Source organism: Calidithermus chliarophilus DSM 9957 (assembly GCF_000430045.1).
Classification (GTDB): domain Bacteria; phylum Deinococcota; class Deinococci; order Deinococcales; family Thermaceae; genus Calidithermus; species Calidithermus chliarophilus.
Genome location: NZ_KE387029.1, coordinates 32,047 through 83,151 on the forward strand (window position 1 = coordinate 32,047; position 51,105 = coordinate 83,151).

Consider the following 51,105-nt stretch of genomic DNA (forward strand, 5'->3'; position numbering starts at 1 on the left):
GGCCCCCACCCCGGCCCCCGGCCCGACCCCCGCACCGGCCCCCGCGCCCACCTTCGCCACCCCCCTCGAGGCCGCCCACTACCACTTCCAGGGCGGCGACCTCGACGCGGCGACCAAGGCGCTGATGCAGGCCCACGGGCAGGGCTTTTTGAGCAGCGACCGGCTCAACGAGTGGATGAGCCAAATCCTCAAGGCGCGCCGGGGCGAGTCGTTCAGCATCCCGGGGATCGAGGTCTACGGCCCGCCCGCCCCCGACCTGGCCGACCCCGCCACCCTCGGCATCGACCCCTCCGACCGCGAGCAGATGAAGTGGTACGCCCGCTTCCGCCGCCACAGCTCCGAGGCCGAGGCCGCCCGCAGCGCGGGGCGCGAGCAGAAGGCCCAGCGCCACGAGCGCGACGCCGACGCCGCGGTGGAACAGCTCGGCAAGCTGGGCGCCAGCGTGGACCTGCTGCGCGAGGTGCTCGAGCGCCAGCGCGAGGAGGCCAAGCGCGGCCAGGGGGGAGGGGGAGGGGGCGGCGACGGGCCCGCCAGCCCCCAGCCCAAGCCGCCCGAGGACAAGCCCTCCGACGAGGCCCCCAAGTGGCTCAGGGAGCTGACGGACTACTTCGGCGGGCGCGGCCTGGGCGGGCTGGGGGAGCTCGGCAACCTGTTGGGGCGTTTCGGGAAGTACCTGGGCCCCGGGGTGCTGGGCGCCGCCGCGGGCGCGGGCCTGGTGAGCTGGATGGCGACCCGCGCCGACGCCAACGCCGACGGCGCGCGCAACGAGGCCCTGGCCTTCCGCGACCTCTCCCGCGCCACGGGCAACGAGCGGGGCACCTGGCAAGCCTTCCTGGGGGGCGCCGACGACGACCCCGCCACCAACGCCCTGCAAACCCGCTCCGAGATCACCGCTTTAGGGCTCACCGCGCCCCAGGCCGGGCTCTTCGCCGCGCGCTACGGCATCCCCCAGGACGCGACCGGCCTGGCCGCGGACGCCATCGCGGGGCTGCGGCTGGCGAAGTACCTGGGCGCCGACGAGGGCCAAATCGCCAACCTGCTCTCCGGCGGGGTGCGCGCGGGGGCGGGCCAGGCCGGGCAGATCGAGGCCCTGAGCCGGGTGATCTTCGCCGCGGTGCGCGAGGGCACCAAGGAGGGGGTGGCCTCGAGCGAGACCTTCAGCGTCATGCAGCGCTTCTTCGAGGGCAGCGCCAGCCAGGGCGTGACCACCGGGCTGCAATCCACCGCGCTGCTGGCGGCCTACCTCGAGAACCTCAACCAGTCCGGCAGCCGCGCGCTCAAGGGCCAGGCCGGGGCCGCCGCGCTGCAAAACATCGCCCAGGGCCTGGCCGCCCCCGGCAGCGAGGGCCTGGACATCGTGGTGCTGCAAAGCCTGATGGGCGACGGCGGCCTGACCCCCGAGGCGCTGGGGCTGTCGGGGGAGGAGGCCAAGACCTTCGCCCAGCTCTCCCCCCTCATGCGCGCCCGCGTCGCCCAGGAGAAGATCAAGGCCCTCAACCCCGCGGTGATGCGCCGGGTGGGGGCGGGGATCGAGGCCATGCGGCTGCCCCCCGACCTCCAGCTCATGCTGGGCGAGCAGTTCCTGGGGCTCTCGCGCCAGCAGTCCCTCGAGATCACCGCCCAGTTCGGCGGGATCGGGGAGTTCTTGCAGTCGGCCACCCCCCAGCAGCTCCAGAAGTTCATGCAGGCCCGGCCCCAGGACACCAAGCCCCTGGGCCCGGAGGGGGACTTTGCCGACGACCTGCTGCGCAAGCAGGTGCTCGAGGAGGAGCGCCGCCGCCTCACCGCCATCCGCGACGCCAACAGCCAGCTCGTGGGCCTGACCGAGGAGTTCCGCAAGCTGCGGCTCGAGATCGACAAGCTGCTCTCCAGCGGCTCCCTGGGCTACTTCTCCGGCTTCGGGCCGGGCGGCAGCGCCTACCGGCCCCCGCTCTTCCAGCCCCAACTGCCCCAGCCGGGCGCGACCGGCGCGCCGGGCATCCGGGTCAACCCCGGCCTACCCCTGCCCGCCCCGGACCCGGAGCACGCCTTGGTCAGCCGGGTGCCGGTGGTGGGGGGCCTGGGCGCCCAGCTCGGGGGCACCTACATCACCGCCCGCCCCGGCGAGCCCTACGCCGACCCCGCGCTGGCGGCCCGCTACGACCGGGACGGCGACGGCCACGAGGGGCTGGACTACCGCATCGGCAGGCAGGGCGACTCGAGCGAGGTGTACAACTACTTCGGCGCCCGGCTCACCGTCAAGGACATCCGGGCGTACAGCGACGCCCAGGGCAAGCACAACGTGGACCTTCTGCTGCGCGCCCCCAACGGGGCCACCTTCTGGCTGCGCCACCTGCGCGCCGACCCCAACCAGTACCGCCTGAACCAGCAGGTCGAGGCCGGGGCCTACATGGGCCGGGAGGGGTTCGTGGGCTCGGGCTTCCACATCCACGTCGAGCCCGTCGCCCTGCCGGGCGGGGGGCGGGTGGACCCGGCCAAGGAGGATCAGGTGCAGCGGTGGGTGCAGGAGCTGGGCTTCAAGGGCTTCAACGCCGGGGGCTTCACCGGCGAGGGCCACCCGCTGGACCCCGCGGGGATCGTGCATAAGGGGGAGTTCGTGGTCAACGAGGCCGTCACCCGCCGCCACCGGCCCCTGCTCGAGGCCCTCAACTCGGGCGCCGACCCCTCCCTGGGCTCGGGCGGGGGCTCGGGCAGGCTCGAGGTGGTCTTCACCGGGCAGGGCCGGGTGGAGGTCGGCGGCGGCCACCCCGCCGCGCCGCGGCTGGAGGAGCTGCTGAGCGGGGCCCTGCGCCAGTTCGCCACCGAGATCGTCAACCCCTACAACGAGGGCAACCGCCGCAAGTGACCGCCCCGCGACCCCCGGCTAGGCCGGGGGGTAGTAGCCCACGCAGACCCAGGGCATGTACAGCCCCATCGCCACCCCCGCCAACCCCTTGGCGGGGTCGTTCTTGGGCCCCACGAACAGCCGCAGGCTGTAGGCGGTGGCGAGGCCGCTGTCGAGGTAGAGCTCCAGCCGCTGGCCCTGGAGGTAGTAGGGGGTGTAGCCGCTGTCGGCCAGCGCCGTCACCAGCCGCTCCTCAATCTCGAGCGAGCGATTGCCGTCGAAGTATTGGGGGTTGAGCACCCCGTAGGTCACGCAGCGCATGTTCCGGGGGCCCTTGAAGCCCAGGGGCACCCCCGCGCGGGTGTGCGCCTCGTTGATTTCGGCCTGGCCCTTCATGAAGAAGGGCCACTCCTTGAAGTCGTAGCCCTCGGGCAGCGGCGCCACCGGCAGCGCCTCGTCGCGGCAGGCCGGGAGTGCGAGCGTCAGGCCGAGGAATAGGAGCGGTAGCAGGTAGCGCATGGCCCCACCTTAGCAGATGGGGAGGGGCCGGGGCGTCTGACCCCCCCGGCCCGCCACACTGAGGCCCGTGAGCCGCGCCGTCATGTCCTTGCTCAGCCTGAAGGTCCACCGGGCGGACAACACGACCCTCGACCTCTCCGACCGCGTGATCCAGTACACCCAGCGCGAGTCGCTCGAGGGCTTCCCCAGCTTCTCCCTCGCCCTGCCCCTGGCCCTCGACGGCGCCCCGGTGATCGAGACCTTCCGCATCGGAGACCTGCTCGAGGCGGGCTTCACCCACACCCAGGACGGCCTGAGCTACGCCTACCGCACCACGATGGTCGGGGTGATCCAGAAGATCGGCCAGCAGCAGGCCCTCACCGAGCGCGGCCTGACCCGCGTCGCCAGCGTCAGCGGGGTGGGGCTGGCCGGGTTCTTGGCCGCCGACAGCGTGAACTACTGGGTGGCGACCAACCTGGCGAGGGTCTTCAAGACCGCGGGCGAGGCCCGGCTCGAGTCCCTCGCCATGAAGCGCCTCGACCAGGCCCTGGCCGCGTTCATGGAGCAGGTGGCCTTCGACGTGCTCAAAATCCGCCGCCCCCAGGGGGACGTGCGCCGCCTGCTGGCCTACTGCTTCAGGAGCCTGGAGGGGGTGGGGCAATACTACCTGCGCTGGGCCAACTTCGAGGGGGCCCTGTGGGGCTTCCTCGACGCCTACGCCGAGAAGCCCCTGCACGAGCTGTACAGCCTCACCCTGCCGCTGGCGGAGTTCGAGCGGCTGGAGGGGGTCAAGCCCGACCCCGCCCGGCTCGCCGCCTTCGGGCCGGACCGGGCGGTGGCCGCGGTGATCCACCGCCCCGCCCCCTTCCCCTACGCCACCCCCGACGGCAAGCCCACCCTGGGCGAGTGGCCGCGGCTGCCCCTGCACGACCTCACCCCCGAGCACCTCGAGGCGGGCACCGACCACAGCGCCGACTGGGACGTAGCCAGCGTGCGCAACGCCTTCTTCCTCACCCCCGCCACCTTCGCCCTCGACACCACGCTGCAAAAGGCGTACATCCCCGTGGTGGTCAACGTCCCCAAGTGGGAGCGCTACGGCTACCGGCCCCTCTCCTGGCAGACCGGGCTGTGGGGCCAGGACGCGCGGGGGGAGGGGATCACCGAGTTCTTCCGGGCGCTCAACTGGCGCGTAGCCGCGCAGCACAACCGCCTGGAGGAATACTCGGGCGCCACCCTCGAGCTGCGCCTGGCCCCGTGGCTGCAACCGGGGCACCGCGCGAAGTACCGCCACTACGTGGGGGACGACACCGCGATCTTCCAGGGCTACATCACCTCCGTCACCCACACCTGGAGCCCCGGACCCCAGGGCAAGCGCAGCACCACCGTCCAGCTCGACCGCTGCACGGGGGAGGCCATCTACACCAGGGACATCGGCTTTTTCACCTTCGGGCTCAGCGAGTACAACCCCCTGGGCGACAAGGACTTGCCCGAGGCCCAGGTGCGCGCGCGCGACGGCGGGCCCGCCAAGCGCCCCACGGGGGCGGGAGAGCAGCCATGAAAGGACTCCGCGGCATCCACCTGGCCCAGGTCATCAGCGTCCACCCCAGCGCCCCGGCCACCACCCGGCCCGACTCGCCCCCGCCCTACGCGGGCACCCTCAGCGTGAAGCTGGGGGACTACTCCACCCAGGGCGGCACCGACGAGGCGCCCATGTTCCGGGTGCGGGTGCTGCGCGAGCGGGCCCAGCCCGCCGCCGGGGTCTACCGGCTGCCCCAGGAGGGCGACTGGGGCCTGGTGGCCTTCTTCGCCAACGACGGGGCCAGCGGGGTGTGGCTGGGCAGCCTCGACTCCATCACCCGCAACCTGATCCCCGAGGAGCTGTGGGCCCTCGACGAGGCCGCCGAGCTGCACCACTTCCCCTCCGACCGCTACGCCATCTACCACGGCGACGGGATGGAGGAGCACGCCTGGCCCGACGGCACGCTGCTCAAGATCACCCCCCGCAAGGACGGGCAGCCGAGCAACCCCACCTACCGCGCGCGCCGCTCGGCCCGCAAGGCCCGGCGCAAGAGCGGGGAGGGCTGGGCCACCGAGCGCCAGCCCTACTCCCCCCACCCCCAGCCCCCGGTGGACGTCGTGCTGAGCCACGCCTCGGGCGCCGAGGTGCGGCTGTCAGCCGACGGCTCGCTGTTCCTCTCCACCCCCGCGGGCCACTCCCTACGGCTGTTCGACGACACCGAGCAGGGCCGCGACCCCGCGACCGGCCAGGTCACGACCCCCCACGACCCCGCCCGCGCCCGGAGCGCCCTGGTCCTCGAGGCCGCCGGGGGCGCCTCCATCCGGCTGGAGGAGAACCCCGCCCCCCGCGTGGTCATCGACCCCGGCCCCGGCACCGTGCAAATCGCCGGGGGGCCGATGGGGGCGGCCCGGGTGGGCGACCGGGTGAGCGTGACCATCCCCGCGGGCGCGGTGCTGGTGAACACCCCCGCAGGCCCCGGCACCAACCCCGCGCCCATCGTGGCCGAGGGGGTGATCGTGGAGGGCAGCGCCAAGGTGACGGTGGGCTGACCCCTGGCCGGGCTCAGGCTGGGGGCATGAGCCGCATCTACCTGCAACTGCTCGAGCCCTCCGGGGGCAGGCTGCACAGCCCCAACCGCGCCCAGGTGGTCAGCCGCGTCGGGGCCGACGGGCGGTGGGCCTTCCCCATCGGCGCGCAGAGCTACGTGGAGGAGCGGGGCGCGCGGGTGCAGCTGCTGGAGGTGGCGGACGGGGTGATCCCCGACACGATGGGCCTGTCCAGCCCCCGATTCCGGCTGGAGGTCACCTTCGGCAACCGCCCCAAGAACGTCGGGGGCCAGACGGTGAGCGCGATGGAGCTCGCCAACGACCTCAAGCGCTTCGTGGGCTACTACTTCAAGCGCCGCCTCGAGCAGGCCAAGGCCCGCCAGCCCCTCATCGAGATGTCCTTCCACGACACCTACCACAACCGGCACTGGATCGTGGTGCCCGCCGAAGAGCCCACCCTACGCTCGACCGCCAACGAGCCCACCCGCTCCCGGCTGAGCTTCAGCCTCATCGCCGTGCGCCCCTTCGACCGGCCCCAGCTCGCCCCCGACCGGGTGAGGGCCGCCCTCGAGCCCGCCAGCCAGACCGAGATCGGGCAGGCCGTCGTGCGCTACTGCCCGGTCGAAGGAGCCCGCGCATGAGCGCCAGCGCCTACCAGGACGTACACGCCTTCCACGCCCGCGCCGAGGAGGGCCGCGGCAGCACGGCGCAGGCCCGCGGCGCCCTGCGCCGGGTGGAGGAGGAGGAGGGGCTGCGGGTGCTGGCGGGCGCCGAGGTGCGCGCCGCCGACGCCGCGGGCCAGCTCAACGTGGTGGGCGGGGCGGCGGGCCCGGCGGCCCAGGCCGCCCTGGGCGCCACCGCCAACCTGCTCACCCGCTTCGCCGCCGCCCTCAGCGTGCAGCTCGAGATCGGGCCGGACGGCAAGCCCACCCTCTCCCACCGGCTCGACTACATGGCCGCGCTCGAGGTGGCCCTCTCGCTCACCGGCTCGGTCAACCTGCCCCTGGGCGACATCGCGGGCGGCTTGCAGGCCGCGGTGAGCGTGGCGATGAGCAACGGGCAGCTCTCCCTGTCGGCCTCCCTCAGCGCGATGCTCGAGCACACCCTGGCCCTGGCCGCCTCCAACCCCGGCGACCCCGCGGTGCGCTGGATGCGGGAGGTGGCCGCCTCCTTCGCGCTGGGCGTGGTGCTGGAGGCGGGGCCGGGGGGCAAGCTGGAGCTGCGCAACTACTCCCGCGCGCGCCTGTCGCTGGCGTGGGCCGCGGAAGCGATGGCGAGGTTGGCATGAACTACGCGAGCTTGGAGGTACAGCAGGGCGACAGCATCCACCGCCTGGCCCAGGCCCTTCTGGGCGACTTCCGCCGCTGGCGGGAGCTGGCCGAGCTCAACGGGCTCGACCACCCCTACGTCGTGGACGACCCCGCCCCCTGGCGGGCCGAGGGCAGGCGGGTGCTGGGGCCGGGGGACACCCTCTACTACCCTTCCGACGCCCTGCCCAGCCCCCGCCGCCGGGTCGGGGCCGACCTCGAGGCCCAGACCTACGGCACCGACCTGGCGATGCAGGGGGGCCATCTGGTGTGGATCGGCGGCAGCCTGAGCATGGTCTCGGGCCTGGACAACCTCAAGCAGGCCCTCACCCACCGGCTCAACACCCCCCAGGGCAACCTGCCCGCCCACCCCGGCTACGGCCACGCCCTCAAGCAGTACCTGGGCCGGGTGGGCGGGGGCGATGAGGCCGCGCTGGTCCGCCTCGAGGCCCAGCGGGTGCTCAACCAGGACCGCCGGATAGCCGCCAGCTCCGCGGCGGTGGAGTTTGCCGACTCGGCCGCGCACATCCGCGCCGAGGTCATCCCTCTGACCCCTGGCAACCGCGACACTGAGTAGCATGAGCGCACCGTATACCTTCAAGACCCTCGACGAGGCCACCTGGGAGATGCTGGCCCTGTTCTGGGGTCTGTCGGGCATCCAGCCCGACTCCGAGCCCGGTAGCGTGTTGCGAACGCTGTTCGAGGCGGTGGGCTTCGAGGTGGAGGACTTGACATGGAGGTTCGACCAAGCCGCGCGCGCGGCCATCCCCCAGGCGGTGTTCGAGGCGTTCGGCTTCGAGCCCGAGGGCGCCCGCAGCGCCCAGGCCCAGGTGACCTTCTACCGCGCCGCGCCCCTGCCCACGCCCCTGGTGATCCCCCAGGGCTTCCGGGTGGCCCGGGTGGACGGCACCGAGTACGCCACCACCGCCGAGGCCCAGATCGGCGCGGGGTTTGCCGAGGCCACGGTGCCGGTAGCCGCGGTGATCCCCGGCGAGGCGGGCAACTGCCCCGCGGGGGCCATCGTGGTGCCCCGCGGGGCGCTGCCGGGCTTGCAGCGGATCACCAACCTGCTGCCCGCCACCGGCGGGCGCGACCAGGAGAGCCTGGAGGACCAGAAGGCCCGCTTCGCCCGCTACATCGCCCTCATCCACCGCGCCACCCCCGCCGCGCTCGAGGCCGCCGCCCTCGCCGCCGCCGGGCCCAACGGCGAGCGGGCCAAGGAGGTGCTGGTGCTCGACGCGCTCAAGGTGCCCACCATGCTCCCCGGCGACGTGGAGGTGTTCGTGGACGACGGCACCGGCAACGCCCCCGAGTCGCTGGTGCAGGCGGTACGCCTCGCCATCGCTGAGGTGCGGGCCGCGGGCACGCGGGTCACGGTGAGCCGGGTGGGGGCCAAGGCGGTGGACGTGAGCGGCGCCGTCACCGCGCCCCCCGAGGCCCTCGAGCCCGCCCGCGAAGCGGTGCGCGCCTACTTCCGCGGCCTGCGGGTGGGCCAGAAGTTCGACAAGGACGCCCTGCTGGTGGCGATCAAGACCGCCCACCCGCTGGTGGACAACGTGAGCGTCACCCAGCCCGTGGACGACGTGCTGGCCGGGCCCACCCAGCGCATCGTGCTGGGGACGCTAGACCTGAGCCGGGTGTGAGGTAGCCATGCCGCAAGCCTCCAAGTACATCTCCGCCCCCTGGAAGGCCCACCCCACCGACGCCTACGGCGACCCCGCCGAGGTGTTCACCGCCCGGCTGCGCGAGCTGCTGGCGGTGGTGGGGGCCAAGCTGGGCACCCCCGGCGACCCCTCCGACAAGGGCTTTTTCCCCGCCGCGGCCGACCTCGACAACGGCAGCCCCAACCTGCTGGACTGGGGCGACCACAGCCTGTGGCTGGCGACGGACGCCACCGGGGGCGGGGCCACCCGCGACTACACCGGCAGCTTCGTCTACACCGAAGGGCACGAGAACAACTGGAAGCCCGCCTACTTCTACCGGGGCAACCTCGTCTTCCGCAACGTCGGGGCGACGGCGGACCTGCCCGCGGTGAGCCAGCCCGCCGGGTATCGATGCGGCAGCATCGACCTCACGCCCAACAGCGCCGACGGGCGCTACAAGGCGCAGTTCCGCCTGAAGCCCAACACCACCTACACCTTCTCCTTCTACGTGAAGAAGCTGGCCTCCGGCGCCTTCCGCTTCCGCGTCGGGACCGGGACCGACGCCGGGTTTGGCGACGGCACCTGGGGCACCGAGGCCCAGGCGTCCAACCGCGCCAACCTCCTGGTGGACGACACTTTAGCCCCTCCGAACGCCTGGACCCGAATCAGCGCCACCTTCACCACCGGCGCCAACGGATACGTCTGGGTGATGTGGGGCGGCTGGACTAGCTGGCCCAGCAGCCTGCCCCTGCGCCTGGCCTACCCCCAGCTCGAGGAGGGCCCCGCGGCCACCCCCTGGTCCCCCCCGCGCTACTGGACCTACCACCCCCTCCCCGCGCCCCAGGCCATCGACCACACCCTCGACTTCGCCCAGGACGACCAGGCGATGCTGGCCGTGACCTACCCCGGCTCGGCGGCGGTGCTGCGGGTGGACGTGTGCCCCGACTGGGCGCTCAGCGGGGGCACCCTCCCCCGCAGCCAGTGGTTCTACGGGGCCGACCCCACCACCGCCGAGGCCGCCACGCGGCGCAACAGCCGGGGCGACAACTGGAACCAGTACACCCCGATGTGGGAGTGGAGCCACCTCCAGCGCAACCCCCCGCTGGGGGTGCTCCAGTACGGCATCTTCCGCTACGGCACCAGCGGCACGTACCGCCTGGCGGGGGAGCTGCGCGGGGTGTGGCTGCGCCACAAGCCGCAGGGCGGGATGGTCTGGGCCGACTCGAGCGCCCTCAGCGGGCCCGGCCACGAGAAGTTCCTGGCCTTCCGCATGACCGACCTGGGCGGCAACCAGTTCCGCCTCAAGTTCGCCAGCGTGATGGCGGGGCCCGGCTTCCAGCCCTCCCGGACCGCCGAGGCCCGCTACCTGGGCAATCTGCGCGGGCTGCTCTACAACGGGGGCGACGCCACCTCGAATTGGGTCACGGCCAACGCGCCCCACGTGATGGGGCTGCACAGCGTCACGCTCGACAAGAGCCAAGACCTGTTCATCGACGCGGTGGGCAACGAGCAGGGCTTCTGCCTCAACTTCTACCAGGGCGCGAGCTACCAGACCGCGCTGGTGGTGGGCGACTTCGTGGACAGCCCCCACCCCGCCGACGACGGCAGCGTGTACCCCCGCTGGGGGCTGATCCTCCCCAACAGCCGGGTGGGCCTCGTCGTGGCGGGCTTCGGCCCGGTCTTCCAGGACTACTGGGCGGCCTACGGCCCGGGCTTCGGCGCGGCCTCGAACTGGGGCGCGGGCCAGGGCGAGGGGCAGGGCCCGGTGGGCTACAACGAGCTGGTGCTGTTGACGCGGGGCTTCACCCGCGACTACCCGGTGCCCCTGTGGGTGGCGCGGGCCGACGAGAGCGCGGTGTCCAACCGCGGGCGCGTCCCCAACCTCTACGTGGGGCTCGAGGGCGTGACCAGCGGGCAGGTGGGCGACAGCCCGCTGGCCCAGGACGGCACCCGCTACTACTACGCCCTGCGCAGCGCCCACTACAACAACAGCGCCTACAACTGCCACCTGTTGATCCGCCCCTAGCCGGGCCTGGGAGAGGAGAGGAGACGAGACATGGCCGAGTATTCCGCAGCGCTCAACCCGACCTTCACCCTCGAGCAGGTCGCAGACCTGTACAAGACCGCCTTCGACGCGCGGGGCTGGGGCACCGGGCTGGTGTCCATCCAGGGCGGCTACCGCTTCACCGCCCAGATGGAGGCCGACACCGCCGCCAACCCCGTGCGCCTCACCCCCGACGGGGCGATCCGCGCCCCCAACTCGATCAGCGCCTTCAAGGGGTCCAACTGGGCCGACAACGGCGACGGCACCTTCACCGCCCAGGGCATGGTGGAGTGGGTGGATAACTTCCACGGCAAGAACCTCTGCCACCCCCTCCTCGACCACAACCGCCGCTGGCGGCTTTTGTTCTGGGTGCCCGGCCTCAAGCGCTTCCGGCTCAGGTTCACCGTGGTCAAGCGGCCGGACAACGGCGCGTCCGGCCCCTTCTCCGACCTCAAGCTCGACGTGCGCGAGGCGGTGTACACGGGCAACACCGCCAACGTGTCGAACAACAACCGCAGCGCCAGCCTGAAGGACGCGGGCTGGGGGGCCAACTACGCCGTGGGCCAGCAGTACACCACGCTGTGGAGCCACGGGGCGGGCGGGGCCATCGCGGGGGTGGCCGAGGCGTGGACCTACTGCTCCATCGGGGCGGTCAACGCCCACGTGCGCATCGACGCCATCGAGTACGAGGTCACGCCCAACCGCTTCGGGGTGCAGTCTCCTAGTCAGGACTCCGGGCTGTGCGAGTTCGCCTTCGCCCAGGCGTCGGGCGCGGCCCACGGGGCGATGTTCCCCCTGCCCGTCAAAAACCCCTACAAGCCGCGGGTGCTGCTGTGCCCCCCGGAGGTCCACGACGACGCCAACGCCGCCAGCGACGCCGGGTCCACCCAGGCCCGCCGCCACTTCTACGCCCTGTGGAACGCCTTCCGCGACGAACAGCTCTCCGCCGCCAGCGCCAACGCCGGGGTGCTGGCCCTGGCCGCCGTGTGCGCGGTGGTGAAGAACTACTCCTTCGGCTCCACCCTCAACGTCTACCTGGCCTCCAACTCCGACTTCAAGGGCTTCTTCCTGCGCTCGAGCCAGAGCGGGCGCAGCGACTACCAGATCGTCACCAGCCAGGCCGAGCGCACGAGCTACCTGCCCGCCAGCGCCGTCACCGTGCCCGAGAGCGTGGTCCGCTTCAGCCGCGTGGTCCAGGACGCGCTCTACGACAACTCGGGGGCCCACGCCGTGCCCCGGACGGGCTACCTCTTCCAGGTGCGGGGCAGCGCCCCCCGGACCCTCGACCGGGTGCGCTTCGGGGAGCTGTGGTTCCCCAGCGGGACGTACGTCGCCAAGCTCTACGCGGTGGCCGTACAGGACAGCGCCAGCGGCAAGAAGCTCACCTACCAGTCCACCGTGGCGGCCATCAGCCTGACCACCGCGAGCGGCGTGGCGGAGGCGGGGGGCCTCAACCTCGCCCTGGCCCCGGGCTACTACCTGCTCACCCTGCCCCCCAACCTGCCCACCCGGGCGGCCCGCGGCCCCCACAGCTACCTGACCCCGGGGCGGGAGGTGCGCCACCTGGGGCAGGTCGTCTGCCGCGACCCGGCCACCGACGGCACCTGGACGCCGGGGGCCACCCAGCTCAACGTCACCGCCGACGACCTCACCCCCTGGGGCGGCAACCTGCTCTGCCAGGACAACGCCGCGCTCTCGCTGGACTTCCTGGGCTGCGACACCCCCTCCCAGGCCGCGGGCGCGTACGCCGAGGGCTTCGCCCTGCTCACCGGGAGCGCCCTCGACGGCGGCTACCGGGCGGAGGACTTCGAGCCGCTGCCCACGGCCCCGGCGGGCAACGACTACACCGGCCGGGTGGGGCTGGGGGTGGTGTTCCCCTTCGGCCTCGAGCTGACCGTCAACCAGCTCGAGACCCCCTACACCCGCTGGCAGCTCAGCCCGCTGCCGGGCTATTTCGGCTCCTTCCGAAGGTACTGGGGCGACGCCTGGCCCCAGCCCGGGGCGCTGGAGTTCGAGTTCGGCCCCGGCTCCGGCCCCGCCCCCCAGACCTTCGACGCCTACGCCGACCGCCCCTACCGCCAGAGCAGCCCCCGGCTCCTCAACATCCGCCTGAGGACGGGCACCGCGCTGGCGGCGGGCCAGAAGTACGCCAACGGCGACGGCAGCTTCGACGCGGTGGTCGCGACCCACAACTACGGCAACCACCGCTCGACCGCCTTCCACAGCCGCTAGGAGGGGTGAAGCCGTGCCCTACCGCAGCCCCCTGCCCACCTCGAGCGAGCGCGACGCCCTGCGCCAGTGCTCGCTGCACGCCGCCGCCCGCGCCACGGTGCGGGGCCGCCACTGGCGCTCGAGCGCGACCCCCGGCGCGCTGCGCGACGACTTCGGTGCCGACTACTCCCTGGCCTTCAAGCACGTGGCCTACCCCGCGGGCGCGGTGCCGGGCCTGGCCGCCCACCGCGCCGCGGTGCTCTCCGACCTCGCCGCCCGCGCCGCCACCCCCGGCTACCTGGCCTCCAAGAAGGTCGCCAAGACCATCTCCGTCCGGGCCGCGCTGACGCAGAGCCTCGAGCCCGCGGTCCTGGCCTTCTCGGTGGCCCCCCTCGACCCCGACACCTCCCGCGCCAGCCTCAGCCTGGACAAGCCCGCCTCGCCCACCCTCATCGTCAAGCGGCTCAACAACGGGGTGGAGGGGGCGCTCCTCACCGCCGCCGACGACGAGGACGGCGGGGGCAAGGAGCGCACCCTCGACTTCCCCCGCCAGAGCGGAACCTACCGGGTGATCGTGCGGGTCGGGTCGCAGAAGTACTACCGCGACTACGACGGGGATGTCCCCGTCTCGGCCCTCGCCGCCTACGCCGCCAGCGCCGAGGCCACCCTAGCGGGCACCTACGACCAGGGGGTGAGCGACGGCAGGCGGGCCTTCGCCCAGGCCATCTACCCCCTGGGCGACCCCGACGGCTTCGACAGCGAGGGGGTGCTGGCCGGGCCGGACTGGGACACCCCCGCCACCCGCCAATCCTTCCGGGACACCATCGCCAAGAAGAACTCCATCGACGCCTCGAAGGTCTTCCTGAACCAGCTCGTGGCGGCAGGGGCCCCCGCCTACAACGGCTCGAGCCAAGACCCCGCCTACTACACGGGGCTGGCCGCGCCCTACGTGACCGCCGTGAAGCAACTGGGGGGCGTGAGCGCCTACCACAGCGTGTACGCGGCCTACCCCGCCTTCGCCTACGACACGTCCAGCCAGGACGGGGCCTACCTCGACGGGCTCAAGGCCGCCTTCGTGGGGCAAATCCAGTCCGACGCCAGCGCCTCGGGCTACAACACCGCCTACGCCGAGGTCTGGACCGCGGCCAACGCCGAGCTCCCGGCGCTGGGCATCCCCGAGGGCTACGCCAACTGGCCCCTCGCCACGCCCAAGAACGCGGGCCAGGCCGCCAACCTCATCCGCTTCGCCTACTCCAGCGGCTACATCCGCTCGGCGCAGCTCGTCTACGACGAGGGGCTGGCCGCGGGCTTCGACTTCCGCAGCCGCACCACCACCCTCGACCCCCTGACCTCCGGGGCCTCGCGGCAGCAGTACGCCGACCTGCGGGACGACTTCCGGGCCGAGCTCCAGGCGGGCGGGCAGGCGGAGGGGCTGAAGCACTTCCTGGAGAAGTTCCGCCTCCAGTACGGCTACGCCTACGACCACGCCAACAGCGCCGGGCGGGGCGACCTCGAGTACGTGGCCTACCTCCAGGCCCAGCGCGACCCCGCGGTGAGCCTGGCGGTGGAGGAGGAGAAGCGGGCGGCCTACCTGGACGTTTACGACGCGGCCCGCACCCTCTTCAAGTTCACCGCCTCCACCGCGGGGCTGACCTCGAGCCAGCTCGCCGCCCTCAAGGACGCCATGTTCACCGCCGTGTACTCCTACGGCATCGTGGCCGAGCTCCAGAAGCTCTACGACCTGTCGGCGGGATCGACCTTCTTCCACTCCCTCACCAACTACCCCGCCGTGCGCGACGCCAGCTACACCCCCCGCGACGCCTACCGCGACGCCAAGGCGCTGGCCCTGGCCGCGCTGGAGGGCGACTACTACAGCCGCGTCTACGAGGGCGGGGTGATCTACGTCTACCGCGACCGGATGTACCCCCTGGCCGTGGAGTACGGCTTCACCTTCGACGCCGCCCAGCAGCAGGCCAGCTACTACGCGGCCAAGGAGCCGGAGTTCATCGAGGCGCTGCGCCAGGGGTACGCGGGCTCGAGCCCCGTGGCTTACGTGGACTCCTACGACCCCATCAAGCAGGAGTACACCGTGCAGGTCACGCTGTCCAAGCCCGCCAAGGTCTACGGCTGGCTCAGCCAGAGCGAGCTGCCCGTGACCTACGTGGTGGCCTCGCTCGTCCCCTCGGCCAGCCATACCCTGAGGTTCAAGGCCCCGCGGGGCCTGGGCGTGGTGCAGGCCCACATCGAGGTGTCCAATGGCTGACCATCTGGTGATCACCGCCTACATCCCCGCCGCCAGCCCCCTCGACGGGGGCGGGGGGGCGGGGAGCGAAGCCTTCAAGCTCCCCGGCTGGTTCGCCCGCGACGGGGCCAACGCCCCGCTGCTGCAAACCCTGTGGGCCGCGCTGCAAAACACCCGCCCGGAGCACGCCCTCGCCATGACCTACCTCTCGCGCGCCACCGGGCAGTGGCTCGACCTGCACGCCAGCCTCTACGGGCTGCACCGGGAGTTTGGCGAGGGCGACGCCGCGCTGCGCAGCCGCATCCTGGCCGAGGTGCAGAACCCGCGCTCGACCCCCCAGGCCCTCGAGAACGCCCTGCTCCAGGGCTACGGGCTCGAGGCCAACGTCTGGGACTTGTCCGCCCCGGCCCCCTACGAGGAGTCCATCCGCTACTACGACGGCAGCCTCCTCTACGACGGCAGCGAGACCTATGGCTCGGGCACCGTGTTCGGCCCCTTCCCTAACCCCTTCGGGGTCTTCGTGGTGGACGTGACGGGCGACGCCGCCGACGCGCAGCGGGCGCGGGAGGTGGTGCTGCGCCTGCGGGCGGCGGGGATGGTGCCGGTGGTTCGCTACTCCCCCACCGGCGCGCCCCCCTACACCCAGCTCCCCTAGCCCTTAGCCCGCCCCCGTCTGACCCCTGGGGGGCGCGACCCTCGGGCTATGGCGACGATCCTCGAAGGCAACCCCGGCGTGGGGTACAAAAACAGCGTGCGCGGGATCGAGACCACCGATCCCGTCCACCCGGTGGTCAACAACCCGGTCTTCCAAGACCTGCTCAACAACGACGCCAACCTCAACCAGCGGGTGGGGGTGGTCGAGGGGCAGAACCTCGACCAGCGCCTGCGCAACCTGGAGGCCGTCAACCCCGCCGCCCAGCTCGCCGCGCTGGACAACCGCCTGGACGTGCTCGAGGGGCACAACCTCGACCCCCGGCTCGACGCCCTGGAGGCTTTGGACATCGCCAGCCGCCTGCAAGCGCTGGAGGACAGCTCGCAGGTCTACTCCTACGGCCCCGCCGAGACGCCCCCCGCCGACGCCCCGCTGGGGGCGGTGTGGGTGCGCGGCCGCGGGCTGACCCTGCGCAAGATCGGCTTCGACGGGGGCGCCAACCGCAGCGTGTGGGTCACCATGCAGCCCACCACCCTCAAGGTGGTCTGTGACGCGGTGGGCAACGAGTACCGCAAGTCCTCCCGGCTGGACTTCCCCAACACCGTGGACGGCCTGCCGGTGGTCCGCGGCTGGCCGCTGAGCGCGCAGGGCTGGGCCTACCACCTGGGCTTCGGCTTCCCCCGGATGTCGGCGTGGTACAACCTCAGTTCGGCCACCTCCCTCATCGACCCCGACGGCACCACCCCCGCCGACACCTCGGGCTCGGTGGCGCTGCTGGACTCCACCGAGGCCCGCGCCAGCGTCGCCTACGCCAACGCCGACCCCCTGACCCTGCCCGCCATGACCCCCGGGCGCTGCCTCTTCGCCCGGGCCACCCTGGACTTCACCGACGGCGACGGGCCCGGCCAGCGCTACCCCTCCATGACCCACGTCGAGCTGGCCGTCAGCTTCGCCCTCGAGCTCGCCCTCCAGCACTAGCCCACCGGCCCGGGCGCCGGGGCGCCAGGGCTCTGACCCCTGGCGCCCCCCACCCTGGGGGCATGAACCGCGAGGCCCCCCACAGCCCGCTCGAGGCGTTCGCGCAGCGCGCCCTCGAGCTGTTGATCGCCTGGTGGCCCGCGAAGGCGGTGGGGGGGCTGCTCCTCACCCTCTTCGGGCCCTGGAACGAACAGTACACCACCCTGCTGGCCCTCAACGCCCTCGACTTCGCGCTGGGCGTGGCGGTGGGGGTCAAGACCGGGCGGCTGCGCTCGTACGCCGCCAGCCACGGCCTGTTCTACAAGACCTTGCAGTGGGTGGCGGTGCTGGTGGCCTACCGCATCGACAAGGGGCTGGGGGTGAGCCTAGTCCACACCCTGATGGTCGGCGGCCTGATCGTGGCCGAGGCCATCAGCGTGCTGGAGAACCTGCAAATCCTCTCGGGCAACCGCATCCCCGTGCTGGGGAGAATCCTGGGCGACCTCAAGGACAAGCAGAACAAGTACCTCAAGGGGGGCGATAAGCAGTGAGCGTGCAGCTCGTCTTCGCCTACCCCATCCGCCCCTGGAAGGACGTGAAGCTCGACGCCGCGTTCCTCGACCCCGCCTACCGCGCGCGCTTCGGCGCCCACCACCCCGGCGTGGACTGGAACCTGCGCAGCGGGGGCGACAGCGACCTGGGCAAGCCCGTCTACAGCCTCTTCCCCGGCACCGTGGTCGGGGTGGGCTGGTACAGGGTGTGGGGCAACAACGTGCTGGTGAGGGCGGAGGACTGGGTGCGCGACCTGGTGGCCGCGCGGATGAGGCGCAGCATCAAGAGCCTCGAGCTGCTCTACGCCCACCTGCACCACGTGGACGTGGAGCAGGGCCAGACCGTGCAGGCGGGGGAGTGCCTGGGCAGCATCGGCAAGGGCGACCCCGCCGCGGGGATGGCCGCCCACCTGCACTTCGAGGCCCGCACCCTGAGCCTGCCCATCAACGACTGGCCCGGCGGCAGCCCCGCCGCCGAGCGGCGCATCCGGGACACCCGGCTCAACCCCCACGAGCTCATCACCTGCCTGACCTACGGCGACCGGCCCAACCTCCAGCCCTCCGGCCAGGTCGTCGCCCCCGCGGGGCTGTTCACCTTCGAGGGGGCGGTGATGGACAACCGCGCGGGACTGGTGCTCAACCGCGCGGGCACCAAGCTCTGGCTGCGCTGCGAGAAGGACGAGCCGAGGGGCAACTAGAGGGGCGAGGGGCGGGCTCTGACCCCTGCCCGCGGCGACACTCGGGGCTGGAGGTGCGTGATGAAAGCGGTGATCGATACGGTACAGAAGATTTTGGCGGTGGTGGTCGCGGCGGTGAACGTGGTCGAGCTCGTCAGCGAGGCCACCGGCGAGAAGGGGGCGCAGAAGAAGGCCGAGGCCAAACGGATCATCAAGGAGCTGCTGCCCGCCGAGGCCCTGCCCCTGCTGATGCGGCCCTTCTACGACCCCATCCTCGACTTCCTGATCGACGCGGTGGTGAGCTACTGCAACGCCAAGGGCATCTTCGCCAAGGGCGAGGGGGCGGGTGCGGCCAAGGCCGAGCTGCCCGACCTCAAGAGCCTGAGCGTGCAGGACGTCCTCGAGGCCCGCCGCAAGTGAACCAAGGCCCCCGCGGGGGCCTTTCCCCTACCCCCACCCCCTGCCCATGCTGCAACGCCCGAAGTGGCTAACCAACGCGCTCCTCGAGCGCATCCGCGACCTGCGCGCGCAGGGCCTGGGCCGCCCCAGCATCGCCCGAGCCCTCGGCCTCACCGCCTACCGCGCCGAGACCGCGCTCAGCTACCTCAAGCACCTGGAGCAGGCCGCGCCCGCGCCCGCCGACCCGGACCCCGCCGAGGCCGCGCCCGCCCCCGTGCCCCTGCCCCTACCCCCGAAGCCCGCGCTGAGCGTCACCCAGGAGGGCCAGACCGCCACCGTGAGCAGCGGCAAGGGCCCCCGCGTCCGCACCCTCGAGGAGCTGCTGGCGGGGGCCCAGGTGGACCGCAGCCTGTGGGAGGTCGAGCGCTACAAGGTCAACGCCTACGAGGTGGCGACCAAGGTGCGCCGCGCCCGCGCCGACCTCTTGGGCGAGCTGCGCCGGGCCGTCGAGGAGGCGCTGGCGGGCGGGCACGAGGACGTGGCGGAGCACCTGGCGAGGGTGCTGCTGTCGGGCTTCCTGGAGGAGCAGGTGCAGGTACACCCCCTCTACCAGACCTCGGCTGTCCTCCGGCCCCTGAGCCAGGGGGCCGAGCTGAAGGCGCTCAAGGAGGAGGTGCTCGAGGCCATGCGCGCCCACGCCCCCCGCGGCTACGCCCCCCTGTCGCGCCGGGGCGGGGGCGGGCACGTGCTGGTGCTCTCCCTGCCCGACGCCCACCTCGCCAAGCTGGTGGACCCCGCCGAGACCGGCGAGACCTGGAGCCCCGAGGAGGCGCGGCGGGTCTTCCTGGAGAGCTGGCGGGGGCTGCTGGAGCTCGCCAGCCACCGGGCCGACCTCGAGCGCATCCTCATCCCCCTGGGCAACGACTTCCTGCACACCGACTCCCCGGCCAACGCCACCAGCGCGGGCACCCCCCAGGACGCCAGCCTGCGCTACCGCCAGGCCAAGCGGCTGGGCCGGGAGCTGCTGGTCGAGGCGCTGGACATGGCCCGCGCCTACGCCCCCCTCGACGTGTTCGGGGTGCCCGGCAACCACGCCCGCGAGGCCGAGCTCGACCTCGTGGAGCTGCTGGCCGCCTGGTATCGTCACGACCCCGAGGTGAGCGTGGACGACGCCCCCACCACCCGCAAGTACCGGCGCTACGGGGTCAACCTCTTCGGCTTCACCCACGGCGACCAGGAGAACCCCGCCGACCTGCCGCAGCTCATGGCGCTGGAGGCCGAGGCGCTGTGGGCGGGGGCCAGGGTGCGGGAGTGGTTCACCGGTCACTTCCACCGCAAGGGCGAGCGCTCCTTCCTGCCTCTGCGCGAGCGGGGCGGGGTGCTGGTGCGGGTGCTGCCTGCCCTCACCGCCGCCGACGCCTACCACGCGCGCAAGGGCTACGTGGGCAACGTCCGGCGCGCCGAGGCGTACCTCTACCACCTCTCCCGGGGCTACGCCGGGCACGTGGCCTACGACCCCTTCTGAGCCGGGCGAGAAAACCCGTCCAGGGTGGGCTTTTGCGTTTCAAGCTTCCGTGTCCTATACTCGGGACACAGGAGGGACCATGTTCGCACTCGACCTAGACGGGACCGTCTCCGACACCCTCGGCAGCCTGGGGGCCTACCTCAGCCGCGCGCTGGGGGTCGCGGTGGGCCTCGACCGCGCCACCAACTACCACGCCCTCGAGGAGGCCCTGCCCCCCGAACTGCGGGAGCGGGGCCGCGCCCTGATCGAGCGGGCCTTCAGGGACAACGCGGGCAACGTGTACGGCCAGGCGGAGGCGGTCCCCGGCGCCCTCGAGGGCGCGCGGCTGCTCGAGGCGCGCGGCAAGCTGGCGGGCTACATCACCCGCCGCCCCGCCATCCACGGCGCGATCACCCTCGGCTGGCTGGGCGTTCACGGCTTCCCGGACGCGCCCCTGCTGCACGCCCGGCCCCGCATCTCCAAGGCGGTGTACATGCGGCAGCTCGGCGCGCGGGTGCTGGTCGAGGACAGCGCCCACGAGCTCGAGGCCGTGCTCACCGAGGGCCTGGGCGGGGTGCTGCTCGAGCGCCCCTACAACCGCGGCTACGCCCACGAGCGGCTGGTGCGGCTGGGGGGCTGGGCCGCCCTCGCCGGGCTGCTGGAGGCGGCGTGAGGGGCCCCGAGCACCCCATCGAGCGGGCCGGGCTGATCCTCTCGGGGGCCATCGAGGTCTACGGCGGCAGCCCCCAGCCCGCGCTGCTGTTGTACCCGGGCGAGGTGTGGCCGGGGGAGCGGGCCCTGCCGCCCTACCTCGCCGCGCTGCCCCAGGCCGGGCTGGACGTGCGCCCCCTGCCCCTGGACCCCGACAGCCTCGAGCGCATCGCGCGGGGCCTGGCGCGCCGGGCCGCGGGCGCGCGCCCGCTCCGGGAGCGCGTCCTGCTCAGCCTGCACCTCGACGGCGACGCCGAGGGCCAGGGGGTCTTGGCCGCGCGGCTGGGCGCCGCCCGGGAGAGCGTCACCAAGGAGGTCGGCATCCTGGCCGCCAAAGGCTGGGTGGAGAAGGGCTACCGCAGGGTAGCCCTTACCGAGCGGGGCAGGGCCCAGGCCCTGCGGCTGCTCGAGGAGGGAGACAGATGAACCCGTACCGCAGCAAGCTCGTCCCCAAGGCCGTCTTCGCCGCCGCCCTCGCCCGGCTCCTCGGCCTGCGCGAGGCCCTGGGCCCTGCCCCCGCGAAGCCCTGGCGGGGCTGCGGGGAGGCCCACCGCAGGAGGCGCAAGCTCGAGCGCCAGCGCAGGCGGCTGGGCCGCTACCACGCCCGGAGGCGCCGGTGAGCCGGGACGCCGCCATCATCGGCATCACCGGCAAGGCCGGGCACGGCAAGGACACGCTGTACAAGCTGCTCCTGGCCGCCCACGGCTACGAGCGCATCGCCCTGGCCGATCCCGTCAAGGGCGTGACCCTGGCGCTGGAGTACGCCCGTCTGGTGGGCAGCGCCCCCGCCCGCGCGACCGTCGTCGCCAGCGCCTACTACTGGTGGTTCGGGCGCAAGAAGCACCCCGAGGTGCGGGCCCGCCTGCAAGAGGTGGGGACCGAGATCGTGCGCGACGGGGTGGACCCCAATTTCTGGGTGTGGATGGCCCTGAAAGAAATCAAGGCCATCGTCGAGGACGGGGGGCGCGCCGCCGTGACCGACGTGCGGTTCCCCAACGAGGCCGCCGCGCTGCGGGGGGACAAGGGCTGGATGGCGGGCTACTACGCGCACCTCGAGGCCAGCCAGCGGCCCTTCCTCGAGCCCCTGCGCCACGACCTCACCCGCACCTGGGAGGAGGGCGGGGTGCTGCCCCCGGCGGGCGCCGCCCTGATCGTGAAGGTGGTGCGCGAGGGCGCCCCCGACCCCGGCGAGGCCGGGCGGCACGCCAGCGAAGTGGGGGTGGACACCATCACCCCTGACGTGCTGGTGAAGGCTGCCAGCGCGCACGAGCTGGTCCACGCCGCCTACCGTGCGCTGCGCCCGCGTCTGCCGGTCATGCCCTGGGCCTTCGTGTGGTTTGACGACCCCAAGACCCTCTACCCCGCCCCCGCCCTATGAGCTGGCCCGAAGCCCTCTACCACACCGCCTTCCTGCTGGCGATGGTCTGCATCGCGCTGGGCCGCTGGCCCTGGCAAAGGAAGTGAGCATATGAGCATGGACGAAGCCAAGCCCCACACCCCCGCCGACGCCGAGGCGCACGCCCGCAGGGAGGCGGAGGAGCACAGCCCCACCGTCAAGCGGCTCAAGGCCCAAATCCTGAACCTGGAGGCCGATTACGAGGAGCTGCGCAGGCTGTACGAGCGCAGCGTCCTCGAGCGGGTCGAGTTGCAGGCGGCGCTCAAGGCGGAGCGCGAGCGGGCGGAGGAGCTGGAGCGCCTGCTGAACCTGATGGACGGCCCGGCCTCGCCCCCGGAGGGATGAGCGTGGAGCCCGTCAGGCCGACCCCCGAGGAGGCCGCCGCCCGACGCGCGCCCGGTGGCCGGTCCCTGGCGACCGGGGCGGGGACGCTGGCCGAGGAGCTGGTGCTCGAGCGGCTGGGCGTGACCGCGGTGGAGGCGTGGGACTGGATCCCCGAGTGCAGCGCGCGGCAGGTGCAGTGGCGCAGGCCGCGCAGCAAGAAAAAGCGCATCCGCAAGAAGTGGGCCAAGAACCCGCTCAACTGGAGGACCGAGCGCCGACGCCTGGTCTACCTGCACGGCAACACCGCCTACATGCACCCCAACACCCTCGAGGCCCTGCTGCACGAGGCCGAGGCCGAGCGGCGCCGGGTGCTGCGCGCGGTGAAGTGGGCGTGGGCGGCGGGCAAGGTCGCCCGGCTGCTGGGGGTGGGCGCGTGACCCCCCGACGCCGCAAGGAGGCAACATGCCCGACCACGAAGAAATCCGGAGTTTTTCGACGAGATGTTCGAACTAGGCCACAGGCTCATCATGGAGTCCGTTCGCGACATATGGGAGGGGGCACGTTCGAAAGCATCGAGAAAATGATGGCCCGCCAAGCAGGGTACACGCTGGACCCCTCCGACCCCCGGCTCGAGCTGGCCCTCGAGCTCCTCGAGCACCGCTGACCCCCGCCCCCGACACCCCGCCCGCCCCGTGAGCCCCCTTCCAGGGGGCTTACGCTGTTTGGCGGCCTTTGTCCCATCCTGGATGGGGTTTTCTGGGTATGCGCGGTATAAGGCTCCTTATCCCTTGATTTTTCGGGGCCCGCCTATGTAAGATGAGTTGTCCTCTCCAAAGGACAAGAGTTGCTACAGGAAAGGAGCAGCCACATGACCGAAGTCCTCCGTAAGCTCCAGACCCAGGCCGCGCAAGAGGCCGAGGCCCTGGCCCGCCGCAGGCAGCACGAGCAGCAAAAGGCCGTCGAGCAAGCCCTTGCCGAGCACGGCAAGGCCGTCGAGTACCTGACCGGCCTCTTCGGGTGCGCCGTCAGCGACCTCCAGCCCACGCCGAACCTCCGGGGCGAGCTGTGGCTGCGCCTGCCCGTCGAGGTGGGCCCCCTCCGGGGCGTGTCGGTGAAGCTCGGGCCCACGACCTGGGGGAGCTACACGGTGCGGTGGGACATCGGGCACTTCAGCGCCCACCAGAGCATCCGCGAGGACGCCCCGGCCACCGGCTGGAAGGCTTTCCTCGCGCAGGTCACCAGCCCCGAGGCGGTCCAGGCCGCCGCCGCGTGGGTGGCCGAGCAGATGTTCCGGGAGTGGAAGGAGGCCCACAGCGCCGAGCTCGAGGCCCTGACCGACGAGGGGGAGGTGGACGCCTGGCTCGAGGGCCAGGAGGTCCACGCGCTCATCCAGGAGCGCGTGGCCCAGGCCGTCGAAGCCCGCAAGGAGGCCATCCGCAAGGCCCGCGAGCAGGAGCGCCGCCACCGGCGGGCCGAGGAGCTGGCCGCTAAGGTCGAAGCCCTCCAGGGCCGCCTGGCCCAAAGCCAGGGGCCGGAGGAGTGGCGGGCCATCCTGGAGGAGGCCCAAGCCCTGCGGGAGGGCTACAGGGAGGCCATGTACCTGGATAGCTGGCGCTCCCTGACTTCGGTGCTCGAGGCGGTAGAGGACCAGCTCGAGCGCCACGAGCAGCGCCTGGCCCGGCAGCGCCTCGAGGCCGAGGCTGACGCCCTTTTCCACCCCTTCCGGGTCTACCGGCTCGACCACGCGGTGCCCGCCGACCGCGGCGACGAGGACGGCGAGGTCTGGCACACCGGGACCGAGATTGCCCTCGACGACACCCCCGACGAGCGGGGCTACTACCGGGTGCTCGAGAGCGGCCGGGTGCGCCGGGTCAAGCTCCCCCGCGTCTACCGCGTCGAGGTCATCGACGTGCTCACCCGCCATCAGGCCACCTCGCGCGACATCATCCGAATGGCCTGCAAGTACGAGTACGCCGACGGGGTGTACCTCATCCACCCCCCCGAAGGGGCGGAGCGCCTTTGAGTCCCCGACCCCCGGCCCCGTGGGCCGGGGGTTATCAGGAGGTAACGCCATGAAGATGAGGCTCTTCATTGCCGACGTGACCGACATCATTGCCGACGTGACCGACATCGAACAGGCCCCGAAGAGGGAGGGGACCGAGTGACGCCCCCGCCCCGGCACATCCTCACCCTGGTCCCCCCGGTGGGGACCAGGGTGCGCCTGGCGCGGCTGCCCGCGCCCCTGGACCCCAAGTACGCCGCCCTGCGCGACCGCGAGGGCGCCACCGGCACCGTGCGCCTGGCGAGCGACCTGGCGCGCCAGGTGTGGGTGGAGCTCGACGCCCCGCAGTCCCCCGGCGAGGGCTACTGGATCGACGTGGGGGCGCTCGAGGTGCTGCCGTGAGCCGCGGCGGATACCGCCCCCAAGCCTACCCCTGGGGCCAGGTGCTCCCCGAGCGGCGGGCCGAGCGGGTGCGGGCCTTCCTGGAGGCCGACGACCGCGCCGCGCTGTGGGCGCTGCTCAGGCACCACCTCACCACCTGGGGGCGCGCGGGCGAGCGCACCAGCCGGGCCACGCTCAAGACCTACCGCTCGGGCCTCGAGGCGTTCTTCGGCTTCCTGCTGGCCCAGGGGCTGACCGACCCCGCCCGCCGCGCCCAGGCCGTGCTCGAGCCCCCCGAGGACTTCGGGGCCCAGTTCGTGCGCTGGCTCGAGCGCCGCCACCGCCCGGCCACCGTCAACGCCCGCCGGGCCGCGGTGCGGGCCTTCTACCGCGCGCTGCGCTGGGCCAGGGCGACCCAGGCCGACCCGCTGGCCGACGTGCCCAGCGTGCGCGACCCCATCCCCCCCGAGGCCAAGCGCCACCCCTACACCCCCGCCGAGGTCGAGCGGCTGCTCGAGCGGGCCACCCCCCACGAGCGGGCGATGGTGCTGCTGGGCGCCCACGGCGGGCTGCGCGCCAGCGAGATCATGGGGCTGGAGTGGGCGGCGGTGGACCTCGAGGGCGAGGCCCTGCGGGTGCGGGGCAAGGGCTCCAAGGTGCGCCTGGTGCCCCTGTCCGACGCGCTGAGGGGGGCGCTGGAGGCCCTGCCGCGCGGGGAGGGCCGGGTGCTGCCCTGGCGCCAGACCGACAGCCTGCGCCGCCGCCTGCGCCGGTTGTGCGAGCGCGCCGGGGTGGAGTACAAGGGCGCCCACAGCCTGCGCCACCACGCCGGGACCAGGGTCTACCGCGCGACCCGCGACCTCAGGCTGGCCCAGGAGTTCCTGGGCCACTCGGCCATCGCCACCACCGCCATCTACGCCAAGATGGACCGCGAACACCTCACCAACGCGGTGAAAGAGGCTTTCCGATGACTCAGACCGACTTCCAGACCGGACAAAAGGTGATCCTCGAGTGGCACGAGGGGCGGGTCTACCGCTGGGCCCTGGCCCAGGTGCAGCTCGTCACCCCCAACGGCAACCTCCGCCTCGAGCCCCCCCATGACCGGGCGGTCTTCGACCGCTTCGGGCGGGGCACCGGCCCCTACGCCCACCACAACCTGCGCCCCTGGAGCGCCGAGCTGGAGGCCCGCCTGCTCGAGGCCGACCGCCTGGCAGCCCTCGAGCGGGAGCGGGCCGAGAGGGAGCGGGTCGAGCGGCTGGAGGCCCGCCGCCGCGAGGTGCTGGGGGCCAACGCGGGCCTGGCGTGGCAGCGCCAGGAGATGCCCGACGGCAGCGCGGTCTACACCTCCCTGGTCAAGCTTCAGCGCGGGGGGCACGCTTTCGCGGTGGTCCACGTCCGGCCCGACCCGGTGATAGCGGGCGGCCTGCTGGCCTCCCACACGCTGCTGGGCGCCGCTGGCAGGCTCCTGAACGGGAGCGACGTGGAGACCCGGAGCGTGGAGGAGGCGCTCGAGGACGCCATCGAGAGCGCCTACCACAGCCTCACGGCGGGCATGACGCCCCGGAAGGAGTGAGTATGCCGGGCAAAACCGCGATCGAATGGACCGACCGCACGTGGAACCCCGTCGTGGGCTGTACCAAGGTCAGCCAGGGGTGCAAGTTCTGTTACGCCAAGACCCTCCACGACATGCGCCACCGGGCGAAGCTCGCGGGCAAGCCTTTGCCCGAGCAGTACGCCCTGCCCTTCGAGCGCGTGCAGCTCAAGCCCGAGCGCCTCGAGCTGCCCCTGCGCTGGAAGAGACCGGCCCGAATCTTCGTCAACAGCGTCTCCGACCTCTTCCACGAGGACGTGCCGTTCACCTACGTCGCCGCGGTGTTCGGGGTGATGGCCGCCACGCCCCGCCACACCTATCAGGTGCTCACCAAACGGCCCCAGCGGATGCTCGAGTTCTTCCGCTGGGTGCGCAAGGCAGTGCCGGGGGTATACCCCACCAGCCTGGCAATGGGGCTGGCCGAGCCCTACACCAACGGGCGGACCGGGCCGAGGTACGTCAGCAGTGCGGTGCCCTGGCCCCTGCCCAACGTCTGGCTGGGGGTGACGGTCGAGGACCAGCGGGCCGCCGACGAGCGCGTCCCGCTGCTGCTCGCCGCCCCCGCCGCCGTGCGCTTCCTCTCCTGCGAGCCGCTGTTGGGCCCGCTGGACATCGCCAAGTACCTGCCCGACCGCCCGGAGGGCGACCGCGACCGCCTGGTGAGCTGGGTGATCGTGGGCGGCGAAACCGGCACGGCCAGCCAGCCCGTGCGCCCGATGCACCCGGACTGGGCGCGGTCCCTGCGCGAGCAGTGCAGGGAGGCAGGCGTGCCCTTCTTTTTCAAGCAGTGGGGCGACCACATCACCGACGGCCTCGGGAACCCGGTACGGGTCGGGGCCAAGCGCGCGGGTCGCCAGCTCGACGGCCGGGAGTGGGGTGAGTTCCCCCTCGAGGCGGTTTCCAATGATTGAAAGAATGAACGTCCCTACTGCCAGACAGAGCCGCCTCGCCCCCGCCCTCCCCTGGCTGGGCCGCAACCTCAGCCTGGGGCTCGACCCCAAGTACCGCTTCGCCGCCCCAGGGTGGGTGTACGCCAAGGACGGCGACCCGATCCTCGGCGTGCTCTACCGCTCCCACTACAGCGGGCAGGGCCGCCTGCCGCGCGTCTCCCTGTGCGTGGGGCCTGGGGAAAAGCTGGTGCTGCTGCACTACACGGGCCACGCCGCCTTCGTGTGGCGTAAGTTCAAAGACCGCAGCGGGCAGCAAGGCGTCAACAACGCGCTGTTCGTCAACCACCGCGCGGGGCTGGCCTCCGAGCTGATCCTCCAGGCCGAGCAAATCGCCTGGAGGCACTGGCCGGGCCAGCGGCTGTACACCTACGTGGACCCGCGGCGGGTGCGCTCGAGCAACCCCGGCTACTGCTACCTCCGGGCGGGGTGGCGCAGGTGCGGCACCACCAAGGGCGGGCTGATCGTGCTCGAGAAGCACCCCCCACGGCAGGGATAACGCCCATGATCGGAGGGCCGAATGCGACTGGTGGAGCTTGAAATGGCCGTCGCCCCCGACGCCCAAGAAGCGCTCAGGGGCAAAAAGGGGGATGACTTGCTGCGGGCCTGGCTAGAGCTGCCCGTCGGCGCCAGGCCCGAGCTGGTTTGGCGCCTTCAACACCCGCGCCAGCTCATCGACATCATGCGCGGCTTCTACTACGGCCTGTACGCGCGGAATGTCGGACCCATGCGGCAGTTGCAGGACGCGAACATCTGCGAGGATTGGCCGGGGGCGGTGGGCGCTTTGGACGACCTCGAGCGCCACCTCGAGCAGTGGCTGGACTGCATCCGGCAGGCGAAAGCCTCGCTGCGCAAGGATTTGCGGGTGGCGGGGGGTTCGACGGGGAAGGGGGCGGGGGGCTGATGCCTCGAGTGCGAGCCTTCGCGGTGGTTGACCGCCCCCTGAAGCTGATCGGGGACTCGTGGGACGACGTGGTAGGCGCTCTGGTGTTCGCCCGCGACGAGCGCGAGGCCCGCAAGCTGGCCCTCGAGAAAGACTTCGCGGGCTTGCGCCTCCTGGACCATGACCGCTCGGCTTACACCTCCATCGCCGCCCTGCGGGCCCCCGAGTACGACCCGTATGCCGGGGACGTGCCCAGGGCGGCCACGCCCGAGGAGATGGCGGCCTGGGGGTTCTGGGGAGAGGAGGGGCAGGGGGGTTATGGGGATTTATGACCTTCCCGACGAGCTGAAGGAGCAGGTGGTCGGCCTGCTCGAGGGCACCTACGGCGACGAAGGGGCCGTGGCCGAGCGCTTCGGCCTCAGCCTCGAGCAGGCCGAGGACATCATGCTCGAGGCCAACTACGAGCGCTGCCCCGAGTGCGGGCACTGGGTCGAGTGCTGGGAGCTGGTGGACGAAGACCTCGAGGAGGTGCCCTGCCTGAGCTGCCGCGAGTGAGCGCCCGGACCCACGCGCCCAAGGCCCCGCCCCGTGCGGGGCCTAATCCTGGCCGGGGTGTTGCAAACTACTATTATGTTTGCTAGGCTATGGGCAGCGGGGGACTACCAGAATCCCAGCCCCCGCGCGAGGAGCAGACGATGCAAGCATCTGGGGTAACCCGAGGCGAAGTCTCAACCCGGCTCATAGGCCGCGCCTTCCAGGTCAAGAGCTGGGACATGGCTTTCCACTTCAGAGGGGACGGTATCCAACAGCAGCGCTTCTGGGCGCAGTGGGACTACCGCGCCCTGGAACGGGTCGAGCCCGACCCCGCCCTGCACCCCGAGGCGTACCGCCGGGGGGACCGCTGGACGATCGTGCGGGCCAAGAGCATGGATGTGGTGCTGGAGCTCTCGAGCGGCGAGCGCTGGGTGCTCAGCGAACGGGCCAGCGGCGGCCAGGCGGTCTACGACCTGACGCCCTTCGAGGCGTGGGAGGCGGCCCGGCGAATCGGGCTTGGGTGGAGCGGGGACTGGAGGGGCTGACCCAACGGCGAGCGCCCCCGCCTACCAGAGCGGGGGCCTCTCTACCCCTACGGGGGGCATCAGGGAGCAGACCGATGCGCAAAAATGATAGCACCGACAAAGAGGCTTCCCTCCAGGGCAGGCGCGACCTGCCCTGGCACGACCGGGACTGGCTCACGCGGGAGCTCGTGCGGCTGGGCACCGTGGCCGCAGTCTGCCGGGCCCACGGGATCAAGCCCTCGACCCTCTACGGGTACATGAGCCGCCACAAGCTGAGGGCCCCCCACCGGCCCTCCGAGTTCGGCAGGCCGCTCAAAGACCCCCAGCGCCCCAGCCGCACCACGCTGTGGCGCCGGAGGCGCCAGGGCGGGAGGGGTCATGGCTGAGCTGAAGCTCGAGTGGTATCACTGCGCCTGGCTCGAGGGCCCCGAGCCCGAGCGCCTGTGGGGGTGGTACGTCAACCTGGCCTGGTATCTGGCGCGCGGCGAGCCCGCCCAGCCCTTCCCGGTGGCCGAGCTGCTGGAGGCCAGGGGGCCGCAGCACGCGCTCGAGGCCGCCAAGCTGACCCGCGCCGACCCCGACCGCCCGGTGCTGCTGGCCCCCCTGCCCCTGGAGTACACCGCGCCCTACTCCCCCGCCGAGGTGCTGTTCATGATCGACGGCCACCACACCCTGACCCGCGCGGCCCAGCTCGGGCGGCGGACGGTGCGGGGGGTGGTGCTCAGCCAGGAGCAGTCCAAGGCCGCGATGCTGACGCGGGAGGAGCTGGAGGCCCTGATCGGCGGGGCCGAGCCCTGGAGCGTGCTCAAGCGCTTCCACGTGGAGGGGGGATACCCGCTGGTCCAGCTCCGGCACCACCACGGGCGCTAGCCGTGATCGTGATCGTGATCGTGATCGTGATCGGGGTGTAATGCCCCTTACACCCGCACCCCGCCCGATGCCCGCCCCCGCCTGGGGGCGGGCGTCACGTGGGCAGCTCGCCCGCGCCCGGCAGCTCGGCCTGGGCGCTCCAGGAGTCGATGCGGCCCTCCCCCGAGTCCCCGTCGCGCGCCACAAAGCCCGCCGTGTCCAACACCGCCGGGCCGAAGCCCTGGGCGCTGCGGCTGCCGCAGAGGACGGGCTCGCCGTCGATCCACACCGTGAAGCGGTCGCCGTCGCTCAGCAGGCCCAGGGCGTAGCTCTGGCCCGCCTTGATCCGGTCCCGCAGGTTCTGGCGGTAGCGGATCGGCCCCGAGTCGCCAAAGGTCACCTCGACCTCGGTGCTCTCGGGGCCCTGGCCCGCGTCGGGGTTGCCCCCCTGCTCGGTGCCCTGGGCGAAGAGGAAGGCGGTGACGGCGTTCGCCAGGTCGAGGCCCTGGAAGAAGGAGTTATCGGGGTCGAAGGTGGAGGGTCCGGGGGTGAAGTGGCCCTCGAGCAGCGCCCGGCGGGTGAAGGCGGGCAGCGGCTGGGCGTAGCGCAGGCTCACCAGGCCGTTGACGGGGCCGGAGGGCTGGCCCTCGCCCCCCGATTGCACGTACTCCACCCCCACCGGCCCGCTCACCCGCTGCCAGGGCGCCCCCAGCGGCCCGCTGCCCTCGAAGCCCTCGTACAGGCTCGAGGACGTGGACAGCCCCTGGAAGGGCTCCGCCGGGTCGATCCCCGCCCGCTGCACCATCGGGCCGCACCAGGCGGCGAAGTCGCGCACGTAGGAGTACGAGCCGGTGGGCCCGGCCATGTACAGGGTCAGGCCGGGGGTGTTGAAGGCGGGGTGGAGCTGGGGGAGGACGTGGCGCAGGATGCGCTCGCCGTCGCGGTAGAGCTCGAGGCCGTAGGCCGTGACCACCGCCTCGAAGGTGTTGGCGCCCCCCTGCTGGGGCGCGTAGGGGCCCGCGGTCACGAAGTCGGTCTGCTGGCCGTTCTCGTAGAGCGCCAGGTAGATGCGCGGCCACTCGGGGTCGAGCTCCAGCACCGCCATGTTGCCGCCGAAGCGGTCCCCGATGAGCCACTGCACCGCGCGCCCCGGCGTCCCGTTTTCCTGGGTGAAGCGCAGCAGGCGCACCGGGTCGGGGGTGGCGAAGTCCATCCGGGCCCAGCCCTGGCCCGGCGCGGCCACCCGCAGGCCCAGCGGGTCGCGCACCCAGGGCTCGGACAGCGACCCCGGCACCTCCTCCCCCTGCCCGGTGAAGGGGTCGTGGAGCTGGGCGAAGGGGGCGGCCAGCCACCCCGCCTGCTGCGCCTCGACCGCCGACACCGCGGCCCGCCAGACCTGCCCGGCGCCCCGCCCCCCCGAGCGCACCACCAGGTAGCCCCCGCCCTGGCTCTGGGGGTCGTAGGCGATGGGCTGGAGGCGGGGCAGGGGCTCGAGGTACTTCGCCCCCTGCAAGCCCCCGGCCAGGATCAGGTGGCCGCCGCCGGGCAGCAGCACGAACATGAAGCCCACCTCGAGCTGGTTGTGCTCGAACTCCATCCCCACCAGCGCGCCCCCGCGCGTGACCCGCCAGGTGTGGGCGGGGCCGGAGGGGGTCAGCTCGACGCTGGCGATGCCTGGGTCGTCGGGCGCGGGGTCGGGAGTGGCGAAGAAGCCCAGCTTGACCGGGTTGCCCTGGGGGTCGGGCGCGGTGAGCTGGAGGTAGCCCACCAGCAGCTTGTCGGCGGGCCGGGCGAAGGGCGAGCCGTCGGGCAGGGCCCAGGCCACCGACTGGTGGCCCGTGACCTCCTCGGGCAGGGGGCGCAGGATCAGGCTCGAGTGCGCGACCTCGGTCGAGGGCAGCGGCTCGGAGACCAGCCGCAGGGCCAAGGGGGCGCTCAGCCCGTCCCCGGCGACGCTGCCGCCGACCCCGCCCAGGGGCACGCCCTGGCCGAAGGCGTCGAAGGCCAGCAGGGGGCCTTGGTAGGGGCCCGAGCCCCCGCCGGTCCCCCTCGAGCGCCCCAGCCCGTCCAGCGTGCGCAGGTCGGGCAGCTCGCGCATCAGCGCCCCCAGTAGGAGAGGTAGACCGGGCCTTCGGAGTAGACGGCGACGTGGGTGGTGCCGGGGCGCAGGGCGATCATCAGGCTCTGGCCCGCCCCCACCCGGCGCGGGGCGCTGCCGTCGGTCACGTTATATCCGGGCTCGACGGCCTCGACGGTGCGGTCGCCCAGGGCCACCACCGCGGGGCTGTCGGTGGTGGTCACCTCGATGAAGCGGGTGTGGGGGGGCAGCTCGAGGGGGCCGCCGTCGGGGGAGACGTAGAAGTTGGTGCCGCTGGGCGGGAAGGCTACGGGCACGGGGATGCCGTTGGCGTTGGTAGGGAGCAGGCTCATAGCCCCAGTGTGGGCGCGGCCAGGGGTCAGGGGTCAGGGCCCCAAACCCCAAACCCCCGCCGGGGGGCGGGGGCGGGCCGAGGGCGTCGGAGGGGTTGCGGGCGGCTGTCTGCCGCCAAGGACCATATTACATGAAATCAAGCGAAATCAAGCCTCGAGGCCCGGCCCGCCCTCGCCCAGCTCCTCCCTCAGCTCGGCGTTCTCGGCCTGCTCCTCGGCCAGCTCCCGCCGCACCGTCCGCAGCCGCTCGAGCACGCCGCCCAGGGCGCTGATGAGGGCCTGGGCCGGGGTGGAGCCCACGCCCAGGACGGTGAGGGAGTGGTCCCCGTAGCCCTCGTCGCGGTCGATGGCGCAGCGCAGGGAGCCGCTCGAGCCCAGCGGCTCGAACGCCACCGTGAAGCCGCGGCTGCCCAGCTCCTGAATGACGGCCTCGAGCGTGAGCATCAGCGGTCCCCCGGCGGGGCCGAACGCCGCTCGAGCCGCTCGCAGAAGGCCCACAGCCGCCCGGCGATCAGCGCCAGCAGCACGGCGGGATAGAGGAAGGGGGTCACGCCTCGCCCCCCTCGCCGCGCTCAGGGGCATCGAACATCCCCCCCAGCCGCCGCCGCTCCTGCTCGGGCAGCTCGGCGGCGCGCAGGGCCGCCAGGTGCTCCTCGAGGGTTCCGATGAGCTGCTCGAGGCCCTTGACGTTGACGACGGCGCGGCACTCCTGCTGGTTGCGCAGCCCGCGGGTGAGGGGGTCGTAGCCCTCGAAGGTGTGCAGGATCAGCTCGAGCAGCGGCGCGCCGTCCTTGTCGCGCAGGTAGTTGGCCGAGAGTCCCTGTAGGCTTCGCACGGCCACCCCCTAGAAGCGCTTGCCGCCGTGACGCCAGCCGCGGGCGCGGTTGGCCTCGAGCTTCGCCATCAGCGCCCCGGCCACGTCGTAGCCGAAGGTCTGAGCCATGTCCAGGATGCGGATGACGGCATCGGCCAGCTCGACCTCGACCGCGCGGAAGTTGGGGCACTTGCCGTCGGGGGCGTCGGGGTCGGTGCGCAGCGCCTCGAGCGCCTCCGACAGCTCGGAGTGGATCAGGGCGATGAGGGTTCCCGGCTCGCGGTTGCCGGTCCAGCCCCGGTTCACCGCCCCGATCACGTCTTGCAGCCGGTTGAAGGCCGCGGTGATGTCGAGCTGTTCGCCCGCGGTGAGCAGGGGAAGGGGGGCAGGGGCGGGGTTGGCGTTGGCCTGGGGGTCTTGGGTCGGGGGCATGGTCGCTTCTCCTTTTCCTTTGTTGGCGGTGCGCGCCGCGGGCTTATGCCGGGCGGTAGAGGTAGACCGTGCGGGTGTCCTCCCGCACGTAGTAGGCCCAGCCGTTCTCCACCGGGATCAGCTCGGTCTCGAATACGCCCGGCTCCACCGGGCGGGAGTCCCAGGGGGCCACCCCGCGCAGGTCGGGCGCGAAGCGCAGCAGCAGGCGGGGCTCGGGGAGCTCGTGCACCGCGTAGCCCTTCGCCCGCAGCTCGGCCAGGAAGGTGGCGAAGGTGGCGGTGTCCACGGCGGCGGGGGCCGGGCTCACGGGATGACCGACCCCCTCCCCCATGCGGCCTTGCGCCAGGCGTTTAGCGCGGCCTCGGCCTCGGCCTGTCCCTGGCGGCTGAGCAGGTAGCGGCTGCGGGGCCAGCGCCCCTGGCGCATCAGCCCGTCGGAGCGGGCCAGCCCCGCCAGCACCAGCCACGCCAGCACCCGGCTGACCCCGGCGTGGCGGGCGACCTGGGCGAGGGTGGCCCACGCCCGGCGGGCGCGCAGCTCGAGCAAAGCCTCGAGCACCGCGTACAGGGGCGAGCGGGGCAGCGCGGCGCCCCGCCCAGGCGCCCGCGGGCGCGCGGCCTGGGGCCGGGCCGGGGCCGGGGCAGGGGCCGGGCAGGGTACGTAGGTGTAGACCACCGTGCCGTCGTGCTCGATCAGCGCGGTGCGGTGGTAAGTGAGCTCGGGGCCGAAGGCCGTGACGATGGTCTCGGGCGCGCCCCCTACGTAGCCGCTCGCCCCGTCGTAGAGCCCGCCCGAAAGGCGGTACTTGGTCATTTTCGGGTCCATCGGGTTCATTCCCCTCCTCCTTCCGCGGGACACCCCGTCGAACCGCACGTACCGTTTCACGGGGCCACCTCCCACAGCGCCACCATCAAAGCCCGCACATCCCATAGCACTCGTCGGCCATCCCGTCGAACAGCGGCTCCATGTCATCGGTCGGCAACTCGAGTCGGGCTTCTCGCAGGGGGATGGCCTGCCGGTACACATACACCTCGTCATTGATCCGGGCCATCCGCCGGATGGCCTCGTCGAACTCGACCGCTTCGGCCCACTCCTCCCGCCCCCTAACGCCGCGCGTAGGCCCGCGCGATCAGGGCCAGCAGCAGGGCCACGGCGTAAGCCAGGAAGAACTCGAGGCTCAGCACGTTCACGCCGCGACCCCGAAGCGCAGGTAGTAGACCCCGCCCCAGGCCAGGGCCGCGATCAGGGCCAGGCCCACGAAGACGATGGCGAAGGCCAGCCAGTCGAACTTGGGTTCGGATGTGTCTCGCATATGGGACAGGATATATTGAAATACATCGTGGCGCAAATCGGGACGGGAGGCGGGGAACGCCCTTCCTGTCCCACGCTTCGGATGTGTTTGCTTGAAATAACGCTCAGGGACGGGCCTTCCAGCGCGCGCAGTTGGTGGTGGCGGGGGCGGTGCGCACGGGGGGGTGGGCGCCCAGGGACAGGGCCACCGCCGCATTCTCGCACCAGCCCAGGGCCTCGCCCTCGCCGGGGGGCTTGAAGTAGGCACAGCCCCGGCACTGGCGGCGGGGGCGGGCCTCGGCCAGGGCGCTGGGCCGGATGACCTCGGGCAGTTGGTCCTGGTAGCCGCTGTAGGGGCGCTCGGGCTGGGGCTTGGCGTAGGCGAGCTGGGTCGAGCCCCGGACCCGCATCAGCCCGGCCACCGCGTAGCCGAAGGCGTGGACAAAGTGGGGGTCGAGGCCCAGGTGCCGGAAGGTGTACTGGTACTCGCCCTCGTCCACCACCTCGCCGCTGCCCTGGATGCGCCGGGTCTTGGGGATTTGGGTGCGGGCGACGTGCTTGAAGTGCTCGCGCATCTCCTCGAGCAGGGCCACCGGCTTGAGCCGCCCGCCCCGGCGCAGCTCGCGCACCAGGGTGTAGCCGTCCTTGGGCAGCAGCACCCGGCGGTTGGTGAACAGGGTCATGGCCTGGAGCAGGTGGCGGTAGCGGTGCAGGTCCACCAGAAACTCCCACTTGGCCTCGCCGCTGGAGCGCTCGAGGCTCTTCTTCTCCCGCTGGTCGGCCCACTCGATGGGCTGATCCTGGGTGAGGTTGTAGTCGGCCAGCCAGACCATGCCGCGGGGCATCTCGCTGGCGACGGCCTTGGCGTAGTCGTAGGCGGGCTCGGCGTCGCAGACGACGACGTTGACCGCCCAGCGCCGCAGCAAATCCGTGGTGCGGGCGACGGCCTCGAGCCCGCTGGCCTCGAGCACCTCCAGCCGCACCAGCCGCACCAGGCCCCCCGGCGCCCACTCCAGGATCACCACGTGCTTCTCCACCCCGCGCTGGTCGATGCCCGCCGCGCGCCAGGGGGAGTCGGGGGAGGGGCCCTCGGGGGGCCAGGCCCAGCCGTGCATCGCGCCCAGCTCGAGCGCGGCCTGCCACACGGTGTCGCCCACCAGGATGGCGTCGGGGTCGGCGTGGGGCAGGCCGAGGTAGGAGTTGTAGAACTCGCTGGGGTTCTTGCCCTCGACCACCATGCGCTGGTAGGCGCCCCAGAGGTTGGGCAGGTCGCCCGCGCCCTTGAGCACCTGGGAGAAGCTGTAGCCCAGCCACTCGGCGTCCTCGGGGCCCACGGCGTGAAAGAAGCCGTCCTGCACGTCGTGGATCAGGTGGCCGCAGCGGGGGCAGACGTACTCCATGCGCGCGGCGTCCACGCAGGAGAGCCAGGTCTCGAGGCTGTCGTACATGACGAACCCGGCGCGGTTGGGGCAGAGGGGGTTGGGGCAGCGGGTGTGCCACCAGTGCTGGGTCGAGCGCTGGAAGTAGTAATCCACGTCGGCGTTCGGCATCCCGGCGGTGGAGCCCATCATGTGCATCCCGCGCTCCCCGCGGGGGCCGACGAAGGCGCTCTCGGAGGTGCGCAGGAAGGTGCGCTCGATGGTCGCCACGTCCATCAGGCGCACCTCGTCGAACTGGAGGGCGTCGGTGGGGAAGGAGTCCACGCTCACCCCGCTGCGCATCCCGCGGAAGCGCATGTTGGAGACGCCGAAGCGCACCGCCTCCATGCTGTCCACCCCGCCCGTGCCCACGAGCTCGAGCATCCGGGGGCTGGAGTGCATCATGGGGCGGAAGCGGGTCTTGTGCAGCTCGTACACCGCGTCCTGGGTGGGGAACATCAGCGCCACGTTGATCTGCTGGCGGGTGTCGGCGGTGAGCCAGGCCGCGCGGTAGATGAAGTGCAGGGTGAGGCCGAGCTGGGCGGCCTTGCGCACCACCAGGCGGTGGTAGAAGCGCCCGCGCTCCTCGCCGTAGAGGGGATCGAGGTAGCGACGGCGCTCGAGGCTGAACTCCCGCGAGCCCTCGGGCCGGATGCCCGAGGCCAGGGCGAAGCGGCGCAGGGTGGACAGCTCCTCGGGGCTGAACACCGGGGGCGGCAGCCGCAGGGAGTCGAGGAAGGCTTTTTCAAACATTATGCGCCCTCTCTGGAGCCATTCGGACGAAACCCCCGAGATTGGGGCGCCCGGTCTGAGGGTTTATGCAAGGTGTCGGTATGCTTATGCGGATCATGGTGTAAGCAGTCTTACACCCCGCCCCGCCGGGCTAGCCGACCCGGCTGGGCGAGACCTTGGGGAGCACGCGGGCCTCGAGCGCGGCGTGGACGCGCTCGTACTGCTCGAGGCTCAGCACCTCGAGCATGACCTCCTTGAGGGTTTCGGTGAGCGCCAAGAACGCCTCGAGCGCCTTGGCCTCGGCGTTCTTGGCGCGGGTCTCGGCGCGGGTCTTGATGGCGGCTACCACCCGGTAGGCGTGGTCGGAGACCTCGCGGGTGTACCCGCTGACGAAGGCGTGCGAGCGGTTGAGCTCGCCCAGGGTGCGCCCGATCTTCTCCAGCAGGTAGGGGTCGGGGGCGTCCTTGAGCATTTCGGCGTACTCCTGCACCCGCTTGTGGGCGGCCTCGAGGCTCTCCAGGGCCCCCTGGAACTGCTCCTCCTTCTCCAGCAGCGCCCACACCACGGCCTTGAGGGTCGCCAGCTCCTCGTCGGAGTCGTCGAGGGCGCGCCCGCTGGCGTGCACGAGCTCACGCAGCTCCTGGATTTTGCTCTTGCCGCTCCTGGAGTACAGCCCGTGGGTCAGGCGGGCGGTGGTGGGGTCGGCCCTCGAGCCCTCCTTGACCCGCTTGGCGCTGCCGGGCCCGTGCTTCCAGCACTTGTCGAAGCCCTTGCGGGCGGGCTGGGAGCACTGCTTGCCGCCCCGGACCGCCTGGCAGCGGGGCATCCGCTTGCCCATGCGGCTGAGGAAGGGCTCGAGGGGCGGGTCACGGTCTTTGGACATGGGCATCTCCGAACGGCGCGGGCACACGGGGATGCCCGCCCCCCTTAGAGGCTGCCACGCTCCAAGGGTCAGGGCCTCGAGTCCCCCCTTGGAGGGGCTTGGAGGGGCTTGGAGCAGCAAGGGCCCCCTGGAAGCTCCAAGGGGCTCTAAGGGGACGGGCGGGGCTAGGGGGCGCCCTGGGCGGCCAGCTCCCCGGCCAGCTCCACCGAGGCGTTGACGCAACGCCAAGAGCCCTCCGGGGGTGCCGGAGGGCTCCTCGTGTCGGGGCGCGGCTACCCCTCGGGCCAGACCCGCACCTCCAGGGTGCCGTCGCCCCTGGCGGTGACCTCCACGCCGCACCCCCGGCCCTGCGAGCCCAGCAGGCGGTCCAACTCCGCCCGAGCGGAGTCGCGCACCTGGGTGAGGACGTCCGGGGTGGCGAGTCGGCCTCCGTAGCGGCGCAGCAGGAAGCCCTCGAGGTGGGCCGCGAGGGCCTCGAGGGTTGGGCGGGATTCGCTCTGTGACATGCTCTACCTCCGTGACCGGGGCGGCCGGTTGAGGACCACCCCGGACACCGCCTGCGACTCGGCGGCAGAGAAGGCAGGGGCGATGGCGGTGCGGGTGATCCTGTGGACCGGGGGGGTGGGGGTGGGGGCGGGGATGGGGTTGGTAGCGCCGTCAACTTCCATACGGACCTCCTTAGGGCTCCCCCTGGTCGTAGCCGGGGGGTATCTCGCCCTTGAGATAGGCTTCGGTGAGCTCCTTGGCCTTCTGCCAGTCGTCGAGGACCACCGCCAGGTTGCCGTGCTCCCGCAGGAGCCGGATTTTGCGCGCCTGCTCGGGGCTGGGCTTACCGCCCGGGCGCTTGAACTCGATGTAGAGGCTGGCGTAGCCCCCCCGGGGCACCGGCAAATGCGTGTCGGGGATGCCCTCACGCAGCCCGTCCAGAACGGCGTTCCGCGCGCGTATCATCCGGCGGCGGGCGGTGGGGGAGTAGGCGCGGCCCGTGGCGGCCCTGGACTCGGCCAGCTCCCGGCGTTCCTGCTGCCAGTCGCCCATGTAGGCGCCGTTGGGGATGGCGTGGAAGAGCTCGAGCTCGGGGTAGCGGGCGGTCGCCAGCGCGACCCACTGGAAGAAGGTGCGCTGGATGTCGCGCTCGCTGGGGGCGGGAGGCTTCACGGGCGGCCTCCGGCGTCGGGGCCGGGCCGGGCGTCGGAGGCCAGCTCGGGGGGCACGTAGCCCATCACCCTCCCCCCCCGGCGCACCAGGGCCAGGCGGCCCGCGCGGTGGGCGCGGCGGCGCACGCGCTCCTGGTCGCGCTCGGTGGGCAGGGACTTGAGGGGTATCCAGCCCGCGGGGGGGCGGGGGGCGAAGCGGCGGGCGTGCCAGTCGGCCACCCGCCGGGCGGCCTCGGGCTCGAAGAGCAGGCGGCCCAGGCGCCCCTGAAGGCGGGGGACAGCCTGCACGCGGGCGGCCAGGGAGCCGGGGGCGGGGTCTTGCTGGCGCACCAGATCGTTGAGGCTGCGGCGGTTGCGCAGGCCCAGCAGCGCGGCGAACCGGGCGCTGTCGAGCCAGTGGGCGTGGGCGCGCTCGGCCTCGAGGCGCTGCTGGCTGCGGGCGATGTAGGCCGCGGCCCAGGCTTTGGGCACCACCGCCACGCCGGGGCGGGGGCGGGAGATCACCCCCGCGTCCTTGGCGGCCTCCCACACCGCGCGCTTGCTCAGGCCCGACTCGAGCACCACCTCCTCCAGGCGCACGGTGTTGCGCGAGCGCGAGGGGAGGTGGGCGCCGAGCTTGTAGGCGCGGGCGCGCACGCCGCTGAGGGTGCGCCCGGGCAGGCGCTCGAGGCAGTAGCGCGCGCCGCGGCTGGCGTAGAAGCGGCGGATGATGGCCTCCTCGGCCTCGGTCCAGTGGGGGGCCCGCGCGCTCATACCCGCAGCGGCACCACGACCGCGACCGCCGAGGCTTCGCGCAGCGCGCTGGGGGCGAGGCCGTTCCACTCCCACTCCAGGGTGTCGGCGCCGAGGTGGGCGAGGGCCTCGAGGACGTACTCGCCGTTCATGGGCGCCAGCGTCGCCTCGGGGTTGAGCTGGGCCACCGTCACCGCGATCTGGTCCACGCCCTGCCCGTACTCGTTCCGGCAGGAGATCACCAGGGTGTTCTCCTCGGGGTTGAGCTGGAAGTCGAGCCGCCTGTAAAGGCCCTCGGCCAGGGGCATCAGGCGCCGGATCACCGCCATCAGCTCGGCGCGGGGCACCTCGAGGACCGTGGTGGCCGCGCCGCGGGCCGGGATGATGCGGTGGTAGTCGGGGAACTCGCCCTCCAGCAGCTTGAAGGTGGCGGTGTAGTCCTTGCCGTGGGCGCGCACCTTGCCCCGCCCCAGCTCCAGGCGCGCCTCGCCCTCGCCCTTGCCCAGCAGCCCCTTGAGCAGGGTGGAGGAGCGGTAGGGCAGCACGAAGGGCGCGGCCTCGCCGCTGGCCTCGCCCTCGACGTAGGCCAGGCGGTAGCCGTCGGAGGCCACCAGCCGCAGCCTGGCGGGCCCGCCGGGGGCCGCCGGGCGCACCTCGAACTGGATGCCCTGGAAGATGCCGCGGTAGGCCTCGCGGCTGGCGGCGTACTCGACCTCCAGCAGCTCGGCCAGCCGCGCCGCCTGCACGCGCAGCTCGCCCCTGGGGTCGATGGGCTCGAGCAGGTCGGGGTAGTCCTCGGCCCCGATGAGGCTGAAGGTGGCGCGGATTTTGCCCGAGCGCACCTCCAGGCCCTCGCTCGCGCGGGAGAGGTCGATGGCGTCGGGCCCCAGGTTGGCGAGGAACTGCCCGAAGGTGGCGAAGGGCAGGCAGAAGGCGGCCTCGTCGCCGCCCAGGTCGAGCCGGGGGAGGGAGAACACCAGATCGTGCTCGCCGTCGGTGCCACCGACGAGCACCTTCTCGGCCCGCGGCTGCACCCACAGGTGGGTGAGCAGGGGGTTGGACTGGCGGGGCCGGATCACCCGGCCCAGGGCCTGCACCGCGTTCTGAAGGGGTTTGCTGGGTACTTGCATGGCTCCTCCTATGGGGGTTGGCTGGGTTCGAAGGGCTAAAAGGGCAGGTCTTCCTCGGGGGGGAAGCCCTCATCCTCGAGGCCCTCGTCGATGTCGGGGGCGGGTTTTTTCTCCCGGGGCTGACCCTGGCCCTGGCCCCTAGCGCCGACGCCGTGCAGGGGGGTGAGGGCGTCCACCTCCAGGCGGGTGACGTAGCGCTTCTGGCCGTCCTGCTCCCAGGAGTCGGTCTTGAGGGCCCCGGCCACCTGGAGGGGCTGGCCCTTGCGGGCTTCGGCCAGGCGCGCGGCCACCTCGTGCCAGGCTTCGAGCTCGAAGAAGTGGCCCACGCTCTCCTTGCGGGCGCTGTTGTAGACGTTGACGGCCAGCGCCGCGCGGGTCACGGCGTTGCCCTGGGGGGTGTGGCGCGCCTCGGGGTCGCGGGCGAGGTTGCCGATGAGGAAGGCGCGGTTGACGCAGCCCTCGAGCAGCGGGCCGTACTGGCCCTCGGCCACCCTGGGGGCCTCGAGGCGGTAGACCTCGCTGAACACCGCGTCCACCCGCGAGCGCTTCTGGCCGTCCTGCTCCCAGGAGCGGTACTCGAGGGCGCCCGCGCAGTACAGCGCGTCGCCGTCGCGTAGGGCCTCGCTCAGCGCCTCGGCGCGCTTGCCCAGCACCTTGCCGCGCACCAGCGAGAACAGCTCCCGCCCCCCCGCGCTGCGCCTGCCCGCGAGGGTCAGCTCGAGGATCGGCGTCCCCTGGGGGGTGTAGCGCAGCTCGACCTTGGCACAGCCACTTGCGACGAATAGGTTCACTTTGTCCTCCTTTTTAGACGTGCTTTATTTCAAGAAAGCCCGTGATGGTCCACGCAGCGCGGCCCCTTGAGGTCTTTGTGCCCCAGCCCGCAGCCGCCCAGGGCGGGGTCGTAGAACACGCATTGGCAGGGGTTGAGGGCGTCGCGGCCCCGCGCCACCGCCTCACGCCCGAAGACCTCCTCGAGCAGCCGCTCGGGGATGAGCCATTCCCCCTCGAGGCGGGGGTGGGGCAGCACCTGGAGCCCGCGCGCGCGGCCCACCTGCCGCAGCAGGGGCACTAGGTCCGAGCGCAGCCGGTTGACCCCGGCGTGGCGCGCGATGCGCACCGCGTGGGAGCCCAGCACCACCGGGCCCGGGTCGTCGAGGGCGATCCAGGAGCCCCAGCCCGTCAGCCGCACCCGCAGGCGCAGCCCGGCGGGGGTGGTCAGCCAGTAGCCGCCCGCGGCGTGGCTCAGCTCGCCCTCGTACACCGCCAGGTGGCCCTGGGCGCTCTCCTTGGGGGCGGGCAGGGCCAGGAAGCGGACGCCCCAGTCCTTGAGCAGGTGGTAGAGCTGGGAGGGCGAGAAGCCCAGCTCGGCCTCGACCTCGGCCACCGAGCCTGCGCGCGCCAGCAGGCCGTAGAGGGTCAGCCCCTTGTGCTGGGCCCACCACGCGGTGGCCTCACGGCTGTTGGCCTCGCCGCGGGGACGCCCGGCCCGCACCGCGCGCACGGCCAGGTCGGGGGGCATCCGGCGGGCGGCCTCGAGCACCGCGCCGACCAGCGCGGGGTGGTCGGCGGCGTTCAGCCACTCGGGCCAGCGGATCAGGTGCTCCCACAGCAGGCCGCACGCCCAAGCCGGGGCCGACGCCGAGGCCGGGGCCAGCGCCCCCCTCACGCCTCCCCCCAGTCCCACCGGAAGCGGGGCCGCAGCACCCCCAGCGCGTAGGCGCGGGGGTCGCGGCACTCCTGCTGCCACAGTGCGCGCACCTCGAGGGCGGCGCCGAGCAGGGCGAAGTCGTGGATCACGACCTCGTACAGCCCCCTTTCGTCGCGCTCGGGGCGCCAGCGGGCCTCGATGCCGTCGTCGCGCAGCCACAGCGCCAGGCTGACCGCCTGCCAGACGCTGTGGGCGCGGTACACCAGCACCCGCCCCGCGCCCCGGGAGCGGGGCTTCTTGACGCGGGGGCGGCGGGGGCGCTCGCGCCGCATGGGTTCGTGCGGCGGCAGGGACTCCAGGCGCTCGAGGGGGGTCACGGCGCCACCTCGAGCGCGCCCAGCACCCGCCGTTGTACGGGCCCGCCCTTCCAGCCCGCCCAGTCGGGGCCCACCAGCTCGACCCTCGAGCCCCGCACCCGGCAGGCGTAGGCCCGCATGTCCCCGCCTTGGCTGAAGCGCAGCATGGCCTGGCCGCAGGCGTTCATGTACGCCACGCTGGGGCGCTCCTCGACCCTGACCCGCCCCCTGGGTAGGGCCAGGGGCTCGGGCGCGGTTTTAGGGGCATCCTGGAGCCCCAGGAGGTAGCCCGCGCTCAAGCCCGACGCCGCGCCCAGGGCCCAGAGGAGTGCGGCGAGGCGCGCCCAGGTGGTAGAGTGGGCGCGGGATGTGGCTGCATCCCCTTTCCTGAGCCCCAGGCCGACGCCTGGGGTTTCGCCTTCGCTTCGGGCCGGGTTCATGCTGTCCAATCTACAGGACAAAATAACTTGAAGTCAATAATCCCTTCGACATCAGCCCGCAGAGGCCAGGATGCCGCCCCCGCCCGCCGTCCGGGGGCGGCTCGAGGACAGCTCCCCTTGACTGGCTTTCCGGGAAACAGTACGTTTAGGGGGCTATGGACATCGAGCGGATGCGGGCCCTGGGGCCCTTCGGCTTTTTCGTCCTCGAGGCCCTCAAGCGGCTCGAGGCGCAGTCCCACAACGGCTTCATCACCCTGGGCGGGCGCGACATCGCCCGGATGATCGGGCTGGGCAACGGCACGGTCTATCAGGAGCTCCAGAAGCTCGAGCGGCTGGGGCTGCTCGAGCGGGTCCAGCGGGGGCGGCGGATTTGGTATCGGCTCATCCCGCAGCAGAGGGCCGCATGAGCGCCCAGCGCTTCACCACCATCCGGCGCTCGAGGCCGGAGCGGGATTTTTTCCTGATGCGCAACAGCGTCGCCCAGGACAAATCACTCACCCCCGAGGCCCTGGGCGTCCTGGTGTACCTGCTGTCGCAGCCGTGCGACTGGCGGGTGAAGCTCGAGGACATCACGGGCTTCCGCGCCACCGGGCGCGACCGGGCCTACCGCATCCTGCGCGAGCTGCTCGAGGCCCGCTACATCGTGCGCGAGACCCTGCGCGCCGAGGGCGGGCAGATCGTGGGCGTGGAGTACGTGGTCTACGACGAGCGCCAGCCGGTTACGGAAAATCAGGAAGAAGTGACGGAGACACTTCTTCCTGAAAAGCCGGACACGGCAAAGCCGCATACGGCAAACCCGGACACGGCTGAGCCGGACACGGCAAACCCGGACGCATACAAAGACAGAGTTAAACAAAGCACGAAAATTACAAAGACGGATGATGATGGTGTCGCGCGCGCGCGCGAAGAAAAACCGGAGGTAACCCCCCCGCCCCCCGCCGGGCGCGCTGGCGAGGGGAGTGAGCCGCCCCCGCAAGCCCAAGAACCGCCCGCCGACCCCTTCAAGTCTTCCCCGGCCACTCGTGACGAGTTTCACTTGTTGCGGGAGCTCGAGGCCCTGGGTCTGACCCGCGAGGGCAACCCCATGTCGCAGTGGGCCTGGCACTGCCACGGCACCGGCATGAGCCGCGCCACCCGCCAGCAGCTCATGAGCGACTTCGCCGCCCTCACCCGGCGGCACGGGCTGGCGGCGGTGGCCGAGGCGGTGCGCGACACCATCCGCGCGGGGTCGAAGAGCTGGCGCTACCTGCTGCGCGTCCTCGAGGGGCAGGGCCAGCCCCAGCCCCAAGCCCAGCCCCGGCGCCCCCAGCCGGGCCGCGCCCACGACATGAGCCCCGAAGCCTACGAGAGGGAGAGCCTATGAGCCTCAAACCCGCCAGACCCGCCCTCGCCAAGGCCGCCCGCGCCGCGCTCGAGGCCATGCGCCCCGCGCTCACCGGCGGCCAGGCCCAGCCCCAGGCCCCGGCCCGGGAGCCCGAGTGCCCCAACCCCGAATGCACCGACGGCTGGGACTTGCGCCGCGACCGCGAGTGCGAGCAGTGCCGCAGCCGCAAACAGCTCGTTCGCCTGCGCGACGAGCTGCTGGGCGCGGGGGTCGAGCCGAGGTATCTGGAGGTGGAATGGGAACACCTCCAGATGGACGACAACCTCGAGCGCATCCGCAAGGGCTGCGCGGTGATCGAACGGGTGATCCGTGAAGGCCGTAACCTGGCCCTGCACGGCATCCCCGGCGCGGGGAAGACCCAGGCCGCGACGCTGATGGTCAAGGCCGCGATCCGCAAGGGGTTCGCCGCGCGCATCTACGCCATGAGCGCCCTGGTCACGCAGGCCCGGGCCGCCTGGACCGCGCGCGAGGAGGAGGAACGGCTGTTCGAACGCAACCTGCCCGAGCACATGGCCCGGTTCCGGCTGCTGGTGCTCGACGGGGTGGGCGACTTCGAGGCCGCGGGCAAGGCCGACGCCCAGCACAACACCCTCGAGTTCCGCCTGCTGTACGCCGTCCTCAACGCCCGCCAGGGCGCGGGTCTGCGCACGGTGATCACCACCAACCTCACCCAGAAGCGCTTTGCCGAGCACTTCGGGCCCCAGGTGGTCAGCCGCCTCAAGCCCTTCAGCGCGCTCAACATGGTGGCCCGCGACTGGCGCGAGCGGGAGACCCCCCTCGACTGGTGAGGGGGGTCAAGTGCAAATGACCGCGCCTGCCGTTACCGGAGCCGTTATCATCTCCGGCGTAACGGTGGGGATTACAAAAATCGTGACAATCCGTGACATGGAGCAATACAAATGGCGACTACTGTAGATAACAACCCGGCGCTCGAGGCCCTGCTGAACGAACTGGACACCACCGACGACCCGCAGGAGGAGGGCGAGCTGATGGAGCTGGCCCACCTCGCCCACCTCGCCTTCACCCGGCTCGGCGGGCCCAAAGCGGCCCGCCAGCCGCTCGAGCGGCTGGCGGGGGTGCTGACGGGCGGGCCCACGCCCGGGCTACTCGAGCGCCTTCAGGCCCTCTTCGATGGCGTAGATCACCAGTGAGGACTGGGTGACGCGGGTCGGGTGCCGCTCCTTGGACAGGGCGGCGGCCGCCTCCTTGAGGCTTTCCTGGAGCTCGGGCCGCAGCCGGTTGGAGAGGGTGGGGTCGGAGGGGTGGGCCATCGGGAAGTACTCGGGCAGGGTCTCGGGCGCCGTGCGCCAGACCCGCAAAAACTCCGAGATGAAGCTGTCGAGCAGGTCGCCCACGTAGGTGCGGTGGCGCACGGCGGCCTCCTTGAGGCGGTTCTTGAGGTGCTGGGGCACCACCACCGTGAAGGGGGTGCGCACCGTCACCTCCTCGGGGCTGGGGCCGCGCATCAGCCCGGCGTAGACCTCGCGGTTAGGCATGGGCCGTCACCCCCTCGAGCTTCTCCAGCAGCCGCTCCCCGAAGGCTTCGTAGTCCTTGGCCCCCCGGCTGCGGGGCTTGTACTCGAAGGCGGTCTGGCCTTTGGTCGAGCACTCGGCCAGGGCGGTGTTGCGGTGGATGACCCCGAGGTTGCGCGGGCCCAGGCCCTCCAGCTCCTCGAGCAGCTCGCCCGCGATCTTCTCCCGCCGGTTGACCAGGGTGCCCAGCATCCCCAGCACCGCCGGGGCGGTGCCCAGCTCGGCCTTCATGGCCTCCAGCCGCCGGGTGAGGCCCCGGGCGCCGCTCTTGCCCGACCCGGGGGCCATCGGGACCACCACGAGGTCGGAGGCGTACAGAGCCACCAGGCTCACGAGGTTGACGGTGGGCCCCACGTCCACCACGCAGAAGTCGTAGCCCTTGAGCTCGGCCAGCCGCCGGGCGAGCGCCGGGTAGGGCCGGGGGCGGCGGGAGAGCTGGATTTCGACCTCGGCAATGCGCGGGTCGTTGGGGATGAGGTCCAGCCCCGGGCGCACGTCGAGCATCACCAGCTCGGAGGCGCGCCGGAAGTGGCGCAGGGCCGGGTCGTCGTGGAGCAGCAGCTCGTACATCCCCGCCCTGGGCTCGTCGGGCAGGCCCAGAAACTCCCCGGCCTGGCCCTGTGAGTCGATGTCGATGAGGAGCACGCGCTTGCCCTGCTGGGCCAGGAAGTGCGCCAGGTGGACCGCGGTGGTGGTCTTGCCCACCCCCCCTTTCTCGGCCGCTACTGCGATTGTTCTCATGTCCCTCCTTCGGCCAGTGGCCGGACAGCGCGACGTGAGGGCCCTACAGCCCGACCCCCAGCCTGGGAATCGCCCAGGTGACCACCCCGTAAACCCGCTCGCCGCCCGCGAGCCGGAAGCTCTCGCCCTCGAGGGCGGGGCGCTGGCGGTAGTCGCCGTTGCCCAGGTAGAACGCCAGCTCCAGGCCGCGCTCGCGCAGCAGCACGACCAGCTCGCCGGGCACGGGGCTCTCCTCCAGGCGGCAGCCCACGTTCTGCCCCGGCCACAGCAGCGGGGCGTAGCGCTCGGTGCGCACCTGGAACATGAAGTCGGCCCCCGGCAGGTCGGGGGTGGCGCGGCGGGCCACGGTCGCCCGCGGGCGCTCGCCCTCGAGGTACAGCGGCACCTCGGCGGCGGGCGTGATGGGGTCGCCCAGGCCGTCGGCGGGGCTGAGCAGGGGCAGCTCGAGCCCGGTGTCCCTGCGGAAGCGCGCCGCGTCGCCGTCCCAGAGCAGGTGGATGATGGTGCGCAGCTTCCCGGCGCTGATGGTGCGGCGCAGGAAGTAGTCCGGGTCTTTCTCCATCGACCAGAACCAGTTGCGCGTGACCGCCTCGTAGAGCGGGTTGTTCTCGGCCAGCTTACGGGAGGACTCCTCGAGCTTGCGGTAGGTGAGTTTGCGTTCGAGCCGTTTGCGGGCAATGGCCTGTCCGTGGTTCATAGATGCATACCCCCGTGAATGTGGCTGCTGGCTGTCGGTCTCGCCTCCCTTTCCCTCAAGGATGCCGTGGTGACGGTCACGCCGTGGTCCCCCTGACTCCCTGTCGCTTTAATCCTACCACATGAAACACATTGCTTGAAATATAACTTGTCCCGTATCATGAACATTACTCACGGTTGACCCCTGCCCTGTGGATAAGTGGGGTCATGAGCCTCGACCTCGACACCCTGCACGCGCGCTTCAGCGCCCTCACCGGCGCGCAAATCGCCCGCGTCTCCGCCCGAACGGGCATCAGCCGCAACACGCTCTACCAGCTCAAGGACCGCCGCCGCCTCGAGCGGGCCAAGCTCGCCACCGTGCTCGGCGCCCTCCAGGCCCTCGAAGGGCCCCAAGACCCCCCGCCCCCCGCCTCTGACCCCTCGGGGGCGGGAGCCTGAAGCCATGAGCGACGTGGACCCCCAAGCGCTGAAGGCGGCCCGGACCGCCATGCAGCCCGACGCCCCGCCCGACGAGCGCCAGGACGCGGCCCTCGAGGTGGCCCGGGGCGTCAAGGGCGCGGTGCCGGTGTTCTCCAAGGCCGACCTGTTCAAGGCCGCGGCCTACGGCTACGCCGTGGCCCAGCGCCGGGCGGGGCAGGCCAAGAGCGACACCGCCGACCCCTTCCGCATCTTCCGGCCCTCGCCGGTGCTCTCGGGCAGGCCCGCGCCGCTGGGGTTCGCCCAACTGCGCTCGCTGGCGACGCACGACGTGATCCTGGCCTCCATCGTGCTCACCCGCCAGCGCCAGGTGGCGTCGCTGGCCCAGGCCGCCCAGATGGACCGCGACCCGGGGTTCCGGGTCAAGCTGCGGGGGCTGAAGGACTCGGAGATGACCGACGGGGCGCGCCAGCGCATCGAGTGGCTGACGCGCTACGTCGAGAACTGCGGGGCGGAGTTCAGCCCCTTCGCCCGCAAGAAGCTCAAGCGCGACGACTTCTCGACCTTCCTCAAGAAGGCGGTGATGGACACGCTGCTCATGGACGCCATGCCGGTGGAGATCGTGCGCACCCACTCGGGGCGCCCCCACGGGTTCAAGAGCGTGGACGGGGCCACGGTCTACGTGGCCCCGCCGGAGGGCTTCGAGGACACCCTGCCCGAGCCCGTCGCCGCGACCTACGAGCTGCCCGACCTGGGGGACGTGGACGGGATCATGGTGGTGGACTCGCAGGTGCAGCACTGGTTCCGCTACGACGAGCTGCTGTACCCGCTGCGCAACCCCCGCACCGACCTCTACGGCGCGGGCTACGGCCTGGCCGAGACCGAGCTGATGCTCAGGGTGATGACCGGGCTCGTCAACGTCCTCTCCTACAACCAGAAAGCCTACTCGGAGAACCACGTGCCCCAGGGCTTCCTCACCGTGTTCGGGGACTTCAGCGACGAGGACGTTGAGGTCTTCAAGAACGAGTGGGCCAGCTACGTGGCGGGGGTGAGCAACGCCTTCCGGCTGCCGGTGCTGGTGTCGAAGGACAAGGAGAGCGGGGCGGTGTTCACCAAGACCGGGGTGGAGGTCACCGAGATGGCCTTCGTGAAGCTCATCACCCTCTACATCGCCATCGAGGCCGCGCTCTACGGCATCGACCCCAACGAGATCGGCTTCGAGAGCTTCACGTCCAAGTCCTCCAGCCTCTCCGACGGCTCGGTGGAGAGCCGCCTGGCCGCCAGCCAGGACAAGGGGCTCAGGCCGCTGTTGCAGCACCTGCAAAGCCCCTTGCAGGCCATCCTCGAGGACGTGGACCCCGACGCGGTGTTCACCTGGACCGGCTTCCAAGACCCCAAGGAGGCCGCCGAGTTCGACAAGCTGGTACTGACCTTTGGCGAGGCCCGCGAGCGGGCGGGCCTGCCGCTGACCGGCGACGCGATGCTGGACAACGCCCCCCTCAACCCCGCCATGCAGAGCGTGTACCTCCAGGCGCAGGGCATGGCCCAGATGGGTACAGAGGCCGGGGGCGAGGGCGAGGGCGAGGAGGGCTGGCCGCCCCAGGAAGGCGAGGAGGGCGAGGGGGGCCAGCACCAGGGCCAGGACCGGCAGGAGGCGGACGGCGGGGATGAGGGTGCGGACGGGGGCGAGGAGGGGGCGCAGCCCCAGAATCTGGTGGCGCAGCTCATACGCCGCTTCGGCAAGGGCAAGGTGAGGGGCGGGGCCGGAGGTGGGGCGTGAGGGCCGTGCTGCGCGTGGCTAAGGCCGACGCCCCCAAGGAGGCGGGGCGGGGGGTGATGCTGTGCCTGGTGCCCCCGCTCGAGGTGGCCCAGGCCCTGGCCCTGCCGGGGGGCCTGCCGCCCAGGGAGCTGCACCTCACCCTGGCCTACCTGGGCAAGCTGGGGGAGGGGGTGACGCCGGAGGCGCTGGCGCGCCTGATGCCCGCCGCGCGCTTCCTCGCCGCGATGATGCCGCCCCTCGAGGCCCGCGTCTCGGGCCTGGGGCGCTTCTCCCTCCCAGGGGGGGACGCCTTTTACGCCAGCGTGGACCACCCGAGGCTGCCGGAGTTCCGCCGCGTCTGGGTCGAGCTGTGCCAGCGCCTCGGGGCGCCCCCGGTGCTCAACCACGGCTTCACCCCCCACATCACCCTGTCCTACCTGACCCCCGCCGCCCCCCAACCCCTGCAACGCCTCGAGCCCCTGGCCTGCCGCTTCGACAGCGTGCAGCTCTGGGCGGGGGAGGGGCGGGAGGTGTTTTGGCTGGGGAGGGGCTGAGGTGGAGCACGACATCTGGCAGCCCGACCCCGACCCCCTCAAGGCGCGCCTCGAGGCGGCCTTCTACGCCCTGGGCCAGCGCTACCTGATCGAGGTGCACCAGGCCGTACACCGCGCGCTGGGGCTGCCGCAGGTGCCGCGCCTGAGCGTGGCGAAAGCCTACCGCCTGCCCCTGCCCCTGCTGCTCCTCGCCAAGGCCCAGCGCCGGGGGCTGGGCCGGGTGGGGGAGGAGCTCGAGCAGCGCTGGGAGCGCAGCCGGGTGGAGTGGGGCAGCGCGGTGCGGCGCTTCGTGGACCTGCTCAGCCGCAAGGACGGCGCCCTGGCCCGCGAGCTGGCCGGGGCC

At 72.2% G+C, this 51,105-nt stretch carries 66 protein-coding genes; 42 read left to right on the plus strand and 24 right to left on the minus strand.

What is annotated here, in order from left to right; genetic code table 11:
* On the plus strand, positions 1-2,845 hold a 2,845-nt coding region (locus MEICH_RS26665), incomplete at its 5' end, for a hypothetical protein (RefSeq protein WP_036220128.1).
* Positions 2,846-2,863: 18 nt separating this feature from the next.
* On the opposite strand, the gene MEICH_RS0122425 is transcribed toward MEICH_RS26665, so the two are convergent.
* Positions 2,864-3,343 carry a hypothetical protein gene (locus MEICH_RS0122425; protein ID WP_027894458.1) on the minus strand — a complete coding sequence of 160 codons (480 nt, stop codon included), beginning with the start codon at positions 3,341-3,343 and terminating at the stop codon, positions 2,864-2,866.
* A 67-nt stretch (positions 3,344-3,410) separates the two neighbouring features.
* Between MEICH_RS0122425 and MEICH_RS26670 the strand changes: the two genes are divergently transcribed.
* The 33 genes from MEICH_RS26670 to MEICH_RS0122605 all read left to right on the plus strand — a co-directional run bounded on the left by MEICH_RS26670 (position 3,411) and on the right by MEICH_RS0122605 (position 30,237).
* The gene (locus MEICH_RS26670; protein ID WP_036220131.1) at positions 3,411-4,880 is read left to right on the plus strand and encodes a hypothetical protein; all 1,470 of its coding nucleotides are present in this window, start codon (positions 3,411-3,413) and stop codon (positions 4,878-4,880) included.
* Positions 4,877-5,890, plus strand: a complete 1,014-nt coding sequence (locus MEICH_RS0122435; protein WP_027894459.1) for a hypothetical protein — start codon at positions 4,877-4,879, stop codon at positions 5,888-5,890. The genes MEICH_RS26670 and MEICH_RS0122435 overlap by 4 nt, the downstream gene beginning before the upstream one ends.
* Positions 5,891-5,916: 26 nt before the next feature.
* Positions 5,917-6,528, plus strand: coding sequence for a hypothetical protein (locus tag MEICH_RS0122440; RefSeq protein ID WP_027894460.1), 612 nt, complete (start codon positions 5,917-5,919; stop codon positions 6,526-6,528).
* Positions 6,525-7,175 carry a hypothetical protein gene (locus tag MEICH_RS0122445; RefSeq protein WP_027894461.1) on the plus strand — a complete coding sequence of 217 codons (651 nt, stop codon included), beginning with the start codon at positions 6,525-6,527 and terminating at the stop codon, positions 7,173-7,175. Before MEICH_RS0122440 ends, MEICH_RS0122445 begins: the two co-directional genes overlap by 4 nt.
* A complete protein-coding gene (locus MEICH_RS0122450) occupies positions 7,172-7,771 on the plus strand; it encodes a GPW/gp25 family protein (protein WP_027894462.1) in 600 nt (199 codons plus the stop codon). Before MEICH_RS0122445 ends, MEICH_RS0122450 begins: the two co-directional genes overlap by 4 nt.
* A 1-nt stretch (position 7,772) precedes the next feature.
* The gene (locus MEICH_RS0122455; protein ID WP_027894463.1) at positions 7,773-8,837 is read left to right on the plus strand and encodes a baseplate J/gp47 family protein; all 1,065 of its coding nucleotides are present in this window, start codon (positions 7,773-7,775) and stop codon (positions 8,835-8,837) included.
* 7 nt (positions 8,838-8,844) lie between these two features.
* Entirely contained in the window at positions 8,845-10,863 is a 2,019-nt protein-coding gene (locus MEICH_RS0122460; RefSeq protein ID WP_027894464.1) for a phage head spike fiber domain-containing protein, read from the plus strand.
* 30 nt (positions 10,864-10,893) lie between these two features.
* A complete protein-coding gene (locus tag MEICH_RS0122465; RefSeq protein WP_027894465.1) occupies positions 10,894-13,113 on the plus strand; it encodes a hypothetical protein in 2,220 nt (739 codons plus the stop codon).
* A gap of 13 nt (positions 13,114-13,126) precedes the next feature.
* Positions 13,127-15,355, plus strand: a complete 2,229-nt coding sequence (locus MEICH_RS0122470) for a hypothetical protein (RefSeq protein ID WP_027894466.1) — start codon at positions 13,127-13,129, stop codon at positions 15,353-15,355.
* Entirely contained in the window at positions 15,348-15,989 is a 642-nt protein-coding gene (locus tag MEICH_RS0122475; RefSeq protein WP_157202990.1) for a hypothetical protein, read from the plus strand. The genes MEICH_RS0122470 and MEICH_RS0122475 overlap by 8 nt, the downstream gene beginning before the upstream one ends.
* A 48-nt stretch (positions 15,990-16,037) precedes the next feature.
* Positions 16,038-16,964: a hypothetical protein gene (locus MEICH_RS0122480; protein ID WP_027894468.1), complete on the plus strand. Its 927-nt coding sequence runs from the start codon at positions 16,038-16,040 to the stop codon at positions 16,962-16,964.
* 62 nt (positions 16,965-17,026) lie between these two features.
* Entirely contained in the window at positions 17,027-17,494 is a 468-nt protein-coding gene (locus MEICH_RS0122485; RefSeq protein WP_027894469.1) for a phage holin family protein, read from the plus strand.
* Complete coding sequence (locus MEICH_RS27555) at positions 17,491-18,192, plus strand: M23 family metallopeptidase (RefSeq protein ID WP_084542487.1); 702 nt, start codon at positions 17,491-17,493, stop codon at positions 18,190-18,192. Before MEICH_RS0122485 ends, MEICH_RS27555 begins: the two co-directional genes overlap by 4 nt.
* Positions 18,193-18,252: 60 nt before the next feature.
* Positions 18,253-18,591, plus strand: a complete 339-nt coding sequence (locus MEICH_RS0122495; RefSeq protein ID WP_027894470.1) for a hypothetical protein — start codon at positions 18,253-18,255, stop codon at positions 18,589-18,591.
* A gap of 46 nt (positions 18,592-18,637) precedes the next feature.
* Positions 18,638-20,095 carry a hypothetical protein gene (locus MEICH_RS0122500; protein ID WP_027894471.1) on the plus strand — a complete coding sequence of 486 codons (1,458 nt, stop codon included), beginning with the start codon at positions 18,638-18,640 and terminating at the stop codon, positions 20,093-20,095.
* 79 nt (positions 20,096-20,174) lie between these two features.
* Positions 20,175-20,747, plus strand: a complete 573-nt coding sequence (locus MEICH_RS0122505) for a 5' nucleotidase, NT5C type (protein WP_027894472.1) — start codon at positions 20,175-20,177, stop codon at positions 20,745-20,747.
* Positions 20,744-21,211 carry a hypothetical protein gene (locus tag MEICH_RS0122510; RefSeq protein ID WP_027894473.1) on the plus strand — a complete coding sequence of 156 codons (468 nt, stop codon included), beginning with the start codon at positions 20,744-20,746 and terminating at the stop codon, positions 21,209-21,211. Before MEICH_RS0122505 ends, MEICH_RS0122510 begins: the two co-directional genes overlap by 4 nt.
* On the plus strand, positions 21,208-21,405 hold the full coding sequence (locus MEICH_RS0122515; protein ID WP_027894474.1) for a hypothetical protein: 198 nt from the start codon (positions 21,208-21,210) through the stop codon (positions 21,403-21,405). The genes MEICH_RS0122510 and MEICH_RS0122515 overlap by 4 nt, the downstream gene beginning before the upstream one ends.
* Entirely contained in the window at positions 21,402-22,163 is a 762-nt protein-coding gene (locus MEICH_RS27560; protein WP_051304448.1) for a nucleoside/nucleotide kinase family protein, read from the plus strand. Before MEICH_RS0122515 ends, MEICH_RS27560 begins: the two co-directional genes overlap by 4 nt.
* 90 nt (positions 22,164-22,253) lie before the next feature.
* Positions 22,254-22,526, plus strand: coding sequence for a hypothetical protein (locus MEICH_RS0122530; protein ID WP_157202991.1), 273 nt, complete (start codon positions 22,254-22,256; stop codon positions 22,524-22,526).
* Positions 22,523-22,942 (plus strand): hypothetical protein, encoded by a 420-nt coding sequence (locus tag MEICH_RS0122535; protein ID WP_027894476.1) that lies wholly within the window; start codon positions 22,523-22,525, stop codon positions 22,940-22,942. Before MEICH_RS0122530 ends, MEICH_RS0122535 begins: the two co-directional genes overlap by 4 nt.
* Before the next feature lie 431 nt (positions 22,943-23,373).
* Positions 23,374-24,528 (plus strand): hypothetical protein, encoded by a 1,155-nt coding sequence (locus tag MEICH_RS0122545; protein WP_027894477.1) that lies wholly within the window; start codon positions 23,374-23,376, stop codon positions 24,526-24,528.
* A gap of 138 nt (positions 24,529-24,666) precedes the next feature.
* Entirely contained in the window at positions 24,667-24,909 is a 243-nt protein-coding gene (locus MEICH_RS0122555) for a hypothetical protein (protein ID WP_027894478.1), read from the plus strand.
* Positions 24,906-25,859: a tyrosine-type recombinase/integrase gene (locus MEICH_RS26685; RefSeq protein WP_051304449.1), complete on the plus strand. Its 954-nt coding sequence runs from the start codon at positions 24,906-24,908 to the stop codon at positions 25,857-25,859. Before MEICH_RS0122555 ends, MEICH_RS26685 begins: the two co-directional genes overlap by 4 nt.
* A complete protein-coding gene (locus MEICH_RS0122565) occupies positions 25,856-26,461 on the plus strand; it encodes a hypothetical protein (protein ID WP_027894479.1) in 606 nt (201 codons plus the stop codon). The genes MEICH_RS26685 and MEICH_RS0122565 overlap by 4 nt, the downstream gene beginning before the upstream one ends.
* Positions 26,462-26,463: 2 nt before the next feature.
* Positions 26,464-27,390, plus strand: a complete 927-nt coding sequence (locus tag MEICH_RS0122570; RefSeq protein ID WP_027894480.1) for a DUF5131 family protein — start codon at positions 26,464-26,466, stop codon at positions 27,388-27,390.
* Positions 27,383-27,925: a hypothetical protein gene (locus tag MEICH_RS0122575; RefSeq protein ID WP_218916445.1), complete on the plus strand. Its 543-nt coding sequence runs from the start codon at positions 27,383-27,385 to the stop codon at positions 27,923-27,925. Before MEICH_RS0122570 ends, MEICH_RS0122575 begins: the two co-directional genes overlap by 8 nt.
* 21 nt (positions 27,926-27,946) lie before the next feature.
* The gene (locus MEICH_RS0122580; protein WP_027894482.1) at positions 27,947-28,330 is read left to right on the plus strand and encodes a hypothetical protein; all 384 of its coding nucleotides are present in this window, start codon (positions 27,947-27,949) and stop codon (positions 28,328-28,330) included.
* Positions 28,330-28,641 carry a hypothetical protein gene (locus MEICH_RS0122585; RefSeq protein WP_157202992.1) on the plus strand — a complete coding sequence of 104 codons (312 nt, stop codon included), beginning with the start codon at positions 28,330-28,332 and terminating at the stop codon, positions 28,639-28,641. Before MEICH_RS0122580 ends, MEICH_RS0122585 begins: the two co-directional genes overlap by 1 nt.
* Positions 28,628-28,864: a hypothetical protein gene (locus tag MEICH_RS0122590; protein ID WP_027894484.1), complete on the plus strand. Its 237-nt coding sequence runs from the start codon at positions 28,628-28,630 to the stop codon at positions 28,862-28,864. The genes MEICH_RS0122585 and MEICH_RS0122590 overlap by 14 nt, the downstream gene beginning before the upstream one ends.
* A gap of 218 nt (positions 28,865-29,082) precedes the next feature.
* Positions 29,083-29,388 carry a hypothetical protein gene (locus MEICH_RS0122595; RefSeq protein ID WP_157202993.1) on the plus strand — a complete coding sequence of 102 codons (306 nt, stop codon included), beginning with the start codon at positions 29,083-29,085 and terminating at the stop codon, positions 29,386-29,388.
* A gap of 74 nt (positions 29,389-29,462) precedes the next feature.
* Positions 29,463-29,753 carry a hypothetical protein gene (locus MEICH_RS0122600; RefSeq protein ID WP_027894486.1) on the plus strand — a complete coding sequence of 97 codons (291 nt, stop codon included), beginning with the start codon at positions 29,463-29,465 and terminating at the stop codon, positions 29,751-29,753.
* Positions 29,746-30,237: a hypothetical protein gene (locus MEICH_RS0122605; protein ID WP_027894487.1), complete on the plus strand. Its 492-nt coding sequence runs from the start codon at positions 29,746-29,748 to the stop codon at positions 30,235-30,237. The genes MEICH_RS0122600 and MEICH_RS0122605 overlap by 8 nt, the downstream gene beginning before the upstream one ends.
* Positions 30,238-30,331: 94 nt before the next feature.
* On the opposite strand, the gene MEICH_RS0122610 is transcribed toward MEICH_RS0122605, so the two are convergent.
* The 20 genes from MEICH_RS0122610 to MEICH_RS0122710 form a co-directional block, all read right to left on the minus strand.
* Positions 30,332-32,314 (minus strand): hypothetical protein, encoded by a 1,983-nt coding sequence (locus tag MEICH_RS0122610; protein WP_027894488.1) that lies wholly within the window; start codon positions 32,312-32,314, stop codon positions 30,332-30,334.
* Positions 32,314-32,646 (minus strand): hypothetical protein, encoded by a 333-nt coding sequence (locus MEICH_RS0122615; protein WP_027894489.1) that lies wholly within the window; start codon positions 32,644-32,646, stop codon positions 32,314-32,316. The genes MEICH_RS0122610 and MEICH_RS0122615 overlap by 1 nt, the downstream gene beginning before the upstream one ends.
* 147 nt (positions 32,647-32,793) lie before the next feature.
* Positions 32,794-33,090 (minus strand): hypothetical protein, encoded by a 297-nt coding sequence (locus MEICH_RS0122620; RefSeq protein WP_027894490.1) that lies wholly within the window; start codon positions 33,088-33,090, stop codon positions 32,794-32,796.
* A gap of 103 nt (positions 33,091-33,193) precedes the next feature.
* Positions 33,194-33,481 (minus strand): hypothetical protein, encoded by a 288-nt coding sequence (locus MEICH_RS0122630; protein WP_027894491.1) that lies wholly within the window; start codon positions 33,479-33,481, stop codon positions 33,194-33,196.
* Positions 33,482-33,490: 9 nt separating this feature from the next.
* Positions 33,491-33,892, minus strand: a complete 402-nt coding sequence (locus tag MEICH_RS0122635; RefSeq protein WP_051304450.1) for a nucleoside triphosphate pyrophosphohydrolase family protein — start codon at positions 33,890-33,892, stop codon at positions 33,491-33,493.
* 43 nt (positions 33,893-33,935) lie between these two features.
* Positions 33,936-34,199 carry a hypothetical protein gene (locus MEICH_RS0122640; RefSeq protein ID WP_157202994.1) on the minus strand — a complete coding sequence of 88 codons (264 nt, stop codon included), beginning with the start codon at positions 34,197-34,199 and terminating at the stop codon, positions 33,936-33,938.
* Positions 34,196-34,726 carry a hypothetical protein gene (locus MEICH_RS0122645; RefSeq protein ID WP_027894494.1) on the minus strand — a complete coding sequence of 177 codons (531 nt, stop codon included), beginning with the start codon at positions 34,724-34,726 and terminating at the stop codon, positions 34,196-34,198. The genes MEICH_RS0122640 and MEICH_RS0122645 overlap by 4 nt, the downstream gene beginning before the upstream one ends.
* A gap of 76 nt (positions 34,727-34,802) precedes the next feature.
* Entirely contained in the window at positions 34,803-34,943 is a 141-nt protein-coding gene (locus MEICH_RS29895; protein WP_157202996.1) for a hypothetical protein, read from the minus strand.
* A gap of 135 nt (positions 34,944-35,078) precedes the next feature.
* Positions 35,079-35,204, minus strand: coding sequence for a hypothetical protein (locus tag MEICH_RS30550; protein ID WP_275052635.1), 126 nt, complete (start codon positions 35,202-35,204; stop codon positions 35,079-35,081).
* Positions 35,205-35,307: 103 nt separating this feature from the next.
* On the minus strand, positions 35,308-37,353 hold the full coding sequence (locus MEICH_RS0122665; protein ID WP_027894495.1) for a phage terminase large subunit family protein: 2,046 nt from the start codon (positions 37,351-37,353) through the stop codon (positions 35,308-35,310).
* Positions 37,354-37,483: 130 nt separating this feature from the next.
* Complete coding sequence (locus MEICH_RS0122670; protein WP_027894496.1) at positions 37,484-38,215, minus strand: hypothetical protein; 732 nt, start codon at positions 38,213-38,215, stop codon at positions 37,484-37,486.
* A gap of 272 nt (positions 38,216-38,487) precedes the next feature.
* Positions 38,488-38,721: a hypothetical protein gene (locus tag MEICH_RS0122675; protein WP_027894497.1), complete on the minus strand. Its 234-nt coding sequence runs from the start codon at positions 38,719-38,721 to the stop codon at positions 38,488-38,490.
* Positions 38,722-38,724: 3 nt separating this feature from the next.
* A complete protein-coding gene (locus tag MEICH_RS29070; protein ID WP_157202997.1) occupies positions 38,725-38,883 on the minus strand; it encodes a hypothetical protein in 159 nt (52 codons plus the stop codon).
* Positions 38,884-38,893: 10 nt separating this feature from the next.
* The gene (locus MEICH_RS27565) at positions 38,894-39,373 is read right to left on the minus strand and encodes a VRR-NUC domain-containing protein (RefSeq protein WP_051304451.1); all 480 of its coding nucleotides are present in this window, start codon (positions 39,371-39,373) and stop codon (positions 38,894-38,896) included.
* Positions 39,370-40,125 carry a hypothetical protein gene (locus MEICH_RS0122685; protein ID WP_027894498.1) on the minus strand — a complete coding sequence of 252 codons (756 nt, stop codon included), beginning with the start codon at positions 40,123-40,125 and terminating at the stop codon, positions 39,370-39,372. Before MEICH_RS0122685 ends, MEICH_RS27565 begins: the two co-directional genes overlap by 4 nt.
* Complete coding sequence (locus tag MEICH_RS0122690) at positions 40,122-41,234, minus strand: DNA polymerase III subunit beta (RefSeq protein ID WP_027894499.1); 1,113 nt, start codon at positions 41,232-41,234, stop codon at positions 40,122-40,124. Before MEICH_RS0122690 ends, MEICH_RS0122685 begins: the two co-directional genes overlap by 4 nt.
* A gap of 35 nt (positions 41,235-41,269) precedes the next feature.
* Positions 41,270-42,025 carry a single-stranded DNA-binding protein gene (locus MEICH_RS0122695; protein ID WP_027894500.1) on the minus strand — a complete coding sequence of 252 codons (756 nt, stop codon included), beginning with the start codon at positions 42,023-42,025 and terminating at the stop codon, positions 41,270-41,272.
* Between the two features lie 29 nt (positions 42,026-42,054).
* Complete coding sequence (locus MEICH_RS0122700; protein WP_027894501.1) at positions 42,055-42,900, minus strand: hypothetical protein; 846 nt, start codon at positions 42,898-42,900, stop codon at positions 42,055-42,057.
* Positions 42,897-43,259 (minus strand): hypothetical protein, encoded by a 363-nt coding sequence (locus MEICH_RS0122705; protein ID WP_027894502.1) that lies wholly within the window; start codon positions 43,257-43,259, stop codon positions 42,897-42,899. The genes MEICH_RS0122700 and MEICH_RS0122705 overlap by 4 nt, the downstream gene beginning before the upstream one ends.
* Positions 43,256-43,678 (minus strand): hypothetical protein, encoded by a 423-nt coding sequence (locus MEICH_RS0122710; protein ID WP_027894503.1) that lies wholly within the window; start codon positions 43,676-43,678, stop codon positions 43,256-43,258. The genes MEICH_RS0122705 and MEICH_RS0122710 overlap by 4 nt, the downstream gene beginning before the upstream one ends.
* Positions 43,679-43,833: 155 nt before the next feature.
* Between MEICH_RS0122710 and MEICH_RS0122715 the strand changes: the two genes are divergently transcribed.
* From MEICH_RS0122715 to MEICH_RS0122730, 4 genes are all read left to right on the plus strand, one after another.
* The gene (locus tag MEICH_RS0122715) at positions 43,834-44,085 is read left to right on the plus strand and encodes a helix-turn-helix transcriptional regulator (protein WP_027894504.1); all 252 of its coding nucleotides are present in this window, start codon (positions 43,834-43,836) and stop codon (positions 44,083-44,085) included.
* On the plus strand, positions 44,082-45,041 hold the full coding sequence (locus MEICH_RS0122720) for a hypothetical protein (protein WP_027894505.1): 960 nt from the start codon (positions 44,082-44,084) through the stop codon (positions 45,039-45,041). The genes MEICH_RS0122715 and MEICH_RS0122720 overlap by 4 nt, the downstream gene beginning before the upstream one ends.
* Positions 45,038-45,850, plus strand: a complete 813-nt coding sequence (locus MEICH_RS0122725; protein ID WP_027894506.1) for an ATP-binding protein — start codon at positions 45,038-45,040, stop codon at positions 45,848-45,850. Before MEICH_RS0122720 ends, MEICH_RS0122725 begins: the two co-directional genes overlap by 4 nt.
* Before the next feature lie 111 nt (positions 45,851-45,961).
* Complete coding sequence (locus tag MEICH_RS0122730; protein WP_027894507.1) at positions 45,962-46,213, plus strand: hypothetical protein; 252 nt, start codon at positions 45,962-45,964, stop codon at positions 46,211-46,213.
* On the opposite strand, the gene MEICH_RS0122735 is transcribed toward MEICH_RS0122730, so the two are convergent.
* The 3 genes from MEICH_RS0122735 to MEICH_RS0122745 are packed head-to-tail and all read right to left on the minus strand — an operon-like array spanning position 46,166 to position 48,033.
* The gene (locus tag MEICH_RS0122735) at positions 46,166-46,558 is read right to left on the minus strand and encodes a hypothetical protein (protein ID WP_027894508.1); all 393 of its coding nucleotides are present in this window, start codon (positions 46,556-46,558) and stop codon (positions 46,166-46,168) included. The two genes, MEICH_RS0122730 and MEICH_RS0122735, sit on opposite strands and share 48 nt — an antisense overlap.
* Entirely contained in the window at positions 46,551-47,336 is a 786-nt protein-coding gene (locus tag MEICH_RS0122740) for a ParA family protein (RefSeq protein ID WP_084542489.1), read from the minus strand. Before MEICH_RS0122740 ends, MEICH_RS0122735 begins: the two co-directional genes overlap by 8 nt.
* Positions 47,337-47,379: 43 nt before the next feature.
* Positions 47,380-48,033, minus strand: coding sequence for a hypothetical protein (locus MEICH_RS0122745; RefSeq protein WP_027894510.1), 654 nt, complete (start codon positions 48,031-48,033; stop codon positions 47,380-47,382).
* 206 nt (positions 48,034-48,239) lie between these two features.
* On the opposite strand from MEICH_RS0122745, the gene MEICH_RS0122750 reads away from it, so the two are divergent.
* From MEICH_RS0122750 to MEICH_RS0122765, 4 genes are all read left to right on the plus strand, one after another.
* Positions 48,240-48,470, plus strand: coding sequence for a hypothetical protein (locus MEICH_RS0122750; protein ID WP_027894511.1), 231 nt, complete (start codon positions 48,240-48,242; stop codon positions 48,468-48,470).
* A 4-nt stretch (positions 48,471-48,474) separates the two neighbouring features.
* A complete protein-coding gene (locus MEICH_RS0122755) occupies positions 48,475-50,229 on the plus strand; it encodes a phage portal family protein (RefSeq protein WP_027894512.1) in 1,755 nt (584 codons plus the stop codon).
* Positions 50,226-50,762 carry a 2'-5' RNA ligase family protein gene (locus tag MEICH_RS27570; RefSeq protein WP_027894513.1) on the plus strand — a complete coding sequence of 179 codons (537 nt, stop codon included), beginning with the start codon at positions 50,226-50,228 and terminating at the stop codon, positions 50,760-50,762. Before MEICH_RS0122755 ends, MEICH_RS27570 begins: the two co-directional genes overlap by 4 nt.
* 1 nt (position 50,763) lies before the next feature.
* On the plus strand, positions 50,764-51,105 hold a 342-nt coding region (locus MEICH_RS0122765), incomplete at its 3' end, for a hypothetical protein (protein WP_027894514.1).

Excerpts from the sequence above, each read along its gene's own strand:
- MEICH_RS0122425 (WP_027894458.1), bottom strand. The coding sequence starts at position 3,343 with ATGCGCTACCTGCTACCGCTCCTATTCCTCGGCCTGACGCTCGCACTC.
- MEICH_RS0122435 (WP_027894459.1), top strand. The coding sequence starts at position 4,877 with ATGAAAGGACTCCGCGGCATCCACCTGGCCCAGGTCATCAGCGTCCAC.
- MEICH_RS0122440 (WP_027894460.1), top strand. The coding sequence starts at position 5,917 with ATGAGCCGCATCTACCTGCAACTGCTCGAGCCCTCCGGGGGCAGGCTG.
- MEICH_RS0122445 (WP_027894461.1), top strand. The coding sequence starts at position 6,525 with ATGAGCGCCAGCGCCTACCAGGACGTACACGCCTTCCACGCCCGCGCC.
- MEICH_RS0122450 (WP_027894462.1), top strand. The coding sequence starts at position 7,172 with ATGAACTACGCGAGCTTGGAGGTACAGCAGGGCGACAGCATCCACCGC.
- MEICH_RS0122455 (WP_027894463.1), top strand. The coding sequence starts at position 7,773 with ATGAGCGCACCGTATACCTTCAAGACCCTCGACGAGGCCACCTGGGAG.
- MEICH_RS0122460 (WP_027894464.1), top strand. The coding sequence starts at position 8,845 with ATGCCGCAAGCCTCCAAGTACATCTCCGCCCCCTGGAAGGCCCACCCC.
- MEICH_RS0122465 (WP_027894465.1), top strand. The coding sequence starts at position 10,894 with ATGGCCGAGTATTCCGCAGCGCTCAACCCGACCTTCACCCTCGAGCAG.
- MEICH_RS0122475 (WP_157202990.1), top strand. The coding sequence starts at position 15,348 with ATGGCTGACCATCTGGTGATCACCGCCTACATCCCCGCCGCCAGCCCC.
- MEICH_RS0122480 (WP_027894468.1), top strand. The coding sequence starts at position 16,038 with ATGGCGACGATCCTCGAAGGCAACCCCGGCGTGGGGTACAAAAACAGC.
- MEICH_RS0122485 (WP_027894469.1), top strand. The coding sequence starts at position 17,027 with ATGAACCGCGAGGCCCCCCACAGCCCGCTCGAGGCGTTCGCGCAGCGC.
- MEICH_RS0122495 (WP_027894470.1), top strand. The coding sequence starts at position 18,253 with ATGAAAGCGGTGATCGATACGGTACAGAAGATTTTGGCGGTGGTGGTC.
- MEICH_RS0122500 (WP_027894471.1), top strand. The coding sequence starts at position 18,638 with ATGCTGCAACGCCCGAAGTGGCTAACCAACGCGCTCCTCGAGCGCATC.
- MEICH_RS0122505 (WP_027894472.1), top strand. The coding sequence starts at position 20,175 with ATGTTCGCACTCGACCTAGACGGGACCGTCTCCGACACCCTCGGCAGC.
- MEICH_RS0122515 (WP_027894474.1), top strand. The coding sequence starts at position 21,208 with ATGAACCCGTACCGCAGCAAGCTCGTCCCCAAGGCCGTCTTCGCCGCC.
- MEICH_RS0122530 (WP_157202991.1), top strand. The coding sequence starts at position 22,254 with ATGAGCATGGACGAAGCCAAGCCCCACACCCCCGCCGACGCCGAGGCG.
- MEICH_RS0122535 (WP_027894476.1), top strand. The coding sequence starts at position 22,523 with ATGAGCGTGGAGCCCGTCAGGCCGACCCCCGAGGAGGCCGCCGCCCGA.
- MEICH_RS0122545 (WP_027894477.1), top strand. The coding sequence starts at position 23,374 with ATGACCGAAGTCCTCCGTAAGCTCCAGACCCAGGCCGCGCAAGAGGCC.
- MEICH_RS0122565 (WP_027894479.1), top strand. The coding sequence starts at position 25,856 with ATGACTCAGACCGACTTCCAGACCGGACAAAAGGTGATCCTCGAGTGG.
- MEICH_RS0122570 (WP_027894480.1), top strand. The coding sequence starts at position 26,464 with ATGCCGGGCAAAACCGCGATCGAATGGACCGACCGCACGTGGAACCCC.
- MEICH_RS0122575 (WP_218916445.1), top strand. The coding sequence starts at position 27,383 with ATGATTGAAAGAATGAACGTCCCTACTGCCAGACAGAGCCGCCTCGCC.
- MEICH_RS0122580 (WP_027894482.1), top strand. The coding sequence starts at position 27,947 with ATGCGACTGGTGGAGCTTGAAATGGCCGTCGCCCCCGACGCCCAAGAA.
- MEICH_RS0122585 (WP_157202992.1), top strand. The coding sequence starts at position 28,330 with ATGCCTCGAGTGCGAGCCTTCGCGGTGGTTGACCGCCCCCTGAAGCTG.
- MEICH_RS0122590 (WP_027894484.1), top strand. The coding sequence starts at position 28,628 with ATGGGGATTTATGACCTTCCCGACGAGCTGAAGGAGCAGGTGGTCGGC.
- MEICH_RS0122595 (WP_157202993.1), top strand. The coding sequence starts at position 29,083 with ATGGCTTTCCACTTCAGAGGGGACGGTATCCAACAGCAGCGCTTCTGG.
- MEICH_RS0122600 (WP_027894486.1), top strand. The coding sequence starts at position 29,463 with ATGCGCAAAAATGATAGCACCGACAAAGAGGCTTCCCTCCAGGGCAGG.
- MEICH_RS0122605 (WP_027894487.1), top strand. The coding sequence starts at position 29,746 with ATGGCTGAGCTGAAGCTCGAGTGGTATCACTGCGCCTGGCTCGAGGGC.
- MEICH_RS0122610 (WP_027894488.1), bottom strand. The coding sequence starts at position 32,314 with ATGCGCGAGCTGCCCGACCTGCGCACGCTGGACGGGCTGGGGCGCTCG.
- MEICH_RS0122615 (WP_027894489.1), bottom strand. The coding sequence starts at position 32,646 with ATGAGCCTGCTCCCTACCAACGCCAACGGCATCCCCGTGCCCGTAGCC.
- MEICH_RS0122620 (WP_027894490.1), bottom strand. The coding sequence starts at position 33,090 with ATGCTCACGCTCGAGGCCGTCATTCAGGAGCTGGGCAGCCGCGGCTTC.
- MEICH_RS0122635 (WP_051304450.1), bottom strand. The coding sequence starts at position 33,892 with ATGCCCCCGACCCAAGACCCCCAGGCCAACGCCAACCCCGCCCCTGCC.
- MEICH_RS0122645 (WP_027894494.1), bottom strand. The coding sequence starts at position 34,726 with ATGAACCCGATGGACCCGAAAATGACCAAGTACCGCCTTTCGGGCGGG.
- MEICH_RS29895 (WP_157202996.1), bottom strand. The coding sequence starts at position 34,943 with ATGGCCCGGATCAATGACGAGGTGTATGTGTACCGGCAGGCCATCCCC.
- MEICH_RS30550 (WP_275052635.1), bottom strand. The coding sequence starts at position 35,204 with ATGCGAGACACATCCGAACCCAAGTTCGACTGGCTGGCCTTCGCCATC.
- MEICH_RS0122665 (WP_027894495.1), bottom strand. The coding sequence starts at position 37,353 with ATGTTTGAAAAAGCCTTCCTCGACTCCCTGCGGCTGCCGCCCCCGGTG.
- MEICH_RS0122670 (WP_027894496.1), bottom strand. The coding sequence starts at position 38,215 with ATGTCCAAAGACCGTGACCCGCCCCTCGAGCCCTTCCTCAGCCGCATG.
- MEICH_RS0122675 (WP_027894497.1), bottom strand. The coding sequence starts at position 38,721 with ATGTCACAGAGCGAATCCCGCCCAACCCTCGAGGCCCTCGCGGCCCAC.
- MEICH_RS29070 (WP_157202997.1), bottom strand. The coding sequence starts at position 38,883 with ATGGAAGTTGACGGCGCTACCAACCCCATCCCCGCCCCCACCCCCACC.
- MEICH_RS0122685 (WP_027894498.1), bottom strand. The coding sequence starts at position 40,125 with ATGAGCGCGCGGGCCCCCCACTGGACCGAGGCCGAGGAGGCCATCATC.
- MEICH_RS0122690 (WP_027894499.1), bottom strand. The coding sequence starts at position 41,234 with ATGCAAGTACCCAGCAAACCCCTTCAGAACGCGGTGCAGGCCCTGGGC.
- MEICH_RS0122710 (WP_027894503.1), bottom strand. The coding sequence starts at position 43,678 with ATGAACCCGGCCCGAAGCGAAGGCGAAACCCCAGGCGTCGGCCTGGGG.
- MEICH_RS0122715 (WP_027894504.1), top strand. The coding sequence starts at position 43,834 with ATGGACATCGAGCGGATGCGGGCCCTGGGGCCCTTCGGCTTTTTCGTC.
- MEICH_RS0122720 (WP_027894505.1), top strand. The coding sequence starts at position 44,082 with ATGAGCGCCCAGCGCTTCACCACCATCCGGCGCTCGAGGCCGGAGCGG.
- MEICH_RS0122725 (WP_027894506.1), top strand. The coding sequence starts at position 45,038 with ATGAGCCTCAAACCCGCCAGACCCGCCCTCGCCAAGGCCGCCCGCGCC.
- MEICH_RS0122730 (WP_027894507.1), top strand. The coding sequence starts at position 45,962 with ATGGCGACTACTGTAGATAACAACCCGGCGCTCGAGGCCCTGCTGAAC.
- MEICH_RS0122735 (WP_027894508.1), bottom strand. The coding sequence starts at position 46,558 with ATGCCTAACCGCGAGGTCTACGCCGGGCTGATGCGCGGCCCCAGCCCC.
- MEICH_RS0122740 (WP_084542489.1), bottom strand. The coding sequence starts at position 47,336 with ATGAGAACAATCGCAGTAGCGGCCGAGAAAGGGGGGGTGGGCAAGACC.
- MEICH_RS0122745 (WP_027894510.1), bottom strand. The coding sequence starts at position 48,033 with ATGAACCACGGACAGGCCATTGCCCGCAAACGGCTCGAACGCAAACTC.
- MEICH_RS0122750 (WP_027894511.1), top strand. The coding sequence starts at position 48,240 with ATGAGCCTCGACCTCGACACCCTGCACGCGCGCTTCAGCGCCCTCACC.
- MEICH_RS0122755 (WP_027894512.1), top strand. The coding sequence starts at position 48,475 with ATGAGCGACGTGGACCCCCAAGCGCTGAAGGCGGCCCGGACCGCCATG.